This window comes from Microcoleus sp. PH2017_09_SFU_O_A (genome assembly GCF_020738625.1).
Classification (GTDB): Bacteria; Cyanobacteriota; Cyanobacteriia; order Cyanobacteriales; family Microcoleaceae; genus Microcoleus.
Genome location: NZ_JAEQCF010000027.1, coordinates 1 through 46,133, shown reverse-complemented (window position 1 = coordinate 46,133; position 46,133 = coordinate 1). Strand labels below are relative to the sequence as shown.

The 46,133-nt window shown below is 45.3% G+C and carries 47 protein-coding genes, 1 other RNA gene and 1 pseudogene; 32 read left to right on the top strand and 17 right to left on the bottom strand.

All coding sequences use genetic code 11. The features are described from left to right. The 3 genes and pseudogenes from JGK16_RS12430 to JGK16_RS12420 form a co-directional block, all read right to left on the bottom strand. Positions 1–1,268, bottom strand: a pseudogene (locus tag JGK16_RS12430) (RluA family pseudouridine synthase); the annotation flags it as partial. Between the two features lie 129 nt (positions 1,269–1,397). Then, positions 1,398–1,952 carry a hypothetical protein gene (locus tag JGK16_RS12425; RefSeq protein WP_293203117.1) on the bottom strand — a complete coding sequence of 185 codons (555 nt, stop codon included), beginning with the start codon at positions 1,950–1,952 and terminating at the stop codon, positions 1,398–1,400. An 11-nt stretch (positions 1,953–1,963) separates the two neighbouring features. Then, positions 1,964–2,857: a hypothetical protein gene (locus JGK16_RS12420; RefSeq protein WP_293190633.1), complete on the bottom strand. Its 894-nt coding sequence runs from the start codon at positions 2,855–2,857 to the stop codon at positions 1,964–1,966. Between the two features lie 625 nt (positions 2,858–3,482). Between JGK16_RS12420 and JGK16_RS12415 the strand changes: the two genes are divergently transcribed. The 7 genes from JGK16_RS12415 (at position 3,483) to JGK16_RS12385 (ending at position 8,728) form a co-directional block, all read left to right on the top strand. Further along, the gene (locus JGK16_RS12415) at positions 3,483–5,165 is read left to right on the top strand and encodes a tetratricopeptide repeat protein (protein WP_293179222.1); all 1,683 of its coding nucleotides are present in this window, start codon (positions 3,483–3,485) and stop codon (positions 5,163–5,165) included. A gap of 301 nt (positions 5,166–5,466) precedes the next feature. Then, the gene (locus tag JGK16_RS12410) at positions 5,467–6,108 is read left to right on the top strand and encodes a transposase (protein WP_293190635.1); all 642 of its coding nucleotides are present in this window, start codon (positions 5,467–5,469) and stop codon (positions 6,106–6,108) included. 15 nt (positions 6,109–6,123) lie between these two features. Beyond that, positions 6,124–6,432: an IS200/IS605 family accessory protein TnpB-related protein gene (locus tag JGK16_RS12405; RefSeq protein WP_293190637.1), complete on the top strand. Its 309-nt coding sequence runs from the start codon at positions 6,124–6,126 to the stop codon at positions 6,430–6,432. Between the two features lie 16 nt (positions 6,433–6,448). Beyond that, positions 6,449–6,601, top strand: a complete 153-nt coding sequence (locus JGK16_RS12400; RefSeq protein ID WP_293190639.1) for a hypothetical protein — start codon at positions 6,449–6,451, stop codon at positions 6,599–6,601. 133 nt (positions 6,602–6,734) lie between these two features. After that, a complete protein-coding gene (locus JGK16_RS12395; protein WP_293203115.1) occupies positions 6,735–6,941 on the top strand; it encodes a hypothetical protein in 207 nt (68 codons plus the stop codon). Between the two features lie 457 nt (positions 6,942–7,398). After that, the gene (locus JGK16_RS12390) at positions 7,399–7,710 is read left to right on the top strand and encodes an RNA-binding protein (protein ID WP_293179231.1); all 312 of its coding nucleotides are present in this window, start codon (positions 7,399–7,401) and stop codon (positions 7,708–7,710) included. Between the two features lie 406 nt (positions 7,711–8,116). Then, a complete protein-coding gene (locus JGK16_RS12385; RefSeq protein ID WP_293179234.1) occupies positions 8,117–8,728 on the top strand; it encodes a hypothetical protein in 612 nt (203 codons plus the stop codon). 303 nt (positions 8,729–9,031) lie between these two features. On the opposite strand, the gene egtD is transcribed toward JGK16_RS12385, so the two are convergent. From egtD to JGK16_RS12365, 4 genes are all read right to left on the bottom strand, one after another. Next, a complete protein-coding gene (egtD, locus tag JGK16_RS12380) occupies positions 9,032–10,075 on the bottom strand; it encodes an L-histidine N(alpha)-methyltransferase (protein ID WP_293179237.1) in 1,044 nt (347 codons plus the stop codon). Positions 10,076–10,421: 346 nt separating this feature from the next. Then, positions 10,422–11,813 carry an SUMF1/EgtB/PvdO family nonheme iron enzyme gene (locus JGK16_RS12375; RefSeq protein WP_293190641.1) on the bottom strand — a complete coding sequence of 464 codons (1,392 nt, stop codon included), beginning with the start codon at positions 11,811–11,813 and terminating at the stop codon, positions 10,422–10,424. Beyond that, positions 11,785–12,573, bottom strand: a complete 789-nt coding sequence (gene egtC / locus JGK16_RS12370) for an ergothioneine biosynthesis protein EgtC (RefSeq protein WP_293179243.1) — start codon at positions 12,571–12,573, stop codon at positions 11,785–11,787. The genes JGK16_RS12375 and egtC overlap by 29 nt, the downstream gene beginning before the upstream one ends. A 34-nt stretch (positions 12,574–12,607) precedes the next feature. After that, entirely contained in the window at positions 12,608–12,748 is a 141-nt protein-coding gene (locus JGK16_RS12365) for a hypothetical protein (protein WP_293150157.1), read from the bottom strand. 14 nt (positions 12,749–12,762) lie between these two features. Between JGK16_RS12365 and JGK16_RS12360 the strand changes: the two genes are divergently transcribed. The 3 genes from JGK16_RS12360 (at position 12,763) to JGK16_RS12350 (ending at position 13,564) form a co-directional block, all read left to right on the top strand. Beyond that, positions 12,763–12,981 carry a hypothetical protein gene (locus JGK16_RS12360; RefSeq protein ID WP_293150155.1) on the top strand — a complete coding sequence of 73 codons (219 nt, stop codon included), beginning with the start codon at positions 12,763–12,765 and terminating at the stop codon, positions 12,979–12,981. A gap of 152 nt (positions 12,982–13,133) precedes the next feature. Next, entirely contained in the window at positions 13,134–13,280 is a 147-nt protein-coding gene (locus tag JGK16_RS12355; protein ID WP_293203114.1) for a hypothetical protein, read from the top strand. Continuing rightward, positions 13,277–13,564: an RNA-binding protein gene (locus tag JGK16_RS12350; protein WP_293179249.1), complete on the top strand. Its 288-nt coding sequence runs from the start codon at positions 13,277–13,279 to the stop codon at positions 13,562–13,564. The genes JGK16_RS12355 and JGK16_RS12350 overlap by 4 nt, the downstream gene beginning before the upstream one ends. A 118-nt stretch (positions 13,565–13,682) precedes the next feature. Here JGK16_RS12350 and JGK16_RS12345 read toward each other — a convergent pair whose 3' ends face one another. Continuing rightward, a complete protein-coding gene (locus JGK16_RS12345; RefSeq protein WP_293190643.1) occupies positions 13,683–14,129 on the bottom strand; it encodes a hypothetical protein in 447 nt (148 codons plus the stop codon). Positions 14,130–14,801: 672 nt separating this feature from the next. Continuing rightward, the gene (locus tag JGK16_RS12340) at positions 14,802–17,246 is read right to left on the bottom strand and encodes a putative PEP-binding protein (protein WP_293190645.1); all 2,445 of its coding nucleotides are present in this window, start codon (positions 17,244–17,246) and stop codon (positions 14,802–14,804) included. 73 nt (positions 17,247–17,319) lie between these two features. On the opposite strand from JGK16_RS12340, the gene JGK16_RS12335 reads away from it, so the two are divergent. Then, complete coding sequence (locus tag JGK16_RS12335) at positions 17,320–18,006, top strand: ComF family protein (protein ID WP_293179257.1); 687 nt, start codon at positions 17,320–17,322, stop codon at positions 18,004–18,006. Positions 18,007–18,348: 342 nt separating this feature from the next. Continuing rightward, complete coding sequence (locus tag JGK16_RS12330; RefSeq protein WP_293179259.1) at positions 18,349–19,278, top strand: sterol desaturase family protein; 930 nt, start codon at positions 18,349–18,351, stop codon at positions 19,276–19,278. 662 nt (positions 19,279–19,940) lie between these two features. On the opposite strand, the gene JGK16_RS12325 is transcribed toward JGK16_RS12330, so the two are convergent. After that, positions 19,941–20,594 carry a 2'-5' RNA ligase family protein gene (locus JGK16_RS12325; RefSeq protein WP_366516888.1) on the bottom strand — a complete coding sequence of 218 codons (654 nt, stop codon included), beginning with the start codon at positions 20,592–20,594 and terminating at the stop codon, positions 19,941–19,943. Positions 20,595–20,623: 29 nt separating this feature from the next. Between JGK16_RS12325 and JGK16_RS12320 the strand changes: the two genes are divergently transcribed. The 14 genes from JGK16_RS12320 to JGK16_RS12255 all read left to right on the top strand — a co-directional run bounded on the left by JGK16_RS12320 (position 20,624) and on the right by JGK16_RS12255 (position 30,927). Continuing rightward, complete coding sequence (locus JGK16_RS12320) at positions 20,624–20,890, top strand: YciI family protein (protein ID WP_293179261.1); 267 nt, start codon at positions 20,624–20,626, stop codon at positions 20,888–20,890. A gap of 23 nt (positions 20,891–20,913) precedes the next feature. Next, positions 20,914–21,010: signal recognition particle sRNA small type (gene ffs, locus JGK16_RS12315), an RNA gene on the top strand. A 23-nt stretch (positions 21,011–21,033) separates the two neighbouring features. Beyond that, positions 21,034–21,417 (top strand): hypothetical protein, encoded by a 384-nt coding sequence (locus JGK16_RS12310; protein ID WP_293179263.1) that lies wholly within the window; start codon positions 21,034–21,036, stop codon positions 21,415–21,417. A gap of 262 nt (positions 21,418–21,679) precedes the next feature. Beyond that, on the top strand, positions 21,680–22,825 hold the full coding sequence (locus JGK16_RS12305) for a transposase (RefSeq protein ID WP_293190646.1): 1,146 nt from the start codon (positions 21,680–21,682) through the stop codon (positions 22,823–22,825). A 79-nt stretch (positions 22,826–22,904) separates the two neighbouring features. Further along, positions 22,905–23,348: a hypothetical protein gene (locus JGK16_RS12300; protein WP_293179265.1), complete on the top strand. Its 444-nt coding sequence runs from the start codon at positions 22,905–22,907 to the stop codon at positions 23,346–23,348. Positions 23,349–23,372: 24 nt separating this feature from the next. Beyond that, positions 23,373–23,942: a Uma2 family endonuclease gene (locus JGK16_RS12295; RefSeq protein WP_293179267.1), complete on the top strand. Its 570-nt coding sequence runs from the start codon at positions 23,373–23,375 to the stop codon at positions 23,940–23,942. Positions 23,943–24,038: 96 nt separating this feature from the next. After that, positions 24,039–25,406 (top strand): DNA phosphorothioation system restriction enzyme, encoded by a 1,368-nt coding sequence (locus JGK16_RS12290; RefSeq protein WP_293190666.1) that lies wholly within the window; start codon positions 24,039–24,041, stop codon positions 25,404–25,406. 356 nt (positions 25,407–25,762) lie between these two features. Beyond that, positions 25,763–26,026 (top strand): hypothetical protein, encoded by a 264-nt coding sequence (locus JGK16_RS12285; protein WP_325315890.1) that lies wholly within the window; start codon positions 25,763–25,765, stop codon positions 26,024–26,026. Continuing rightward, a complete protein-coding gene (locus JGK16_RS12280) occupies positions 26,023–28,089 on the top strand; it encodes an AAA family ATPase (RefSeq protein ID WP_293190647.1) in 2,067 nt (688 codons plus the stop codon). The genes JGK16_RS12285 and JGK16_RS12280 overlap by 4 nt, the downstream gene beginning before the upstream one ends. Further along, positions 28,079–28,735 carry a Uma2 family endonuclease gene (locus JGK16_RS12275; RefSeq protein WP_293190648.1) on the top strand — a complete coding sequence of 219 codons (657 nt, stop codon included), beginning with the start codon at positions 28,079–28,081 and terminating at the stop codon, positions 28,733–28,735. The genes JGK16_RS12280 and JGK16_RS12275 overlap by 11 nt, the downstream gene beginning before the upstream one ends. Positions 28,736–28,747: 12 nt before the next feature. Next, entirely contained in the window at positions 28,748–29,068 is a 321-nt protein-coding gene (locus JGK16_RS12270; RefSeq protein WP_293179279.1) for a nucleoside triphosphate pyrophosphohydrolase, read from the top strand. Positions 29,069–29,148: 80 nt separating this feature from the next. After that, positions 29,149–29,619 carry a DNA phosphorothioation-associated protein 4 gene (locus JGK16_RS12265; RefSeq protein ID WP_293179324.1) on the top strand — a complete coding sequence of 157 codons (471 nt, stop codon included), beginning with the start codon at positions 29,149–29,151 and terminating at the stop codon, positions 29,617–29,619. A gap of 14 nt (positions 29,620–29,633) precedes the next feature. After that, positions 29,634–30,647: an endonuclease/exonuclease/phosphatase family protein gene (locus JGK16_RS12260; protein ID WP_293179282.1), complete on the top strand. Its 1,014-nt coding sequence runs from the start codon at positions 29,634–29,636 to the stop codon at positions 30,645–30,647. A 139-nt stretch (positions 30,648–30,786) separates the two neighbouring features. Continuing rightward, positions 30,787–30,927 carry a hypothetical protein gene (locus JGK16_RS12255; RefSeq protein ID WP_293179285.1) on the top strand — a complete coding sequence of 47 codons (141 nt, stop codon included), beginning with the start codon at positions 30,787–30,789 and terminating at the stop codon, positions 30,925–30,927. Positions 30,928–31,035: 108 nt separating this feature from the next. Here the strand turns inward: JGK16_RS12255 and JGK16_RS12250 are convergent, their stop codons facing one another. The 3 genes from JGK16_RS12250 to JGK16_RS12240 form a co-directional block, all read right to left on the bottom strand. Continuing rightward, on the bottom strand, positions 31,036–31,422 hold the full coding sequence (locus JGK16_RS12250; protein ID WP_293190649.1) for a type II toxin-antitoxin system VapC family toxin: 387 nt from the start codon (positions 31,420–31,422) through the stop codon (positions 31,036–31,038). Further along, positions 31,423–31,674, bottom strand: coding sequence for a DUF2281 domain-containing protein (locus JGK16_RS12245; protein ID WP_293190650.1), 252 nt, complete (start codon positions 31,672–31,674; stop codon positions 31,423–31,425). 98 nt (positions 31,675–31,772) lie between these two features. After that, on the bottom strand, positions 31,773–33,365 hold the full coding sequence (locus JGK16_RS12240) for a DGQHR domain-containing protein (RefSeq protein ID WP_293190651.1): 1,593 nt from the start codon (positions 33,363–33,365) through the stop codon (positions 31,773–31,775). Between the two features lie 225 nt (positions 33,366–33,590). Here JGK16_RS12240 and dndB point away from each other — a divergent pair, with 225 nt between their 5' ends. Further along, on the top strand, positions 33,591–34,688 hold the full coding sequence (gene dndB / locus JGK16_RS12235) for a DNA sulfur modification protein DndB (protein ID WP_293190652.1): 1,098 nt from the start codon (positions 33,591–33,593) through the stop codon (positions 34,686–34,688). Here dndB and JGK16_RS12230 read toward each other — a convergent pair. Next, positions 34,648–34,995, bottom strand: a complete 348-nt coding sequence (locus JGK16_RS12230; RefSeq protein WP_293190653.1) for a hypothetical protein — start codon at positions 34,993–34,995, stop codon at positions 34,648–34,650. The two genes, dndB and JGK16_RS12230, sit on opposite strands and share 41 nt — an antisense overlap. A gap of 215 nt (positions 34,996–35,210) precedes the next feature. Between JGK16_RS12230 and JGK16_RS12225 the strand changes: the two genes are divergently transcribed. The 4 genes from JGK16_RS12225 to dndE all read left to right on the top strand — a co-directional run bounded on the left by JGK16_RS12225 (position 35,211) and on the right by dndE (position 40,700). After that, positions 35,211–36,209, top strand: coding sequence for an HNH endonuclease (locus JGK16_RS12225; protein WP_293190655.1), 999 nt, complete (start codon positions 35,211–35,213; stop codon positions 36,207–36,209). Further along, the gene (dndC, locus tag JGK16_RS12220; RefSeq protein ID WP_293190657.1) at positions 36,206–37,891 is read left to right on the top strand and encodes a DNA phosphorothioation system sulfurtransferase DndC; all 1,686 of its coding nucleotides are present in this window, start codon (positions 36,206–36,208) and stop codon (positions 37,889–37,891) included. The genes JGK16_RS12225 and dndC overlap by 4 nt, the downstream gene beginning before the upstream one ends. Before the next feature lie 122 nt (positions 37,892–38,013). Continuing rightward, on the top strand, positions 38,014–40,011 hold the full coding sequence (dndD, locus tag JGK16_RS12215; protein WP_293190659.1) for a DNA sulfur modification protein DndD: 1,998 nt from the start codon (positions 38,014–38,016) through the stop codon (positions 40,009–40,011). Between the two features lie 287 nt (positions 40,012–40,298). Then, on the top strand, positions 40,299–40,700 hold the full coding sequence (gene dndE / locus JGK16_RS12210) for a DNA sulfur modification protein DndE (RefSeq protein ID WP_293179306.1): 402 nt from the start codon (positions 40,299–40,301) through the stop codon (positions 40,698–40,700). Between the two features lie 625 nt (positions 40,701–41,325). Here the strand turns inward: dndE and thiD are convergent. Then, entirely contained in the window at positions 41,326–42,150 is an 825-nt protein-coding gene (thiD, locus tag JGK16_RS12205; protein WP_293179326.1) for a bifunctional hydroxymethylpyrimidine kinase/phosphomethylpyrimidine kinase, read from the bottom strand. A 151-nt stretch (positions 42,151–42,301) separates the two neighbouring features. Here thiD and JGK16_RS12200 point away from each other — a divergent pair, with 151 nt between their 5' ends. Beyond that, entirely contained in the window at positions 42,302–43,081 is a 780-nt protein-coding gene (locus JGK16_RS12200) for an MBL fold metallo-hydrolase (protein WP_293190660.1), read from the top strand. Positions 43,082–43,216: 135 nt separating this feature from the next. Here JGK16_RS12200 and ftsZ read toward each other — a convergent pair whose 3' ends face one another. Continuing rightward, complete coding sequence (gene ftsZ, locus JGK16_RS12195) at positions 43,217–44,488, bottom strand: cell division protein FtsZ (RefSeq protein ID WP_293190662.1); 1,272 nt, start codon at positions 44,486–44,488, stop codon at positions 43,217–43,219. 377 nt (positions 44,489–44,865) lie between these two features. Next, a complete protein-coding gene (locus JGK16_RS12190) occupies positions 44,866–45,765 on the bottom strand; it encodes an FtsQ-type POTRA domain-containing protein (RefSeq protein ID WP_293179315.1) in 900 nt (299 codons plus the stop codon). Positions 45,766–46,133 lie beyond the last annotated feature (368 nt).

Sequence of the window (46,133 nt, the reverse complement as noted above, 5' to 3'; positions counted from 1 at the left end):
GTTGTGGGGAGTAGGGGTTGGGCATCTGGCGCGCCCCAAGAGCGATCGGTAACGGGCAAGATGCCCGTTCCACCATGATTGTTTTGATGAGTTGTGGGGTGGGCTTCTAGCCCGCCCCTAAAAGTCTGGCTTGTCGGGCGGGCTTCGATGCCACCATTAAAAGACTGATTTACACTTTTTTTTAATGGAGCTTTTGAGAGACTTTTGCTATTAGCTGGCTCTGAAAAAGCTGGGTAAGCTTTCGCCCCCGAAACAATTGGATTCTGTGGCAATCCTGACAGCAAAAAACCCATCAACGGCTGACACCGATCGCTACAAGCACCATAAAACTCTCCCGGAACTTTGTCACCCGATGGCGGCCCCCACCAAAATTCAGCCATTGCTAGCGGTTTCAGATTGTTTGCTGCCGCGCAGTGCAGCAATTTTGGCGCGCAGCAGTCGCCGGTGCCAGTCGGAATAGAATTAGTTGGCATCAATTCCTGGATCGATCGCGATTTTCCCAAAAAATTCACCAGAGTGTAAGCTGCGTGCATCTCGGCCTGAAGTTGGCGGGAAAGTTCTTTTCGCCCTTGTTTGAGCACCCGCATCCGCTCATTGGCAGCTTCAACGATCTTTTTTAGAGGCTGCAATATTGCATCCCGCTGCCGTTTTAATTGCCTGCATTCAATTCCCTCCAAACGGCTTTCTTGATTTAGTTTTTCCAGGGCTATTAAGAGTGTGTCTCCTGCGAGAGTTTGACTGCTTAGCTGACGTTGTTCGTCTCGCTGCTGCTTGCAATTGCGGTGCCGCGCATTCAAAACTTGCAATTGCAATTCAAATTCGCTCAATAAGGCTGCATATTCCTGTCGCTGCGGGAGTTGATTCAGTGCAATCAGTTCCTGTTTCATTGCTTCCAATTGGGCTAGCGTGCGCGCTTCTGTCAAAGCAACTCGCGATCGCCCCGGAATCGGTGGCACCCACCCGTCAACAACGCTAGAACCGTTCAGCAACCCAGAAAATGCTTTGAGAATTCGCTGTTCCCCCCAAGGCATTTCCACGAGCAAGATGCCGTACATCTTCCCCTCGCGATCGTAGGAATCGTCAGCAGCAAGGTACTGCATCAAACCCCTGGCGATTTCTTCAGACATTCGAGTACGTGGCAATCTCAGCAGATCCGCACTTTTAGGGCAATGCCCTTCGTACCAATAACTGGGGCTAGAGTCGATCGACCCTCCCTCTTCGTCGATCGACCTTTCCGTGAAATCTAAAAGCGGGTGTAGAGTTAGCATATTAAATTTGATTTAAAATCTCGATCGCGACATATTGGTTTGTATCCTAACCCTAGGCTGGGAAATACAGTTATACCATTTTTTTAAAGTTATGACAGACTTTGGCAAACAGGGAAAGTCTCTTATAAATCAATACGGTTTACTTAAGATAGTATACCGGGAAAAACGATGTGAAAAACAGACCCTGCGATTGCTCTGAGGCGCGAGCGCTGGGGACAAACAAACCTTGCCAACCCTGTGAAGATTGCCTTTGGCTTGCCCTATGTAAGATATCTGCTTATCCAAACCAAGTTCGCTCCAGATTTGGTTTACATAGCGAACGTTATCCCCCTGGTAGTCAGTGCTAGAACCATTATCTTGTTTTCCAGTCAACGCATGACCAAGCTCGTGAAGTAGGGCACCAAGTAGCGAGTACGGTACTGCTTTGCCAGTATCGTTTATGTAACTCACATCGCTAATATACGAAGGATCTATTATAACAATGCCCCTGCCAATAGCAGCTTGAAAAGTGTCCCGCCGGAATCGTATCTCTATTGTGTTCCCGGCATTAATCCAATTGTCGAACATAGTCTTAGCTGTGGACGAACGGTCGTATGCTGTCTGCAAAAGGGTAAGGATTTGTGCCTCTTCGGCGACAGTAGTAAAACCTGTGAACGTCGTCTTTTGAGAAAAAGTCCAAGCCATAATTTTTTTCCTTAACGAAGAAGGTCGTTAATCCGGTATCGATCGGGGGTGAATAGGTCTTTGAGATCGAGAAGGCTTTCGTAGCGGATCTCAGTCGTTTCTGACGCGAAAAATTGGTCAATCAGAGCCTTGGTAAGATCGGTATATCCGATCGCTGCCTTCCCAACAGCTAATTCAAAAGCACGGGCTACTGACATGTAAAACGGAATCAAGGTGGTTTGCCACGTATTGCGAAACAGCCAAAAGATTTCCGGGGGCAAGCGCTTTGAAATACTGGCTAGGGCGGCAGGCTGGGCTTCTGGAGACGGTGCAAGCAGCACAGAGTCCTTGTAATCTTGTATAAATTGCCTGAAGATGCCGTTATCAATCGGAAGCAGAGGATTGGTGGGTGGGGCGCGTATGCCCGACATCAGTGCCTGATCGAACAGAAACTGTCGTTCGTTCCATAGGAACACGGCACGCACAACGAGCCTGGGCGATCGGCTGAACGTGAGTTTTACCCAAGGACTATCCAAATGCCTGGCATCATTAGATTCTGTACGCTCTAAATTGAACGGTGCTAAGGGCGCAGTCTTGACGAGCCGACGGTAAACGAAAAAAAGCTTGACTTCTGGAGAACTTTTCAAATCTCCGTGGCACTGCGATATTTCGTCAATCTTGGCAGAGATATGTTTGGAAATGGTCGTTACATAGTTCTTGAAATGTGACTCCTGCAAAGTGTCAACGGAGGAGGTGCCAGAAATCTGTCTCCCGCCCGTTTCGTCGATAATCTGAATTGAAGTTTGCACTTTTGGGCAGCTTTGCTGAGAGTACGTGCTTTCGATCGCGAGTACGTTGATTAGTAACGAGACAATAAATATTAGGGCGATCGTCTTGTGAGATCGAATTCTTAAATTGAGTGGCATAATGAAACCCTTCCCTCAACTGTCTTGTCCAAATCAACGTCTGACACCAATTGATTTTGATGTTTGCCAAACCAACTCCTTTTAGCTCTTTGGAAAAAAAAGTGTTGCAATGAAATGAATTGATTGATTTTTATTGCCTAATATTTAGCAGCTACTATTTATTGCCATCCTGAGCAACTCGATATAAAGAACAACATACCTCTTAATTAAACGATGTATGGCCGTTACAATAAAAGTTAACACACTGCCTTTTTGAGGACAGACTCTATTAACTCAGATCTCGCACCGCAGAGATTTGAAGGATTCTGGGAAAATTAATATCGTTTACGAATACAAGTTTCCGACACTCGTAGTGGAGAGATCAAAATTTTAGACTCTGGTTCAAGCTCCCAGATTCATCTGTGGAGTCAATCGAACATCGAAAATCGACTGACCGTATTTTACAGCGGTATACGCAAAGTGGGAGCGGTGCATAATTTTATACATTACAGTTAAGTAAATATAATTTGTGGTAATAGACCTGATATGCTAAATTTGTCTCAAAATAGCAGCGAGTTAAGAAAAGCATAAGTTAATATATAAGACCGCAATCTTGTCAACCCACTAAATTTTATATGTAAGGCGTATGCCAGATATCTCGACTTCTACCACAGAAAACTCCTCAAATCCCGAGTCCGGCCTCCTGCCCCCGATTTTAAGAATTTTTGCAGCATTTCCAGATTACGATCGGGGCAACAGACACTACGCATCGGGAAGGTACGAAGCGGCAATCATTTGCTACGGAAAAGCGGTGCAAATTAAGCCGGATTGGGCCCGCGCGTGGCTGAATCTGGGCAAAGCTTACAAGCAACTGCACTCCTGGGCTGAAACGGTGGCCTGTTGCGATCGAGCGATCGCCATTAATCCCGAAGAATATTGGGCCTGGATGCTGCGCGGGACAGCACTGTTAAGTTTGCAAAATCACCCCGAGGCGATCGCGACTTTTGACAAAGCAATTGAAATCAATCCCGAAAAGCACGAAGCTTGGTATCAGCAGGGCAGAGTTTTAGAAGAATTGCAGGAGTGGGACAAAGCAGCAACCTGTTACAAAAAAGCAACCCAACTTCATCCAAATTTGCCCGCGATGTGGTGCAGGCAAGGCAGCGTGTTGCTGCAAGCCTCGCGCTACGCTGAGGCTGTGGCGGCCTACGAGCGCGCTCTCAAACTCGTCCCGACTAATTGGGAAGCTTGGCTGAACCGAGGTTTGGCTCTGATGAAGGCGGAACGCTACGCTGAAGCTGTAACTTCTTACGATCGCGCCATTCAACTGCAACCACAAAACACTTTGGCTTGGTTCAATCGGGGCATTGCTTCGGCAAAATTGCACAAATACGGAGAAGCAGTCACAGCTTACGATCGCGTCTTGCTACTCCAACCCAATGACTCCGAAGCTTGGCTGTACAAAGGAATGGCCCTGAAACACCAGTGGCGCGATGGGGCAATAGCTTGTTTCGATCGGGCTATTCAAATGAATCCCGCTTATCCCGAAGCATGGATCGGGCGCGGTCAAACACTGTCAGAATCAAGAGATTATGAAGGTGCGATCGATGCTTTCGATCGAGCGATTCAAATTAATCCGAATTTCCCCGAAGCTTGGCTGGGCAGAGGTATGGCCCTAGCAGAATTGGAACGCTACAAAGATGCGATTATCGCTTACAGCAATGCCCTCCAAATTGAAGGAAATTTTCTAGAAGCTTGGAATTTGCGAGGCGAAGCCCTAGAAAAATTGGAGCAATACGAAGAAGCGATCGCCTGTTTTGACAAAGTAATCTCTCTGAGTTCAGAAACAGACATTACATCAAAAGTAGGATTGCAGCAAGGCGCAGCGCTAGAAAAATTGCAGCGTTACGAAGAAGCCGTCGCAGCTTACAACCGCGTTATTCAAAACGTGCCAGACAATTTTGAAGCTTGGTTGAAACGTGGCAACGCCCTGTCAAATTTGGAACAGTACGAACAAAGTCTAGCATCATACGATCGAGCAATTACTATCTGGCCCGACAGCTATCAAGGCTGGGTGCAGCGAGGCCTGGTGCTGGGGAAAATGCAGCGCTATTCCGAATCACTTGTCGCTTTCGATCGAGTGATTCAACTCAAGCCCCACAACTGGGAAGCTTGGGCGCAGCGCGGCGATGTTTTGCAAAAATTGCAGCGGACTCAAGATGCAATTAGTTCTTACGGAGTCGCCCTAGAAATCAAACCAGATTACTACGAAGCTCTAGTCAGCCGAGAAGAATTGAGACTCAAAGATGCAATGTCAGGAAAATGGTAAAACAGTTGACAGTTGATAGTTGACTGTTGACTGTTGACTGTTCACCGAAAAACGAGCGAGAAGCCCCTGGCTGTCTTACATAGTCCGGAACGCGACTGCGACTTTAGTCGCCTACATTTTCCTCTTTAATTAATATCCTTTGATAGCAGGTGAGAAGGTATAATATAAAAAGGAGGTAACAAAAATGTTTGGATGCCAACAAAATTTAATTATCCCGGATAAAAACCTAAAAGCAATTCTCTAATTCCTGTGCAGTGAGTCATCAAAACTGACTAATTGCGGTATTTATTATGCTCGTCAAATGTATTTTAAAACAGGTAAAATACCGGGGATAGCAGATTTGCATAAAGTGCTAGGTACGGAGAACCGAAATTTGCACTATAAAGCATTCTATTCGGATACCGCACAGCAGATTTTAACTACTGTTGCCGAATCTTTCAAATCCTATATTGGACTATTAAAAGGCATAAAAGAAGGGACAGTAACTCAAAGACCGAGACTACCTAATTATCGACAGGGTGGTCTAGCTTTAGTAACGTATACAGCTCGCTCTGTGAAGCTTAAAGACGGGTTATTAAGATTTCCACTCGGCACCAAAGTTAAAGCTTGGTTCGGACTGGATGCTTTCTATCTACAAGAGCCCACAAACTTAGACCACAAAGCGATCAGAGAATATCGAATCCTGCCTAGAAACGGCTGCTTTTACTTGGAATTAATCTACAAGACTGAGCAGGTTCAAGCAGATGTAGATCCATCTAAAGCTTTGATGATCGACCACGGAATGAACAATTGGCTAACCTGTGTAAGCAATACTGGGACTAGCTTTATCGTAGATGGGTTGCACCTGAAGTCGCTCAATCAACGATATAATAAGCGCGTTGCGTTTTTGATGTCCGGGAAAGCGAATGGTTATTGGTCAAAACGACTGGAGAGATTGACATAAAATCGCAATCGCACAATGCGAGATGCTGTTAACAAAGCTGCTCGGAAGGTAATTGCTCATTGTTTAGCTAACAATCTAGGTACTGTGATATTCGGTTGGAATGTGGGGATGAGAAATGGTCTCAATCTGGGTTCTCAAACTAACCAAAAGTTTGTTCAAATTCCAACTTGTAGACTCAAGGATAGAATCGCTCAATTATGCGAAAAATACGGGATTCGGTTTGTAGTGACTGAAGAATCATATACTTCTAAAGCTTCATTTGTCGATCGGGACGTGCTACCTAAATTCTGCGAAAAACTTTCGTGGGTGGCAGTCAAGCGGTAAACGAGTTAAGCGCGGATTGTATCGCACCCTTGAAGGTTTGTTAATCAATGCCGACTGCAACGGTGCAGCTAATATCGGTAGAAAAGTAGCGGCAACTTTGGGGCTTTGTCTCAAAGAAGTCAGTAGAGGTGCTTTGTTAACGCCTTTGAAAGTCCCTTTGTGGTCTTAATCAAGAATCCCCCCGATTCATCGGTGGGGAGTATCAATACGCTTATTTCAGTGGCGATATTCCAGCGCTGCGGGCCGCCGATGAGGCGCTCAAAGCTGGGGGATTTGCTTTTGCTTTGATTACCGCTGAGGGAATGCTGCAAAACAAACCGCCGCTGATCCCTTATCCGAGTCACTGGGTGGCGCTGTTGGGAAATGTCGCAATTGATGAGGGAAGCGATCGAAAGGGCGATCGATCTCGCGTTAGTTTTGATGTTTATACTTGGGGTAGAAAAATGCGTGTAGATATTCCTAAGAACTCTTTTGAGAATTATTTTTGGGTCGCCATTACAGGGCGCTAAATTTAATGCGATCGGAGACGGGATATCAGAGATTAGAAATTCAGTCAACACATGAATCCGAGGCTAAAAAGATTGATCTCTGGTGTTACAGGCAGGATATCTATGCAACCCGAAAAGTGCCCGATCTCAATATAACGATCGAGAGCAATATTTTCAATAAAACCCCATCCACCTGCTAACAGGAACGAAAAAAATTAGCCCTCAGCTCGATCGCACAGCAAAAAACCAAGGTGATGAGGCTAACAGTGCAATATGTCAGTTATCAAGAATACTTTCCGCGGGAGATTGCCCGACGGCACCCTAATTTGAAAATTAGGACAGGCAATTGCTGATTCTGCTGGCTTCATGTTATAGTAGTTTTTCAAGAATTAAATTCGGTTGCGTAGTTTGTTGGTGTTTATTTACAAGCCTCTCTCCGAATCTAAGTCTCTGCACCCTAATAGATTCTGGAGATTTTATGTCGATTTACGTGGGTAATCTTTCTTATGAGGTCACATCAGACGACCTCAACGAAGTATTTGCCGAGTACGGAACTGTAAGCCGCGTCCAAGTGCCAGTGGACCGGGAAACAGGCAGAATGCGGGGTTTTGCTTTTGTCGAAATGGCCAGCGAAGCAGAAGAAGCAGCAGCCATTGCAGCCCTCGACGGTGCTGAGTGGATGGGCCGTGACTTGAAAGTCAACAAAGCCAAACCTCGCGAAAACAACAACAAACGCTCCTCGGGCGGCGGCGGCTGGGGCGACAACAATCGCTCTTCACGACGATACTAAGCTTTGAGACTGAAAATTTGAATTTTGGTAGTTGACAGCAAGTGCGAATGCTGCTTTTTTTTCGGGCTGTTGGACTCGCTAAATACAACTGCCAAACCTTTAACTCAGTTTAGCCCCCTCCTTCGAGTGAGGGGGCTTTGTTGTTGGCGAAAAATTCCACGAGGTACGCCCGCCGCGCAGCGGACAGCCTAACTCGCAATTCTGTATCGCGATCAACTGCTTTTTTCAAGAAGCTTTCGGGATTTATGGGCGCAACTCCTGTAAACTATCAAAACTAGAATTAACTCCAAAGAAAAGTTACAATAACGCAAAAGTGATATTGCTCAAAAAAACAAATAATCTTTACTGAAAATTAGCAGATCAAACCAGCCAGACCCGCAAATCAATAGATTTTGCCTGAATAAAGATGCCCAAGATCTACAGCACGGCGGAACTCATTAACATCCTCGCAGAAGAGCGCCAAGCCTGCTTGCACGGGCGACGCCTCAATTTGACTGAAACTCCTGCTACAGGAAACCCCGTGATCGATCGCTTTCTCAAATCTGAGGGCGTTCAAAAGTTCACTGCTTATCAAAATTTTAAGGCAGCCGTGCATGAATACCAGCGGGAACATCAAGTTTCTGGGATTGTCTGGCGGGAAATGACGGTTAAAGGCAATAGTCTGCGCTACCCGGCAGTGGATGACGAATTAATCGCTCTACCGATCGATTTGATGACGCTGAAGGCTGCTAAGACTGCGATGTTGGAATTCTGGGAGCGGGTAACTGCGGGGATGGATTTGTATTTGAGTATTAATAGTGGGAAGGATTTTCGAGCGATCGAGCCGATCGACGTAGAAGCTCTAGCCCAGCGTACAGAATGGGCGAGTCTCTCGAAGTGGGAAAAGTTGGATTTTCTCGAAATTTTGTTGCAGTTGGGCTGGGGGAAGCCCGAGGAAGCCTATTACAAGCGGGGATGGCCGACATCCGGCAGCGAGTACATTCACGCCGTAAAACCCGGACAGCGGCCCATTTGTTAATTAGTCAGTAGTCATTAGTCAGTAGTCAGCAGTCAGTAGTCAGCAGTCATTATATCAAATCCGGCAGCATCGTAATTATAAGAGTGCGAGCGTCTCGCTCGCGATCTATGCCGCGAGCGAGACGCTCGCACTGATATCATCCAAATATATTATTCCGATGCAGCCGGAAATGATATTAGTCATTAGTCAGCAGTCATTAGTCATTATTAGTCAGTAGTCAGTAGTTACTGATTATTGGGAGATATTCAAAAATAACAAATAACAATTGCCAACTGCCAACTGTCAACTGCCAACTGCCAACTGTCAACTGTCAACTGTCAACTGACAAAGCATCAAGCCAAACCACTGATTTGGGTCTGTCCAAACTTGCACCGGCTTTAAACCGCGCTGCGAAAGATCTGCCTTTACAGTATTGAGATTAAACTTGCGCGAAATTTCGCTGCGGATAGTTTCTCCGGCGGCAAATTCAACCGTTAAATCGAGCGCGCGCAAGTTGACTGTTTGCGCTTTCTTACTTTTCAAGTGCATTTCAATTTGACATTGTTCTTGATTGTAAAAAGCCCAATGCTCGAACTGCGCTAAATCAAAATTTCCCTGATACTTCCGATTTAAATGTCGCAGCATATTCAAGTTAAAGGCTGCGGTCACTCCTTGACTGTCATCGTAGGCCGGCTCTAAAATATCCTTAGATTTGTCTAAGTCAATTCCCAGCAAAAAATACTCTCCCGGCTGCAATGCACCGACAACTTGCGAGAAGAATACATCGCATTCTTGATGGTTGAGATTGCCGAGGGTGCTGCCTAGAAAGCAAATCATTCGGGTTGGCAATGGCGACGGGGCAATTTTAGCTAAGGCTAATTCGTAAGTGCTGACAAGTCCGTGAATTTGGAGCGATGGATAATCTGCTAACAGTTGACAAGCGCTGCTTTCTAGGATAGTGGGGCTGATGTCGATCGGCAAATAGTGCAGCGGATATTCCAATTTGCTGTAAGCATCGAGGAGAATCCGGGTTTTGGTGGAACTGCCGCTGCCAAGTTCGACGATTTCGCACGGGCCCGTCAAATGCGCGATCGCCCCTGCACACTCTTGCAAAATTGCCGTCTCAGTGCGCGTTAAGTAGTATTCCGGCAACTGACAAATCAACTCGAAGAGGTTCGAGCCGCGATCGTCGTAGAAATACTTGGGAGGCAGGGTTTTGGGGTTTTGAGTCAACCCGGTAATTGCATCGCTGCCAGCATTGATTTCTGCGGGTGTCGGTGCCACAGCGCTCACCAGCCGCTCTAAGTGCAGCCGGTTTTCTTTGGTTGACGCTGGGTTTGTCTTGTCGGAAAGTCTTGGAGATTTCATAGAGTAAAATTAAGATGCACAAATTGATATAGCACACAGTTGCGTTGCTGAAGATCGCACTCAAGCTAGATTTTTGAGGCCGCTCTCCGTTCTGTATGTTCTCACCCGATGGCGAGTCGCGTCCACAAATTAAAATTCAACAAATATCAACCTAAATTATTAAATCATTTACAAACCTTTTTTAACCTAGTATTTTTAAGTGGAAAAAAGTTTTGGTGTTTGACAAACAAATATTGTCTAAAATTAACTGGAAATAAATTTTATTTTTTAAATTTAAATCTTACAGGTTCGTAGTGAGGACTTTAGTCCGCATAAAATTAGAGGACTCGCATTCCTCACTACAAACCTATGTGATTGTAGTTGTGGCGCAGCGAAAACCCGCGATAATTTGCCGCACGCCCGGATAGTACCAATTCCGAAAAGTCGATCGCAGTGCCTGAGGAAAAGTTGCCCAACTCCCGCCTTTCAAAACCCGATGTTCTCCATCAAAATAGAGTTCAGAGTATCCCCGATAAGGATAACTTTCAAATCCTGGATAGGCGTCAAAGGTTGAAGCTGTCCACTCCCAGACATTGCCCAACATATCACAACAGCCTGCTGGACTTGCTCCCGTTGGAAAAGCATCAACGGGGGAAGTATTGGCAAGATGATTGCCGTGATTGCACAGGCTGGCATTTGGCCGTGCTTCTCCCCAAGGATAGGTAAGTTTTGTCCCAGTTGTGGGATCCCAACTGGCTGCTTTTTCCCATTCGGCTTCCGATGGTAAGCGCTTCCCGACGAAGTTGCAGTAAGCTTCGGCTTCGTACCAACTGACGCCGCAAACTGGATGGTTGTTGAAAGCAGGGTTTTCTGACCAGTAAAGCGGGCGATCGACTAAATGAACTTTTTGCCATTCCCAGCCCTCAGCAGACCACCAATCGCGGTTCTGATAGCCGCCGGATGTCATAAAATCTCGGTATTGACCGCAAGTGACCGGATAGCGATCGATCGCGTATGCTTCTAGATCGCACAGATGGCGCGATCGCTCGTTATCCAAAGTTTCAGCAGCATCGCTTCCCATATAAAATTCCCCGCCGGGAATCTCAATCTCTGGGGAATCGGTAATGGGTAATGGGTAATTGGTAATGGGTAATTGGGAATTGGTAATCGGGAATTGGGAATTGGGAATTAATCTTCCTTCTTCCTCCTTACTTCTATCCGTTAAATCCGTTACATCTTGTACACTGCTCGTTGCCGAACTTCCCTCTTCCTTCTTCCCTCTTCCTTCTTCCCTCTTCCTTCTTCCTTCTTCCTTCCTTAGCATTTGCAGCACGAAAGCAACTGTTTCGCAGTGCTGACTTTCGTGCTGAATAATAAACCGCCAGAGACGTTCCTGTTGTGCGATCGGCGCAACGTCCAAATAATCTAACACCTTTTTTCGCACCGCATCCAGATACAATTCAACTTCTGGTAGCGCAGGCAAAAAAACTCGTTGTTTTTTCGGCAAAATATCCGCAGCAAACAGTTGGTGATACTCAGGAAAAACTGGCTTGAACCCACCACATTTCTGCAACAGCCACAAATCCTCAGTATAAGCAATGTGACCTAAATGCCAACCAACCGGACTAAAATCTGGATGGGCTTGACGGCAGAAAGTATTGTAATCGATGTCTGCAAATAGTTGAAAAGTGCCGCGGCGACACTGCTGCAAATCCTGATAAATTGCCTCTTTACAAGATTGGATTGATTTCGATCTCACCGTCTACTCCCGTACTGATCGTGCTCTGGACTGGACACTCGTGCCAATTGCCACCAAATAAAGGCTCAGAAGCAATGATGACAGAATTGGGGAAATTTAAATCGTCCCGCAGCCAATACAGGGAAGGAGGGACTTTTGGGAAAGCAAAACGAGATGCAACGAGCTGCTGTCCGTCGCTGATAATAATATTTGCTGAAAATTCAACTTGGTGAGCGTTTGCTAGTTCAGCCAAAGTTTTCAGGCAGTTTTGCAAAGCAGCTTTTAGGCTCAGATTGCTGGCTGTTAATTCATTGACAAATAAGCCGAAGATGTGCTCTGAATCTGTAGTACCGTTAATTGATTGATAAAGGGTATCGTTGAGCCGATCGCGAATTGGTCTGTAAAGACTTTTGCGAAAATTCTGCACAAAGCCGTTGTGTACGAACAACAGGCGATCGTGTTGAAACGGCTGACAGTTGCTCAAATCTAGAGCTTGTCCTGAAGTTGCACTGCGAACATAGGCGATCGCACAGCCGGATTCAACATATCGGCTGATACTCGGCAGATTGATGTCGTTCCAAATTGGCTGTACATTTTTATAAGTAAACGGATCGGTATCGAGGTGCGGGTGATACCAACCGATACCAAAACCGTCAGCATTGAGCAAGCCCGAAGTCATTTCGCGGGGCTGGTAACTCTGCACAATTAGCGAATGTTCCGGCTTGTACAGAATAGAATCGAGTAAAATCGGCTCGCCGAGGTAGCCAAGCAAACGGCACATAAAATTTTGTAAACAAACAGATTAGCATTGTAAATCATTTGCCGACAATTTTCCGGCAAGCGTTTTTTGCAGCATGAGCTTGCCCATCTTTAACAGGCTCGATCGCCCTTTTTTTGCAGTCTGCTGCCAGCATCTCCGTACAAACGGTACAGTAAAGATAGAACCCCAGCAGCACAAGGAGACTCTTGAATGTTCCTCGACGAACTCATCCCAGTGGTCAAAGAATTGATCCAACAGCCGATCGCCTTTGCGGGCGGATTTTTTTCTGGCCTGCTTCGACTCAACCTTCACGAAGATCCCGTTAGAAGCTGGATCGATGAGCAAGCCGGTTCAACTTCCTACACTCCTCCCGCAGCCGAAGCCACCAATGCTAAAAGCACCGGGCCTCAGTCGATCTCGATCGACTAAGCAAAAGGACTAACTATTGCAGTCAGTAGAAAGGGTTTGTCGGTGCGGCAAACCCTTTTAGTTCAAAGGCGATCCTTCAACAGTTGACAGTTGACAGTTGACAGTTGACAGAAGGAGAGCGACCTCTACCCTTAAGTCCGAGTATTGGAGTAATGAATAGTCTGATTTTAATTTCTCCCGATCGGGCGGGCGGGCTTTCAACCAATTCTTTCTGGTCAGTTTTAAGCGAGATGGCACTTGAGAGTCAAATGAACCGGTTATTATATGTAGCAACAACAAGTTTAGTTCGATCGACATGACTATCTATATTGGAAATTTGTCCTACCGCGCCACCGAAGAAGACCTGAAATCAGTATTTGCAGAGTACGGCACAGTCAAGCGAGTTGTCTTACCTACCGACAGGGAAACCGGTCGGATGCGCGGCTTTGCATTTGTCGAGATGATGGAAGATGCCCAAGAAGACGCTGCAATTACCGAATTAGACGGTGCAGAGTGGATGGGACGCCCCTTGCGAGTGAACAAAGCTAAACCGAAAGAAGAGGGAAATCGAGGCCCAGGCATGAATAGGAACAGCGGATATTAGGAATGAAAATTAAATAACTTCCACAAGTTTGTGGGATGGGCGTCCCGCCCGTCCAGAAAGAACGGGCTCTTCTGCCCCATCCCACTTTCAAGAGTGTAAGTTATTAAATTTTCGTTCTTTAAAAAGAGTAAATTCGCCCTTTTTCATCAATATAAACTGACCGATCTTGCCTAGTGCGGCCGTCTGATGTGGTGATGCGAACCGTCACAATGTTTTCCTTGGCATCAACGTTATAGTCGTATTTCAAAGTTGTGGTTCCTCCTTTGACATTAATCGGAATATTGGCAATGTCTCCGGTGCGGTTGCTGACGCGAACCATGATATTTTTGCTAGCTCCAACTGGCAAGGATGACAAGCCGACACCTGATTGACCGTATTCTAGGTTTAATCCGGTTTCATTTAACAGTCTCAGGGTAATGTTGCGAGTATAGTCAACCTGTGCTTGAGGTTGCCAAAATCCTGGTTTTGTACCGCCGTCAGTTGCAGGTTGAGATAATGCTGGATGGGGATGCAGACAGCCGAGGGCAGCAAGTATTGCTGCGGTTGCAATAATTTTTGATTTCACAAAAAAGCTCGGTAAGTGGGAAGCTCAGCGTATGAAAGACCTGAGAGGAAAACAACACGGGCGGTTTCAACCGCCTTGAATCTTTCTCTATCCATTTATGCATTACCGCCTTGGAGTTGCTTGATTTGGTGTACTTTTGTAATGTACTTAAGGGCAGGACAGTTACCGCCTCAAACCTTGCAACTCGCGATCGCATAATTTTTGCTCTTGTCGAGCCTCCCTTTCGGGGTAATGTTAGCTTGTCGGTCAATGTTATAAGAGCTTGTTAGGCTGAAAGCACTGCCTCAGTGACCCTAAGACTGTTTAACCTTCAGCGACAGAGCAGGGGACTAGCTTCGTATCCACAGGGTGTCGTGACTCAAATAACGTAGTCAGTTAAGACTTAGGCTGGTCAGCATAGCTTACTCGATCGCTCTTGCAAGCTCAGTCCCTTTAGGGCTGGGTTACTGACTGTTTCTACCTCCGGTTAAAGTGTCGGTGATATTTCTATGCTAGCTTGAAAATCTGATGTTTTTAATTGAGGATTTAGGTTTCCAAATGCGGTATCACTGAACCACTCAAGGATGGAAGGCAATATATCTATGCAGAAACCGGGTTTTTGTAATCATGGTTAAATATTGTTGCTGTTTGCATCGCAATAATAATTTTTGTGCTGGGCTGGCGGGATGCTGGTTAATTTTTAACGATCGCGCGCGCGGCATCTAGCAACAGGCGCTGTTCGGCGCGGGCGATCGCCCTGTAAGTCTGTTCTACAGTATCGACATTCACCGAAATAGACGAAATCCCCCACCGCACCAAGGATTCAACTATCTCGGGATACAAAGCTGGAGCATCGCCGCAGATAGAACAAGGAATCCCCGCAGCCCTGGCTTGTCGGATTAATTGCTCGATCGCCCTCATTACTGCTCGATCGCGTCCGTTGAAACCACCTGCTACCTGTTGGGAGTTGCGGTGAATGCCTAACAGAAACTGAGTTAAATCGTTGGTGCCGATGGAAATTCCTTGAACTCCTGCTTTTACGTAATCTGGCAATAAAAATAATACCGAAGGAACTTCCGCCATAATCCATATTTGAAACTGGTCGGGTCGATTTTTCCAAATAGTTTCTAAGCGCTGGCGGCAGTAGACAAATTCGTCTACGGAGCGCATGAAAGGCAAAATTAAATTGACATTTGTATGACCAGACTCGCAGACTTTTTGAAGTACGGACAACTCCCAATCAAATAACTCCGGTTCAAAGGTATCGCTGAAACTGCCATGAGATCCTGAGTCGCGCAAGTCGAGAGAGCGATAAAATATTGGTCGCGGTGCTACCGCTGCGGCAAATAAACTGAGACAATCTGCCATGCGATCGACAAATTCCGATTGGCGACCATCTTGCAGCCAAATTTTGGGGTTTTGACAGTCCAAAGCTTCCAATGCCATCAATTCCGATCGCAATAATCCGATGCCGTCGATGGGCAGATTTCTGAGGCGATCGATCGAACTTGTTTGGCTGACATTAACCAGCAGTTGAGTTGCCGTTGGCGCGCCCCAAACTGATTCGGGAGATTCTGCCCGTCGAGGTAAGGATGCGGGATTGGACGATCGCTCTGATATTGAAAATTGGTGGTTGGCTATTGACATTTTTGCTGCTGTACTGTATGTATCCGCATTGTTTGGCGTTTCCTGAAGCGGGTTGCTGTCTGCTGTGTCGATCGCCGGATGTGGAGCGAGGGCAAAAACTTCTCCGCTATCGCCATCTACCAATACCGAATCCCCCGAGGCGATCGCGCGAGTCGCCCCGACAACTCCCACAACCGCAGGAATTCCCAATTCTCTCGCTAAAATGGCGCCGTGGCCTGTCATCCCTCCTTGTTCGGCAACTATCCCAGCAGCAACTTTCAACCAAGGCAGCCAATTCGGATCGATTGTGCGGGCTACCAAAATGCCTCCGGCTAAGAAGTCCGCGTTTTCTGGGTGGGAATTAGTCATAACTTGGGCAATTGCTTCGGCTTTTCCTGAGGCGGCGCCCAAACCTTTGAGGATAGCAGGAGTTCGGGTTTTGGCGATCGCTTTTTCCCGGGAGGGCGCCACTTTTTCCCGTTTAAAAAGACGCATTTGAGTAAAATAAAACTGCGGATCGCTACTGTTTGTTGTCTGGTTTAGCGTCCACTCCAAGATTACATTACAGTCAAATTCGGCGATTACTTTTTTGCTCAATTCAATGAGTTTTTGCAATTGCGATTCCTCTAAAACGTATTCAGTTTGCGATTTCTCTCCCAGCGCCAAAAGTTCCACGCAACTGCCAGCAAAATCGGGAATTAACAATGCAGAATTGGTAATGTTTCGGCTTTCCCAATTTCCGCTCTGCGGTTTTTTTTTCGGCTTTCCCTCCCCGGTTTTGAGATTGTATGCTAATGTTTTGTAACCGAGCCGCTGGAAGTTAACCGTCCCTGTTTCGGGCTGGACTTGATAGTAATCGGGGATGGTTTCTCCCCGAGCGAGGGACAGTCCCAAACCGCTGGTGGCTTGAATTTCCCAGGCTGCACCCGCGTTAATTTTCACCTCGCCCGCAGCGATGGCTGGGGCGAGGGGCTGCACCAAAACTACGGGATTGATTTGCTGTATCTTCATGCCGCACCGCTGCCAGTAAAATAGACTTCTGGCTCTGAACAATTCTGCCCAAGCGCGTTTGAGTCCGGCTTCAATGGCTTCTGGTTCGGCACTTACTGCGTGAGATTCCAGGATTCCGGTTGTTTTCGGGTTCCAGGAAGTCAGGGAAGGGCGAAAAATTAAGGCTTGGGAGTTGAGCTGACAAACAGCAGACTCTAGGGTGGAGAGTAGTGCATCTGGCAGTTTGGCGGTGAGGATTTGGTGGCGGATGCTGCGAGCGATCGATTGCAGTTGTCTGGGTTCATCGACATTCAAGTGTAGCGAAGAGTGGGGCCAGTCAGCCAACAGCGGTTCTAGCCAGTCGATCGACTCTAAAAACTGCGAAAATGTTGTAGTCGGCACGACAAAACCCGGTACAGCGGGATGATTTTGGGCGAGTAAACAGCTTAAGTAAAATGCTTTTTCTCCCACTGCATCTCGGTCTGAAGGTTGAATTTTGTCTAGCCAGTAGAGATTTGTCACGCTGGGAGCCTGTCCTTGGAAACTGATTTAATTTTGATAGTTTTTCCCATTAATCACATACCACAATTTTACGATGAACGAGCGAAATTGGACGGGATTAGTCAAATCTTTTCTCAATCTATTTCTTAAGTCTAACTGTCCTCTTTGTCAGCGATCGGCTACCGAGGAGTTTTGTGGGTACTGCTACAAGCAACTTCAGCAATGTCAGCTACCCGATCCCGGTCGATTTTGGGCCTCCCAACAGCGTGTTTTTGTGTGGGGGGAGTACGGCGGGACTCTCAAACGGGCGATCGCAGCTTTAAAATATGAAGGAAATCCACAATTAGCAAAACCTCTCGGTGGCTGGCTGGCAGAATCTTGGCTGAGTTTTCCCGAATTAGCTATTGACAATTTAACAGTTGTACCGATTCCCATGCACAAATCAAAGGTCAAGGAACGGGGTTTCAATCAGGCGGAACTTTTGGCGGAAAGTTTTTGCGAGCTGACTGGTTTGCCTTTGCAGCGGCACGGTTTGGAGCGGGTGAAAAATACTCAGGCTTTATTCGCTCTGACAGCACAGCAGCGGCAAGCGGAAATGAAAGATGCTTTAATTTTGGGGAAAGATTTTCGGCGCCGTCTCCCGCGCAATCCAGTTTTGTTGGTTGATGATATTTACACTAGCGGTACTACTGTCAAGTCGGCAATTAAAACATTGAAAGAGTCGGGAATTGCGGTTTATGGAACTGTGGCACTTGCCAGTCCCCCTCGGCGCGATCGCTAAGCTGTTTTACTTTCAATTTTAAATATAGCCTTTCCAGCTTCCATAGGAGGTACTCATGGCCTCCGCGGTCTCTGCGGGCATACCTCACCACGCTTGAGAACCGCTATAATCTTATGCTGAAATGCTGTAGTGATTGACTGAGTTAACCTTTTATTATACCCTAATCAAGGGTAAAACAGCTTACTCCCTTCGGAAGAGCAAAGTTGCGCTGCTGCATTTCTTACCAGGTGAGGCACACTGAATCATTTGACTGTCAAGCTTTTTAGCTTTCACCACCTACCTTGCCAAACCGATAGCCACTGTATTTCCTTGTACCCAGATAACTAAACGTGAAAAAAAACAATGCTTAGTCCCGGATCTCAGCCCCCGAACCCACTCAATGATTGCCCTGAAAAAACTGTACTTTTCAAGGATAAAGTAATAGTAAAACTATTTAATTTGTTTTTTGAAATAGAGTTTTTCATCAAAGTTGCTATTGCTTGTACCCTGCTCCAGCAGTTAATTTATTGGCTCTCGAACAAAATCCATCTCGACTTTACCGCCGAGGTTTTACTGTACTGGTTGGTTGGGTCGGTTTCATTCTACAGCATCGGTATTGTTATTGAAAAAGTTCTTAAAACCAACGAGACTTGGTGGCAAAGATTCAATGTCAGAGTCAAGAAAGTGAAAGAACAACCGTTCCCTGCATTTACTGTTCGAGGAATCCTGGCCGGAGAAATTAAAAGTTTAGCAGCAGCAGCGATTATCCTGTACCTAGCTCCCGAAGTTCATCGAGGAAATAGCTGGCTCTTAAATCTTGAATGGTTCTTGATGAGAATAATTGCGGCGGATTTCTGCTTTTACGTTACCCATTGGCTCTTTCACAAAAAGTTCTTTCAGGAAATACATCTCAAACATCACGACTTCCTGGATTCATCGAGTTTTGTTGCCGGTCATAAAAGCCTGCTTGAATATGCTATCGTCACCGTTGCAGACGTTTTGCCTGTTTTTGTATTCGGATACGATATTGCTCAATTGTGCGCCTGGACTATTATCGGGAATGCTTACAACCTAGAAGGTCACAGTTCTCTGTCAATATTTTTCATTTCCTCGGATTTTCACGATCTCCACCACTCTCGGTTTAAGGGAAACTACGGCATTCAAGGATTTTGGGACAGGGTATTCAATACGCTAAACCATCCCACAAAAAAGCCCGGAATTATGTTCCCGGTGGCTTCTCTGGAAAAGAGCCTCCTCAAGCCGTCCTATAAGGGCATTGATGGTGGGAATTGAACCTCGACTCGTTCTGGTAGGGCGATCGCCGATCCAAAGCTTTCCTTAAGCTTTGATCGGTTCGGGATCTCGAAGACAAAGAGATGATTGCGCTAGCGATCGGGAAGTTTTTGAAGAATTCTGATACATCAACTACCTCATGATTGAGAACCCACACCTTCAAATATACTTCTAATACGTACTGCCGTTCGCAATTGATAGCGCGATTGAAACGGGATTGGCAGAATTTGATATAGCGGTTCTCAAGCATGGTGAGATATGCACTATGCCCACGGAGGCCACGCAGGCCACGCAGGCCATGAGTACCTCCTATGGGAACTCGAAATATAGGTCAATACCGTTTACTTAAGACCGCCCTGGGGGTAAATCGCTATGAAAAATATATACTGCGATTGCTTCGTTCCTCGCAATGACCATCTTAAGTCAACCGTATTGGGCTATAGGTTTGTAGTGGATGCACTTGCAACCTCAGAAACCGGGTTTCTATGAATATTTCTCGTCACTAAATCCAAAAACTCGTAGAAACCCGGTTTCTCGCCCCCCGCGAGTCGCCTCTGAAAGTGTCCGAAGTGTTGATTGATGATGATTTGCTAGCAAGATTTTTTTGGGGAAACGAACCGCGAAGACGCGAAGTCCGCGAAGGAAGAGAAAGAAGAGAGAGTTTAGGCGCCAAGCGGAAATTGCTGGCTGATGTTCCAGCGGCTGCCGTCGTGAAGCAGTAAGGTTAAGGCAGCGGCGGTAAACTGAAAGTGGAGTTCGCGCGCTGCGAATTCCAGCCAAGCCGTTTGAAAATTCTCCTCAGTTAAATCGCGAAACGCTACAGTCATGTGCGGTACGAATGAGCGAGTCTGAGAAATGCGATCGACAATTCCTAAATTTGCCGCGACATAACTCATCAAATCTGTTTGCATCTCCAGCAATTGGGGCGATTTGACAACATCCGCATAAATGACGCGGGGTGCGAAAGCGGCAAAACCGGATAGCGTAACGGGAATTGGGAGCCGATTTGCAGTAAAGGCCCTGAGACTTTCCTCTAATTGCGCCACATCCGCCGCAGGCCGTTCAAAGGGAGGTTGCAGTGTGATGTGGGGTGGCGAATTCAAAGCACCACGGCTGTTGTAGCGATCGGCAAAATACAGTTTAATCTCGGTAATCTGCTCTTGAATATCGTCTGGCGCCACTAAAGCTATAAAAAATCTTTGTTTTGACAGGTGCATGGGATAGCATCGAATTAAGGAAGGAATGGCCGAGTACGGGCGATCGAGTATTTCCTCAATGCCCCGCACCAAAACACCCATTCCCAATCTACAATCCAAAATCCCAAATCTAAAATCTAAAATTTAAAATGCCTTGGTTTGTCAAAATTGAGCAAGGAATTGTCGAAAAGCCTGTGTTTGACCAGCACGTGCCAGCTCACAGAGCTTATGTCCGAGATTTGATTTCTAAAGGACACCGAGCGAAAACTGGCTACTGGGCGAGGCGGGGCGGCGGTATGTTGATGTTTGAGGCGGCTTCGATGGATGAGGCAAAGGCGATCGTCGCTGAAGACCCGCTGGTGAAGAACGGTTGCGTTATTTATGAAATTTATCACTGGTGTGTGGTTGAAGAATAAATAACTGTGTTATACTCGTAAATGAACTGGATCCACGCGATTCCAACGCCCAAATCTTGTCAGGACCGGAAGGTAGCAGCAACACGGGATGCTTGTAATAGGCGTGGTCTCCGGTTCACCCAGTTTTATGAGGTGTAGTTCCTATGCCTGGTTTCGGAGATATTTTACAAAAAGCAGTTTACCTTGGTGTCGGGCTAGCTTCCTACGCTGGTGAAAAAGCTGGCAGCAAGTTAACTGAATTACGCACTGAAGCCCAAAAGCTGGCAGATGAATTGGTGAAGCGCGGTGAGATGTCAACAGAAGAAGCTCGTCGCTTTGTTGATGATATGGTGCAACAAGCTCAGCAGCAGCAACCACCTGTAGAAGCTGCTGGGGACAAAAAACCCGCTGAACCTCGGCGGATTGAAATTGTTTCTGAGGAAGAAGAAGTTTCTACAAAAGAAACTAAAGAAACCGGCGGCGTAGACAAGCTCCGCGAACAGGTACAGAATTTACAAGACGAATTGCGGCGGCTCAAGCGCGATTAAGCGAAAAAAGCTCGCGCAGCAAAGCATGAAGGGAACTCAGGATAATAATCTTGAGTTCCCTTTTTGAATATCTTCTCTGTCAGATGTGGGTGGATATACCGCAATAGGTAATAGAATTGAGAGTAGGTGCGATAGCTTCGCTGGAGGCAGGCTGTACTTATCAAAAAATTGGGTTTAAAACCCCGTCCTTAAGGACGGCTTTAATTTTTTGGTAAATTTTACTGAGCCTGTTAGAATGGAATAGTAAAACAAACGACAAACAATGAAAGCAAGATTCCAATACAGATTCTATCCTACCACTCAACAACGCCAAAGTTTAGCGCAGTTGTTTGGTTGTGTGAGAGTTGTTTGGAATGATGCCTTAACTCAAAGCAAGTCAGGAAAATATCCCGGCTATAACACTCTATCCAAGTCTCTAGCTCTATCTAAAAAGACAGAAGAGAGAGCATGGTTAAAAGATGTGTCATCCGTGCCATTGCAGCAATCCCTCAAACAATTAGATGTTGCTTACAAAAACTATTTTGACTCCCTAAAAGGGAAGAGAAAAGGTAAAAAACTCGGTCAACCCAGGTTTAAAAAAAAGACTAACAGTCAATCTGCAACTTTTGTCAAATCGGGTTTCTCTATCAAAAGTGAGTCCGTGTATCTGGCAAAAATCGGAAATGTTAGTCCTATTTGGTCGAGACAACTGCCGTCAGACCCTAGCTCTGTCACAGTAATCAAAGATTGTGCCAACCGTTATTTCCTGAGCTTTGTTGTAGAGATTAATTCCGATATTGTCGAAGCTAAAAACCACAGCATCGGCATCGATCTGGGTATTAAAACCTTTGCAGTGATGAGCGACGGAACATCAGCTAAAAGTCCAAGCTACAAACAGTTAGACCGAAAAATTCGCAGACTGCAACGCAAGTTGGCAAGGCAGCCCAAAGACTCAAAGCGCCGAAACAAAACTCGCATTCAGATTGCGAAACAGTACAATCAAATTGGGGATACCCGTAAAGACTTTCTGCACAAACTATCGACCAAAGTTGTTAGTGAGAATCAAACTATTATTTTGGAAGATTTGAATGTGTCGGGCATGGTCAAAAATCGGAAACTGGCGAGAGCAATTAGCCAACAGGGATGGTACGAGTTTAGGGCTTTGTGCGAGGCTAAGTCTGAAAAGTTTGGCAGAGAGTTTAGGGTAATTAGTCGCTGGGAACCAACAAGTCAAATCTGTTCAAATTGCGGTTTTAGATGGGGGAAATTGGATTTAAAAATCCGCTCGGTTCAATGCTTGAATTGCGGTATCGAACACGATCGCGATGAGAATGCAGCCAAGAATATAAACAAAGTCGGGATAGGGCATTGCCACGACTCTAAACGGACACAGAGAGAAGGTAAGACCACTTGTGGCACATCTCCGTGAAGTGTCAAGAATCCCCGCGCGTTCACGCCGGGGAGTATGTCAACTGTTAAAGATTTTGCCATAGTAAGCCGTCAAATTTATGGAAGATTGGTCTAAAGATTTTTTTGAAGTCATGGAAAATGCTGTTTCTGAAGTAGAGCATTTTTTCACCGACATCGGCGAAGAGTTTGTCGAAATGCTGGACGTTTTGGCAAAAATTTCGGAAGAGTTTACAGAACAAGTACAAAATAACCTGATTGTTGAAGTTGATGGTTATTTAAATGAATTTGATGGTTATTTAAATGAATTTCTCGAACCAATAATCGAAATTTGCCGGGACTTTGAGCCTGATTTTGATGAGATAGATTCGTCGTTTGTGACTTATGTAGACCCTTCGCCAACGCAGCATCCGGTTTGTCGCGGTTGTATGAACTATCACGGTCAAGTTTACGGCGGAAATTTGTTGGTTTGTGCGATGCACCCTACTGGTGTGGAATCGGATAGTTGTCCTGATTGGGAAACTGACGGCGATGTTAATTTTTAAGAGTTTTTGAGGGTTTAATCGCTTATGCTAACGTCAATTCAGTCTCCGTCCAAGATTTCTCTGGAAGAGTTTTTGGTGCTTCCAGAAACGAAGCCGGCTAGCGAGTATGTTGATGGTCAAATTTATCAAAAAGCTATGCCACAAGGAAAACACAGCACACTGCAAACCCGTTTTGGGAATAGAATTAATCAGGTGGGAGAACCGCAAAAGTTAGCTTTTGCTTTTCCTGAACTGCGCTGCACTTTTGATGGACGTTCTATTGTTCCAGATATAGCAGTATTCGAGTGGTCTCGGATTCCTCTGAATGCTAATGGAAAAATTGAAAATATCTTTCAAATTGCACCGGATTGGATAATTGAGATTTTATCGCCGGATCAAAGTTCCAGTCGCGTAATTAACAAAATTTTGTTTTGTCTCAAAAATCAGACTAAACTGGGGTGGCTGATTGACCCGGAAGAACAATTAGTAATTGTTTTTCAACCGCAGCAGGAACCTGAAATTAAAGAGAATGAAGATGTTTTACCTGTACTCCATGTGCTGTCGGATTTGCAACTGTCCGCGGCAAATTTGTTCGATCTGTTAAGTTTTAATTAGAAATGAGTTACAGTTGAATCAGGATAAAGTTGCATCTAACGGCATTTAAAGGTGAATCACTTAACAGCCAATAATTCGGAATTTGGGTTCCCGAGGATGCCGCCATCGCTGCAATTGCGACAGTATCAGCAACAGGCGGTGGATAATTGGTTTGCAAATCAGGGACGCGGTACGCTGAAGATGGCGACGGGTAGCGGCAAGACGATTACTGCACTGGCGATCGCCACTGAATTATACAATAAAATTAACCTTCAAGTCCTGCTCGTAATTTGCCCGTACTGCCATCTGGTGAATCAGTGGGCGCGCGAATCGGAGAAATTTGGTTTAAAACCTATTTTAGCTTTTGATAGCGCCCGCAGTTGGCAAAAAAAGCTGGCTGCTGGTTTGTATGAAGTGCGATCCTCTTCGAGGGCTTCGCTAACGGGCGATCGCGCATTTCTCACAATTATCACAACTAACGCTACATTAATGTTGGATAGTTTGCGATCGCAAATCCAGTATTTCCCCGAAAAAGCCCTAATTATTGGAGACGAAGTACACAACCTAGGCGCGCCTCGTTTAGGAGAAAGTTTACCGCGCAACATTGGGCTCCGCCTCGCCCTTTCTGCCACCCCAGAAAGACACTTCGACGAACAGGGAACTGAAGCTATCTTAGATTATTTCGGCCCTGTTTTGCAGCCCGAACTCACCTTAGCCGACGCCATCCGCCAAAAAGCATTAGTACATTATTTATACTATCCGATTTTAGTCGAATTGACCGAATCCGAAACCCGCAAATATTCCTACTTAACTAAAAAAATTGGTTGGGCGCTGTCGGGGGAGGAAAAAGTAGAAGAAAACGATGCTTTAACAACCTTATTAATGCAGCGGGCTAGGTTGATTGGGGCGGCGGCTAATAAATTAACAGCGTTGCGAGAACTAATGATGCACCGTCTCGACACATCGCATACATTATTTTACTGCGGCGACGGTGCGATCGAAGCAGGTGCGCGCCGCAGCAATCACCGCCAACTCACAGAAACCACAAAATTATTGGGTTCAGAATTAGGCTATCGAGTTAACACTTATACCGCGGCGACTCCCTTAGCAGAAAGAGAAAGATTGCGCCAACAATTTGAGAGTGGAGAATTGCAAGGTTTAGTCGCGATTCGCTGTTTAGATGAAGGCGTTGATATTCCAGCAATTCGCCATGCTGTAATTTTAGCAAGTAGCAGCAATCCGCGCCAGTTTGTTCAGCGCCGAGGACGAATCTTGCGGCCGCATCCGGGGAAAGAAAGGGCAACTTTATTTGATATGATAGTTTTGCCTCCAGATTTGGGTCGAGAAAGTTTAGAAGTCGAGCGTAACTTGCTGCGAAAAGAGTTAAAGCGCTTCCTGGAATTTGCCGATTTAGCTGACAATGCTGGGGAAGCTAGGGTCAAATTGGTGCAAATTCAAAAACGTTACGGATTGTTGGATATTTGACATTTATTCAGGTTCGGTTTATCTTAAAAAGATATAATTATTCGATCGCGGTTTGAGTTGCTAATTTGATTCGCGGACGCACCCAGACTCCAGAGACCCGGTTTCTTCGTAGATTTTCCGTGAGGGGAGAGCAAAACTCGTAGAAACCGGGTTTCTCGCCATGCAGAACCCCTATATTTTTTAATATTTGCAATAAAATAAGTAAATCCACCTAATTCAACGTCAAATACAGATAACTCAAAAGCAAACTCTATAAGCATTCTTCCTTCTTTCTTCTTCCTTCTTCCTTCTTCCTTCTTCCTTCTTCCTTCTTCCTTCTTCCTTCTTCCTTCTTCCTTCTTCTTATGACTGAAAATATGAATGAAAATCTGGTTATGGCTTTTAGATATGGAGATAGTGCGATCGCACCCGTACCGATCGCTATTTTAGCAGAAAAGCGTTCCAGCTATCATACTGACAAAGACTTGAGCGACGTACAGCAACCAATTACCAGCGCACCGCCGGAAGTCAGACAAATTATCGAGCGCGTATTGGAACTGGAAAAAGATAAACTATATATGAGAGTTCCCCGCTATATTAGCGATGACATTTTGAAAATAATTAAGGAAGCGGTTCTATGAAATTAATGTCAATTGTTCTGTGCAATTTTCGGCAATTTTACGGCCAAACTCCCGAAATTAAGCTAGCTTGGGGCGAACAAAACATCACAGTAATTCATGGCAATAACGGCGCCGGAAAAACAGCTTTAATGAACGGCTTTACTTGGGTGCTGTATGAAAAATTCAGCGCAGCTTTTGCGGTGGGAGAACAATTAGTCAATAAACGCGCCCTTGCGGAAGCCAAATCTGGCAAAAAAGTAGATTGTTGGGTAGAGATTATTTTTGAACATGACACAAGTCGCTATAAAGTAAGACGTGCTTGCCGCGTTTATAAAGGTGAAAATAATGTAGAACATGGCAAGAACGAATTATTCTTGCAAATATCAAAAGATGACGGGCGCTGGATGCCGTCAGCGCAGCATCCAGACGATATTATCGGGCGGATTTTGCCGGAAAGTCTGCATCAATATTTCTTTTTTGATGGAGAACGAATCGAGCAAATTGTCCGTCACGACAAGAAAGAAGAAATTGCTGAAGCTACAAAGGAATTGCTGGGAGTAGAGGTATTGAGTCGATCTATCCGACATTTGGGAGAAGCCAAAAAGTCTCTAGAAAATGATTTAAAAACGATTGGCGGTTCCGAAATCAAGAAACTTTTAAAAGAAAAGCAAAAGCTTCAAGAAGAAAAAGATAAACTTTTACAAAAGCAAGTAGAAGTTGAGAAAGAATTGACCAACCAAGGTGAATTAAAAAAAGTAGTAAATGCTAGTTTGCTGGAACTCAGTGGTTCTGCTGAGTTGCAAAAATTGCGGAATGAATTAGAAATGCAGCAAACTTTGCTTAAACAACAAAATGCTACCCATTTAGATGCTATAAAAAGAGAAATTTCTGTGCGCGGTTATACGATATTTATGTCGGATGTGGCGGCTGAATTTGAAACGCTCATCGCTGATTTGCGGGAAAAAGGCGAGTTGCTTTCGGGGATTCAACGGCCATTTTTGGAACAGTTATTAGTACAGCAGCGGTGTATCTGCGGTGCCCAATTGGTGGAGGGTTCAGAAGCTTGCAAAAATGTCACGGGTTGGATGAATAAAGCCGGTGCTGGGGATGTGGAAGAAACTACGATCCGAATTAGCGATCGCATAAATGAGATCGATCGCCAAATAGCTGATTTTTGGGACGAAATCGATCGCCAACAAAGCAACATCAGTCGCGGTAGATCCGAACTTTCTCGCGTGGAAAGCCAGTTAGACGACATTCATACCAAGCTAAAAAACTTCCCTAACGGCGATGTCAGTCGCTTGCAAAAGCGTTTGGATGAGATTGAGGCAAAAATTGGCGATTTGCACCGAGAAACAGGCTCTAACCAGCAGCAGATTGAGAGTTTGACTGCCCAGATAGTCGCTTTGGACAAGCAAATCGACAAGCAGCAACTGAATGAGGAAAAGCAAGTGTTGGCCCAGCGCCGGATTGCTGCGTCTCAGGATGCGATCGATCGCCTGACAGAAGTGCGATCGCGTTTAGAAAAACAGTTTTGTTCTCATTTAGAAAAGCGAGTGCAAGATATTTTTAGTCAAATTTCTTTTACTCCTTACATCCCCAAATTGAGCGATAAATACGAACTAACCCTAGTAGAAAATACCTCAGGCAAAGAATCTCTAGTCGCCGCTTCGACGGGAGAAAATCAAATCCTCAGTTTGTCATTTATCGGTGGGATTATTGAGGGCGTGCGCGAGTGGAGTCAAAAAAATACTTTGATGGGCCCGGATAGCAGTACCTTTCCCATTGTCATGGATTCTCCCTTTGGCAGTTTAGACGAGATTTATCGCAAACAAATTGCGAATAAACTGCCAAAGCTAGCGAATCAACTCATAGTTTTGGTAACGAAAACTCAGTGGCGCGGAGAAGTAGCCCAAGAGATGGAAAGTGCGATCGGTAAGGAATACGTACTGGAGTACAATTCTCCTAAAGCTGATTGCCAAGAAGATTCAATCTACCTAGGCGGGATGCGCTATGCTTTAGTTAAGCGCAGTCCCGATGAATTTGAATATACAAAAATTGTAGAGGTGGATTATGGCTTTTAGTTCGGCAATTACGCAGGTTTTGGAAACAGATATTTGGGTGAAAGCGACATGGGAAGAGTTTCTAGCCTTCACTGAGGATTCAGCTTGGGAAAAAGGCAAGTTTTATTACGATCGAGAACAAATGAGGGTAGAAATGTCACCAGTAGGGCCATTGCACGCGCGTCATAATTCAATTATCCCGTATGTAGTTATTCTGTTTGCTGCATTGAGAAATATCCGAGTAGTTCAATTTGCTAATGCCAGTTTCCGCAAAACAGGTATTCGTGAGTTTCAACCCGATCTAGCTTACTACATCGGTTCGGATTTGAGGGTTCCTCCTAATGACAGTAATTCACCTGTTAATTTGAATGAATACGATCCGCCTAATTTGGTAATAGAAATTGGCGCATCTTCTTTTAGTGATGACTTGGGTAACAAGCGGTTGCTTTATGAAGACGCAGGAATTAGCGAATATTGGGTTGAACGTGCAAACACGCGGGAGGTTTTTGCCTTTGCAATTAATGGCGGAGGTAGTGGCCGAGTTCAACAGTCGCGGGTTTTACCTGGGCTAGAAATCGCGTTAGTTGAGGAAGCTTTGAATCAAAGTCAAACTCAAGATGATGGAGAAATTAATCGCTGGTTAATTCAAAATTTTAGTCAAGGTTGAAGGAAGTTTGATATGGAAAAAAAGTATTATAAGTTGGTGCGCGATCGCATTCCTGACATTATTCGCGAAAGCGGGAATGAATGCGAAACTGCTGTTTTGTCAGATGAAGAATATCGTCAAGCTTTGCGGCAGAAATTGATTGAGGAAGCTGCGGAAGTGGCTGAGGCTGACAAGGATAATTTGGTGGCAGAATTGGCTGATTTGTATGAGGTGATAGATGCACTGATGCTAAGTTATGGCATTTCGGGCGATCGCATTTTAAACGCACAAGCCAAGCGCCGGGAAAACAGGGGCGGTTTTGCACAAAAAATTATGCTGTTACGAACATTCTAAACAGTTGACAGTTGACAGTTGACAGTTGACAGTTGACAGTTGACAATTGATAGTTGACAGTTACCAATTCCAATTACCAAATGGCTGCTAACAGAATTAGAATTGCTAAAGACAAAGCCGAATTAGTTAAATCCTTAACTTTATCCGACAACAAAACCGGGCCTTTCCAGACTTACGCCGATGTCATCGCCTTCGCCGCCTCCTTGGGAAATAAGCGGAAAAAACGATCGCCCTTAGGGGAAATTTCCAAACGCGAACCCGGTTCAATCGATGTTGATATTTTTGTATCCAGGGGCTACGATATGGCAATCAAGCTAATTGCGATCGCCGAAACCAAAAATCCGCAAATTCTCTCCCATCTCGACGAAAAATCAGAAGCAGAACGCTTGCAAATTTTTGAAGAATATGCTAATGGTGGCCTGGAAATTTTGCGAGAAGAATTTCGGGGTGCAGCCGATTATACCGATCGCCTTTTATTGTTCTTAATTTCTGAAAGGGACAATAAACATCGGTCAAATGAAGAATTTGATTTAAGCAAGTTCTTATTCTGAATTAACTATAAATTATGATTCATAGATACTTCAAACAAGCTGTAAGTTTTTTCGCTTACACCTACTCAGCCTTCATTATCTGTTATTTCATTCTCAGACTAATCTTTTGGGATCGGCTGTGGATTGTGGCTTTTATTGGCACTTTCACTCCCTTAATTTTATTGCCAATTTTATTTTTACCCGTACTAGCATTTTCAATTATCAAAAACCGCTGGTTCTCTATTATTTCATCAATTGCCTGCATTCTACTCCTAAGCTGGCTGCACCTCAAATACTTTTCCCCCGAATCAACAACAAGCATCGCCAATTCCCAGCCCAGCCTGAAAATATTATCGCATAACGTCGGTTGGCACGCAACTCAGCCACAAACTTTAGTTAAACTGATAAACCAACAACAACCGAACTTAATATTTTTACAAGAAACCGTTCGCAAACATAGCGCAGCTTTCACTTCGTTAAAAACAGAATATCCCTATCAAATAGACACTCCACCTGTAGCAATTCTCAGTAAATATCCAATTGTATCCAGCGAAATCTTGCACTTAGCCAACCATCCAGAAACGCAGCAGCGGGCAATAATTAAATTTGCAGGGGAAGAGATAGTCATTTACAATATGCAAGCAACCGGGCCGTGGGTTAAAATGTATCAAATATTGCCATCTATCAAAATCCCAGTTTACAAATACAAACAACGTTTTCCCGAAATTCAAGATTTAGTAGAGCGAATTGGGCAAGAAACTTTGCCAGTAATTGTCGCCGGCGATTTTAACATGACAGACGAATCTCAAGACTATGACAGCGTGCAGAAAGTTTTGCAAGATGCTTTCCTCAAATCAGGGTTTGGGTTTGGTTTTACCTGGCCTCACGGTTTCTTTGCGAAAAGAATTAACTTGAACTTAACTTATCCGGTTTGTCGCATTGATTATATTTGGCATTCAAAGCATTGGGGCGCTCAATCGAGTTCCGTTTTACCAGCAACGGAGTCCGATCATTTACCTGTAGCAGCAGAATTAATTTTGTTAAAGTAAGCAAGATTGTGACAAATGTTTTATACTATTAAAATCGAGAGGCACACCCAATGCAAATTACCCTCACCATCCCGATCGCCTAGAACAGCAGCTTCTTGAGAAAGCTAGCCAACTCAACTTACCGATCGAAACCCTGATTTTGCAATCCCTAGGTCAACTGTTTGAAGAAGATGAAGAGGATCTATCTAAAGAAGATATCCTCAACAGCCTCCTGATTGCGATCGCAGGAAGTAGAAGAGGGCAAAGTTCATCCGATCGCAGAACTTTAGGATGGTATTGATGTCTGAACTATCATTATTCAGGTTCTATTGTCAGATCAATTGAGCAACTAGCACATACTTTTAAAAGTATCAATTTAACAAGATTTTACTTTTGAAGCTAGTCAATATCAGTCTGCAATCGCGAGTCCCGAAATTCTAGAAAATTCCTTGACATTGTGGGTAACGAGAGTCCCTTGAAGGGCTACGGCTGTCCCTGCAATCAAAACATCGATGGGGCCGATGGGAGTACCTTGTTGCTCCAACTGGGCGCGAATTATAGCAGCCGCAACAGCAGCATCGCGATCGAAAGCAATAACGCTAACTCGGCTCAAAAATTGCTGAAGTTGTTGAGTGCGTTTGGCTGGCGAATTGGATTTAGCAATGCCGACTTGCAACTCAAAAATAACGATCGCAGAAATGACTATTTCCTGAGGAGAAACATTAGCAATGTTTTGAGCAACTTGTCCCTGACCTTTGAAATAGTAGATCAAGGTGTTTGTATCCAAAACGTACATTTACAAACTCTCCCGCAAAATGTCTTGTCCAGATTCAGCACGAATATCCTCGATGGATGGAAAATCTTTTCCCCAAGTTCCAGCCAGGGAAAAAACAAATTCAGCCCAAGGAATCGGAGAGTCTACGGTGTCTGTTTGTTGATTCGCGCTCAAATGCTTAGCACAGACAAATTCAGCAAAAGTGAGGATTTCACTAGCTTGGTCTTTGGGAAGGATTTTGGCGATCGCATAAATCTGTTCAGCGATGGTCATAATCTGGTTCTAGGTAAGGTGCAGATTCAATTATACAAAATCTATTTGCTTCCTGCTTTATCAGTATTCCCTGCTGTGGACTTTTTGGCCAATAAAAATTAGGTAAGTACCTGCGGCAATCCCACCTCTTTTGGATGCACAAACCTGCTATTAAAACTAACAGCTTTATCCTCAAAAGTCCTCGCTTGGGCCACCGCTTGCCGCAAATGAGCCCGATCCATATCGTCCTCAATTCCCGCAACCAAATATACAATTAACTTCGTGGCTAAATCCCTTCCAGAAACTAGCATTCGCTTTTTATTCGGATCGTACAAAATCCCGTACCACGCAGACTCAGGATTCTCCATATAGCTAAATCCTTCATCCACATCATACCTGCGGAGTTTGTCGAAAACAGATGTTAGCGACAATTTCTTTCTAAATACTAGAATTCCCAAAGCATTAGCTAAGGCAATTTGACCGACTGGACGAAACAAAATATTGCCCTCGCCACCAGGCTTCTCAAAACTAAATCGGCGCAATTCTGCTGTTTCTTCGCTGCTTTCAATTCTTTGATAGCTGGGCAAAGTTGCTAAATGATCGAACAATTTATGAAACTCTTCTATTCCCTCTTTCAGTTCCTCATCTTCCGGACGCATGGGAATTAAACCTTTTCTTTCCGGCTTCCAATGGGGGAATTTATGTTCTAAATACCGCCCGGCCATATCTTGCAGCGCTTGCAATGTTGTTAACACTGTTGATTTTGCTGCGACTGTGGCGCTGTCCCAATTAACGCGGGGATTTCTATCATCTTGCTCTTTTAATAAGGGATGGGTGACGGCAATTTTGCGGGCGCAGATGGCAAATCCATTATCTTCGTTCAATAATGCTAGCTGTCCCTGACTCAGAGTTACCGCCATCAGGTTAACGTGCACAAAGATCGATCGCACGCGCCGTTGTGCTTGTTGCCGCGTTTCCCCCGCCACAGCCGCCGGGATAAACTCAATCCCGATTTTTTCGTGCGCTAATTTATACACTGTTTCGGGGTCAATTTGATACTCTTGGGCTAAATCTTCGAGAGTAATTGCATCGCCCACAGGTTTTTTATTTTTGTTGTATCTTTGCAGAATTCCGGTTTTAATTAAACTCATTAAACCTTGAACTCCCATCAGCCGATGCTGTCCGTCTAAGGCAAAAATTGAGACTTTTGGAGATACATCCAACAGCCCTAAATTACCGTTTTTATCAAAGGATATGAATTCAGCGGCGGATTTAGTCGCGACGCCGTTTTCATCCCATTCTTGGGCGTGAGGATTGTCTACCCACGGGGGACAGACTACGACTAAAACTGCGGGGAATTTGTGGGATTTTCGGGCTGCTAAATATTGAGTGAGGGCTGCTTGGCGCGACCAATCTAAGGGGCGCTGAATAATTTCGTCAATGGTTTCGTCGTCGCGGACGATGTTGTTGGTTTGGAGGTCGAATTTTTGCCGGAAAAGCGGCATTTGCGAGGCGAAACGGACGCGGGAGTCTAACCATTCTAGGGTGACTGAACCGATGTAGGCTTCGCTGCTTCCCATCTGGGTTTTTTGTACGAAAATGCGATCGTCTTTTCCTAAATAATTGTCTAATAACAGTGCGATTTCCTGTCTTTCGCGATTTTCTTTTTCCAAAAATTGTTTAGCGAGGTCAGCCGCTGGATTGGTAGTCATAGGGAGTTTTTATATAATTTACGCTGTGTTTCCAAAAATATCATAGGTTAAAATTTATGTCAACTCTTGTTTTTTAAAAAGCATTGTGAAATACTGGAGTTGTTAAGTTATGAGATTCAAGCCGCATATCATAATTTGTGCAAAATGTCAAGACTTTATCTAAGTCGCAGATGAAGAATTGCGATCGCCCAGGGTTGAGATTTATCTCCGGCTTCACAAAAAAATATGTCTACTCCTTCCTTTGAATACATTTTGCCGGCGATCCGGGGAATTCAAGCGGGCCGCGAATATTACGTATCGATGTGTCCGGTGCGTTTTTTGCCGAAATTGTTCCCCTTAGATTCTGAAGAATTACCGCCGTCTTTGCGGGCGAAACGCGTGCTTAACCATGCTAGGATTCCCGAAATTGCTGATTATTTTGTCAAAAATTCTGGGAATTATACTTGTGGGGCGATCGCCGCTTCTATTGATGCGGATATTACTTTTGAAGCTGTCGGAAATGAAGCGGAAGAACGCAAAATCGGTCGCTTGCGAGTGCCGATGGATGCTAAGTTTACTATTAATGACGGACAGCATCGGCGCGCAGCTTTTGAGATGGCTTTGAGGGAAAATCCGCAGTTGGGATATGAGACTGTGGCGCTGATTTTGTATCTTGATATTGGCTTGGAAAATTCGCAGCAAAAGTTTGCCGATTTGAACAATTTTCAAGTTCCTTTGGAGTCGTCGCTAAGTCTACTTTACAACCACCGGGGCGATTCGGCTGTGGTGCTGAAGGCGGTTGTTAAGCAGGTTGAGGTGTTCCGCTGTTTGACGGAGATGGAGAGGGGGAGTTTGAATGGGCGATCGCCCAAATTGTTTGCGCTAAGTGCGATCGATCGTGCTACGATAGCTTTGCTGTCCAACATCCACAGCAGCAAACACGCGAAACCCCCTCGTTACCGCGCCACAAAACAGGAAAAACAGGAAGAACTTACTCAGCAAATACAACAGGCGGTTAGTTATTGGAATGTCGTCAGCAGTTTTATTCCAGATTGGCAATTAGTTCTGCACAAGCAGGTTGCGGCGGGGGAAGTACGGCGGAATTGCGTGCACTGTCATAGTGTTGTACTGGAGAGTTTGGGGGAAGTTGGGGCTGTTCTGCTGGCGGTTTTTCCCAATAATTGGGAGGAACATTTGAGCCTTTTGCAGCAGGTTGATTGGTCGATTTCTAATCCTGATTGGGAGGGAGGAATTTTGGTAAAAGGGGGGATTTCTAAGTCGAGGGCGAGTGTTAATTGGATGACTAATTATTTAAAGGCGAGGATTGATTGCTGGACGCACTGAGGAGAAAGTCACAAGCCCCTGTTAATCCTTTACTTTCTTCTACGTTGAACGTATTGCCGGAAAAATAACCAATTTTGTTGTTAAAGGTGCGCCGGATTTCGAGTAAAATGGGGGTGATGATTAATTCCGATCGAGCTTTTTCGCTGCTGATACTTGAGGCTAAGTCTAAGGTTTCGTCCAGGGTTTGCTTGAGGCGTTCTGAAGGTGCGATCGGGGTAATTTGGCTGAATAAGTGGGGAATGTCTTCAACGGTTAGATCCAGGGTTGAGACGGCTTGGTCGATCGTTTTGAAGTCACTGTAGGACATATTTAGTTTGCGGGTGGGATGGATTTGAGAACCGGAGATGCACGCGGACAGTGATATAATTATCTCCTGTCTAGGCTATAAAATTATTTTTTAGTCTGCTGACACTGCTTAAGTTGTCTAGTTTCTGCGTTATGGTTTTGCCTACGCTTAACTTTTTGTTGACAATAGTGTAAAATTCAAGTTCGGATTTTATTTAATCCTAACAGGAGGAGAAAATGACTACAGGAGAAGAGTCCGAAAATAAGAATTTAGCATACTATCGCAATTGTTTTTCTCAGATTAAGGTAGGCAAGAATAAACAAGGAGGTAACGCTCTAAATCAGCCAATACTGCTACTGTCTGTAATTGATTTAATTACACAAGGCTTACTTAACGAGAACAATATTACTGTTTCGGATCAATTAATTAACACCTTCAAAAGATACTGGTCTGTATTGAGTTCTGACCGTTTTGAGGAGATTGATTTTGCTATTCCGTTTTTTCATTTAAAAAACAAGAAACCTAAATTTTGGCACGTTAAATTTAGCGAAGAATACACGGGAGGACGCCCTCAAACCATCAACTCTTTAAGAAGAGATGTTGAAGCAGCAAAAATAGATGATGAATTATTTGATTTATTGCGAGACTATAATGCAAAAAAAGAATTAATAGATATACTGATATCTGCCTGGTTTTCCTCAAGCCAAAAACAGATAGAAGATGTTTTAATAATAAATCAGTCTCTCCAAGATTCTACCTGGAATGAATTAGAGAGTATTGAATCTAGTGATACAGATGCACAACCAAAGGTGTATTTACGAAAATCTTTGTTTAGAGAGGCTATTTTCCGTAAATCCGTCGTGCATTTGTATGATTACCGATGTGCTTTTTGTCGATTGAAAGTTACACGTTCGCTTAGTCAAAGTATTGTAGATGGCGCACATATCAAGCCATTCTCTGAGTTTTATGATAATAGACCAGATAATGGGCTCTCACTCTGCAAAAATCATCATTGGGCATTCGACCGAGGATGGTTTGCTATAGACGATCGTTATCAAATTATAGTTGCTATTGATTTAGAAGAGGATTCACCACACCCTAGATTAATGATAGAGTTCCACGGAGAACAGATTCTTTTGCCAAGTTCTGAGCAATATTATCCGAGAATAGATGCGATTCAGTGGCATCGTAAAAATGTGTTTACTGTAAAATCAAAAAGGAGTTATAGAAAATGAATGAATTACAACAGAAATCGCTATTTCCGCAACGCAATATTGGCGATTTAATTGCAGACATAGAAATCTTAAAAAAAGAAATTCAAGAACTTTATTGTCAAGATGAACTCCCACTTGTAATCGGCTGGAGTGGTGGCAAAGATAGTTCCGCAGTCTTGCAGCTTGTATGGTATGCAATAGCAGAACTTCCAATTGAGAAACGCCACAAAAAAATTCATGTTCTTACAAATGATACACTGGTAGAAAACCCTATAGTATCTGCTGGAGTACATAATTCTCTAAAACGGATGAAAGTGGCGGCCCAAGAACAGGGAATGCCAATAGAAACTCACTTAACTTATCCAGCCGTTCAAGATACCTTTTGGGTGTGCTTAATAGGCAAGGGATACCCAGCACCTAGGAACCGATTTAGATGGTGTACGGAACGATTGAAAATACAACCAACAGGTTCTTTTGTTCGTGAAATAATTAGAACTAGCGGTGAAGTGATTCTTGTTCTAGGGACTCGCAAGGCTGAAAGTGCTAAACGCGCTGCAAACATGGCAAAACATAGGGAGTGGCGGGTAAGCGAACGCCTCAATGCTAATCCCACTCGCCCTAACTCTTATATTTACCTTCCCATTGAAGACTGGCGAACAGATGAAGTATGGCTTTACTTGATGCAGTGGGATAATCCTTGGGGAAATAACAATAAAGATTTACTAAGTATGTATCGAGGTGCAACAGCCGACAATGAATGTCCTTTAGTTGTTGATACTTCTACTCCTAGTTGTGGAAATTCTCGCTTTGGCTGCTGGGTTTGCACAATGGTAAGCCAAGATAAATCAATGGAGGCAATGATTCAAAACGATGAGGAAAAAGAATGGATGCAGCCTCTCCTTGATATTCGTAATGAATTAGATATAAAAGACGATCACCCAAAAAGAGACTTTCGCCGCATCTACGGTAGAGTAGAATTGTTTGAACGCAACATGGGCGACGACACAACCTCCGTCGAACCCATCCCAGGCCCATACACCAAATTCTGGCGAGAACACTGGCTGAGACGAGTCCTGGAAGCACAAACCCACATCCGCAAAACCGCACCCCTAGAAATGCGCGACATCACCTTAATTACCCCGGAAGAACTTAGCGAAATCCGCCGCATTTGGCTGGAACAAAAGCACGAATTTGACGACAGTTTACCCCGCATTTATCAAGAAGTCACCGGGGAAGCGTTTGCAGATTCCCGCCCAGCCGCCGAAAGGAAACTCCTAGGTAGCGACGAATGGACTGCGATCGCAGAAATTTGCAGCGAGGACGAAATGCACCTCGAATTGATGGCAAAACTCCTCGACACAGAACGCCAATACTACACAAAACCCCGCCGTACAGGCATTTACGCGGATTTGGACAAGTGTTTTGAAACCAGTTCGCGATCGAAGGAGGAAGCGATTGGTAACGCCCACTATCAACGCAACTTAAAAACTGCGGTGGAAGCTGTTATAGCAAATCCGACTGAAAACATTCAGCAGGTCAAAAGTGCGATCGCCCAAACCAACATTTCTGCACAATCCGATACCGTCGATATTGCCAAACTCAAACAAGAACTTGAAAGCAGCAGCAATCAAGCGAAGCAGCTATCTTGGGCAGATATCAAATTTTCAACTCCCGATGTAGGAGATAAAAATAGCAAAGATTAAATCTGTCTAATCAAAACTTCCTCTGCGTAGGATGCGTCAGCTAGCATTATTCTGCATCTAATTGATAGCCCAATGGCTGACGCACCTTCTAAACAAATCAGCAACCACCGACAACATCTACAATGCAATTCCTCGAACTCGTCCTCAAAAACTTCGGGCCCTATGCAGGCACCCAAACCATCAATCTCCGCCCCGAAAAAGACGGAAATCCCTGCCCGGTTATCCTATTTGGCGGCATGAACGGCGGCGGAAAAACCACCCTCATGGACGCCATTCGCCTCGCCCTCTACGGCGGTCGCGCCCAATGTTCCACCCGAGGCAATTTAAGCTACAGCGACTTTATTAATCAATGCGTCAACCGCCACACTCCCCCACTAGAAGAAACCCGCGTAGAACTAACATTTGAACAAGTCCAAGATGACCAATTAACTCAATTTAAAATTGTTAGATACTGGAAAAAACCAGATATCAAAGACACCTTAAGCATTCTCATATACAGCGAAATAGTCAAGGATTGGTGGTCGGACAAAGCCATTACCAACACTTGGGACGAATATATCGAAACCCTTTTACCAGTCGGCATATCCAACCTGTTTCTGTTTGACGGCGAACAAGTCAAAGAACTCGCCGAACTCGAAACTCCGCCCGAGTTTGTCGTCGGGGCGATTAAATCTTTGTTGGGTTTAGAATTAGCAGAACGCCTCGCTGTCGATTTAGAAATATTAGCAGGCCGCAAGCGCAAAGAAATTGCTGGCAAAAAAGACTTGGCAGCTTTAGAAAAAATTGAAGCAACTTTTCAGGAAATTAGTAACAAAAAACAATTTGCAACTGAAGAACAAGCCAGCCTGAAAAATAAATTAGAAAAAGCTCAAACAAATCAGCAAAAAGCATCAGACAAATTTATTTATCAAGGCGGAAAAATTGCAGGCGATCGCAGTCAACTAGACAGACAGCTAAACGACTACAGAAATCAAGCAGACAAAACCCGTCTAGCCATGATGGAATTGGCATCAAATATGCTACCGCTAGCGCTTATTTCACCCTTGCTAACCGCTGCAAAAACCCAAGCAGAAACCGAAGCCAGCCAGCAGCAAGCAAAGATTGCCCAAAATGTTATCAGACAAAGAAGCGATCGCCTCCTCAACTATATCGCCGAAATCTCCTTAAATCCCCAACAGCTAGATAAAATTCAAGACTTCATCCGCGAAGAAGATCGAGAACTCGAACAGCAAGCGGCAACCGACGCCCCGCCCTGGATGAACGCCGACAACAGCAACATCCAGCAATTAGAAAACCTCCTCGGCTACCAAATCAAAGCCGAAGAAACTCTCGTGGCCCAACAAATAGCAGAAATCACCCACATCGAAACAGAAATTGACTTCACCGACAGACAACTCGCCGCCGCCGCCTCCCCCGAAGCCTACGAGAAATTAGAAGAAGAAGTCAGAAATGCTCAAAAAGCAGTTGTAATCGCAGCCGCAGCCTTGGAATCCGCAAACAGTAGCATCGCAGAATTAGATAAAGAATTAGCCAAAACCCAGAAACAACTAGAAAGCTACAGTAGCGAATATATTACCATCAGAAACAGCCAACACGTCATCGCTTCGATCGCGAAAGCGCAAAATACCCTCAAACTCTTTAAAGAAAAACTCACCCTCAAAAAACTCAACAAACTCGAAATAGAGATTACCGACTGTTTTCGCTACCTGTTGCACAAAAGCGACCTGGTGCACAGAGTTGCGATCGACACTGACACCTTTAGCCTCTCAATTTACGATCCAGAAGGCAAACCGGTACCCAAACACCGACTTTCGGCTGGTGAAAAACAACTGCTGGCGATCGCCTTTTTGTGGGGATTGGCCAGAGTATCCGGGAGACAGTTACCAGTTGCGATCGACACTCCCCTCGGCCGCCTCGACTCATCCCACAGAAACAACCTAGTCGAACGCTATTTTCCCTCAGCCAGCCACCAAGTCATCCTGCTTTCTACCGACACGGAGATTCGGCAAGCAGAATATGATAAGCTGCAAGAATTAGAGGCGATCGCCCACAGCTACCTCCTCAACTATGATTCGACCAAACGGCAAACTACCGTCGAAACTGGTTATTTCTGGGCATAAAAAACCGCGCCAAAATTTTTAGCAACCCCCTTGACTTTTCCGGGGAGTTGCGGTAGTATATATAGGATAATGGGATGGTTGCGAAAATTTTATTTTTGCAACCATCCCATTATGTTAGGATTCATCCTACTAAAAATATAATACCAAAAACCGCTGTATTTATCAAGCCCGCGCCCTGTAAAAATTTGTTAATTTTAGTTTTTTAACTCGGTCAAAAAACGTAAATTTAGAGGCTGAGCTTCCCAAATATTAACACTCTTTACCAGATATCAAACAATTCTCAACTCATGGAACCACCAGTCGATCGCATCTGCCTCTCTCAAACAGCCAAAGACCAACTATCTAAACTCAAACGATCGACTAAAATCGATCGGTGGAACGTCCTGTGCCGGTGGGGATTTTGCCGATCGCTCGCCGAACCCAGCATCCCATCCCCAGTACCTATTAAGAGCGACAGCAATGTGGAACTAAGCTGGGATGTTTTTGGCGGCGACATGGCTGATATTCTGATCGTTGCTCTCAAGCAGCGGTGTTATCAAGATAATTTGGGTACGTCCAAGGAAACTCTCGCCCAACAGTTTCGCCTGCACTTGCATCGAGGTATTGGCTATTTAGCTGGCGATCCGAATATTAAGAAGATTGAAGATTTGGTGGCGATCGCGCTTTCTCCTGAGAAATTGAGAAATTAAACGAACCGCGAAGGCGCAAAGAACGCGAAGGAAGAAAGAGAAGGGAAGAGTTTACAATTTATTTGGGAGTGCTATCAGTGCCAATGTTTGGCTGTCGCGGCGGAGGATTTTATGGCAAATTACAAATTTGACCTGATAGAATAAGGGTTGGAAGGAAGTAGATGTTTGAAAGTAGTAGTTGAGGAGTTCCATGGGGCTATTGTTAAATTCGATGATTTCACAATAGGGAATTCCGGGCGATCGCAGTTACAGCAAACTGTCACTTCCTGCGCTGACTCGCTTGCCCTCAACGCCCAAAACCCCCAAACCCTCACCAAATCAAACATTCTTGCGATCGCCCTCCCTGTATTCCCAAGCCTAAAAGTAGACAATTTAACAACTGTACCACTAATAAAAACGGTTCGTAGTGAGGACTTTAGTCCGCATAAAGAAGGACTAAAGTCCGAACGATCGAACCTATTTGATTGCGATCTTTCGGGAGCATCTCAGTTTTGCATTTATAGTGCGAGCACGCAAGAGCTCGCGTATGCTACAAATCGCGAGCGGGGACGCTCGCACTATAATAAAAAAAATGCTTTTTGCAAAATTGAGATGCTCCCGATCTTTCTTTTGGGCGATGAGATGACTAATGACTAAGGACTTTTGAGACCAAAAGCGGGAAAAAATGCCCTACTGGGCCTTGACCTTCCCCAATATCTAAAGCATATTTCAGAGCAGTAGTAACATAATTCTTAGCTAATGTCACCGCTGTAAACAAATCTTTACCTAATGCTAGATTAGCAGCGATCGCAGCACTCAACGTGCAACCAGTCCCGTGAGTATTCCCAGTATCAACCGTCTCAGTTTTCAACACATCCAGCCGCGTACCGTCAAACCAAACATCAATTCCCCGCAAATCTCCCGCCATCCCGCCACCTTTGACTAAAACAGCTTTCGCGCCCGATCGATAAATCTCCTGCGCTGCCGATCGCATATCATCTAAAGAAACAATCTCTCTTCCGCTCAAAATCTCAGCCTCAAAGCGATTAGGAGTTACAACAACCGCCAAAGGAATCAAATTATCGCGCAAAAATGCGATCGCCCCGTCGTCAATCAGTCGATCGCCCGATCGGGATACCATCACCGGATCGACAACCAAATTTCCTATATTCCAAGCTTCAACCTGGGAAGCAACTACCGCCATAATTTCCCGGTTTAGCAGCATCCCAGTCTTCGCAGCCTGCACCCCAATATCCCCAACCACCGCCTGGATTTGAGCGGCCACAGCCTCCGCAGACAAAGCATCCACCCGCGTCACACCCAAAGTATTTTGAGCTGTCACGCAAGTCAGAGCACTCGTACCATGCACGCAGTGAAAAGCAAAAGTCCGCAAATCCGCCTGAATCCCGGCCCCGCCACCGCTATCAGATCCAGCCACAGTCAAAGCCACAGGAATCTTAGATTTAATCATCTTTTGTGCAACCGCAGATAAACGCAAACAAACGCAGATAAATTCCATATTATCCGCGTTCATCCGTGTTCATCTGCCATCATCTGCGGTTCAAAATCCCCAACCAAATTAGCTATGATTAAAATCAAGTAAAGAATTATTGCAAATAAATATGAAACTCACCCGCATCGACCTCAACTCCTGGATCTTCCACATCGCAGGCCAAACCATCTTAGTCGATCCCTGGCTGGTCGATCCCCTCGTATTTTACGGTCAACCTTGGCTGTTCACCGCCTACCACAACACGCCCGTCGCCTTTACTCCCAGTACCTTACCGCCGATCGATCTTATCCTAATTTCCCAAGGCTTAGACGACCACTGTCACAGACCAACACTCGAAAAGCTCGATCGCACAATTCCCGCGATCGCCTCACCCACCGCCGCCAAAGTCCTCAGCAGTTTAGGCTACACCAATATCACATCTTTAACAAATTGGCAAGAGTCTACATTTAAAGAAATATTACAAATAACCGCCGTACCCGGAGCCGAAATCCAGCCCGGACAAGAAGAAAACGGCTATTTACTCAAAGATTTAAACAGCGGCGAAACTCTTTATTACGAACCACACCTGCCGCCCTTAGAAAAAGTCAAACAGAAAATAGACACCGTAGACGTAGCAATCGCCCCCGTCATCGGTCAAATCTTCCCCTTCCTCGGACAAATCATCATCGGCCCTGCTGAGGCCCTGAAACTTGCCCAAACCCTAAAACCTCGGTTTTTTGTACCTACAACCACAGGAGATATCCGAGCCACGGGTATTTTACCAATGTTAGTGAAGTCGATCGGCAGCATCCCCGAATTTCGCGATTTACTTGCCAATTCAGGACTCTCCACCCAGCTACTCGAACCCGAACCCGGACAAACCCTAGAGATTTTAGATTTTAGATTTTAGATTTTAGATTTTTTATATTTTAGATAAATCCAAAATACCAAATCCCAGATCTCAATAGATTTTAGATTTTTCAGATTGGAGATTTATCGACAATCCACAATCCACAATCTAAAATCTAAAATCCAAAATCTAAAATCATTTGGTTGGGCGACGGTTTCGCAAAAACTCAGGAATATCCAATCCGAAATCCTGCGGTTTCGTTTTCGCATCCTGCGGCTGTTGAGCAGGAGTCACCGGCACAGTCGCAGCCCGCCAAGGAGCATTAACATTTTGCGCGCGCGAAGCCTGAGACGATGAGATCATTTCCCCCGAAAAACCAGTAGCGATCACAGTAATCTTAATTTCGCCCTGAAGCCGCTCATCAATCACCGCTCCAAAAATAATATTGGCATTCGGATCGACAACTTCATAAATCGTCTCAGCCGCCGCATTAACTTCATGCAGCGTCATATCTGTACCGCCAGTGATGTTAAACACTACACCTCTAGCGCCCTCGATCGAGGAAGCTTCCAGCAAAGGCGAAGAAATCGCCTGCATTGCAGCTTCCCTAGCCCGCGACTTGCCAGATCCCACGCCGATACCCATCAAAGCCGAACCCGCATCCGCCATTACAGCGCGCACGTCAGCAAAGTCAACATTCACCAAACCGGGAATTGTAATGATGTCAGAAATACCCTGAACCCCTTGGCGCAGGATATCGTCAGCAACTCGGAAAGCCTCTTGTACGGGCATTTGTTCCGAAATCACAGACAGCAGCTTGTCGTTAGGAATCACGATCAGCGTATCCACCCGGCTTTGCAAAGCCGCAATTCCTTCCTCAGCTTGGCTGGTGCGCCGCCGTCCCTCAAACGTGAAAGGCCGGGTTACGATGCCCACAGTCAAAGCGCCCATTTCTTTAGCCACTTCCGCGACAATCGGAGCCGCGCCCGTGCCCGTACCGCCACCCATGCCGGCCGTGATAAACACCAAATCGGCGTGATTCAAAGCATTAGCAACTTCGTCGCGAGACTCTTCAGCAGCCTTTTGTCCGATCGCCGGATTGCCGCCCGCGCCCAAACCGCGCGTCAACTTTTGTCCGACTTGCAAGCGTTTCGGAGCATTAGAGAGCACCAGAGCTTGGGAATCCGTATTCACGCACCAAAACTCGACACCAGAAACCTCGCTAGCAATCATCCGGTTAACGGCATTGCCGCCACCACCGCCAACGCCAATTACTTTGATTTTGGCGGCACTGCTGGGCATTATGTCTTTGGGATTGACCATAGGATCGATATCAATACTATCTACATTTACATAACCAGACTTGCGTCTAAACGGATTGGCGGAATCTAAGGCCACCGGAAAATTTTTTACTTCTTCCGAAGGGGGACTGTCTTGGTCAGACCCCTGACTATTATTAAGGTTCATGAGAGTCTGGGATAGTAGATTACAGCTTTTTAACTAAACGCCAATTCACCATCAACTATATGCTAATGTTGCGCGAAAAACTAACACTGGTCGAGGCTCAATGTTAGCAATCTCGGATTTGGCCGCTGTTGCTCGCCCATAGCTTGCATACCCCATCTAGGTGCTTGTGCACAAGGCACTTCTGGGCAAGGCAAAATGAAAAAAATGGATACCAGCCCTTAACGCATCGGATCGAACCCAAAGTTATGAATTTTTTTTCTGATGCGGATCGGTATCAAAAAAGTGTCCTTATTTCCAGTCTTGCGTATTGATGCCCAGATGTAAAAATTCTGATTGTCGATCGACTATACCTTCTCCCGCCTTTCCAAGACACAGGCTCAATTCTGAGCCGGAGTTGGTGCGGGAGTTGAACTCTCCAAACTAGGAGGGGGTTCTGGCAAGTGGACGATCGGGGCAGCAGGATTTTTCAAGTCAATGTAGGCTATTTTGCTTGAATCTAGCTGTTTTGGCAATTGTCGCATTCGGTCTAAAACTTTAAGCTGCTCGATAGTCTTGGAACTGTACGGCCCTAAGTGTACCGTACCGATCTCTGTTTTCAAGATCAAGTTATTTGGGTTTTGCCAATCTATCTCAAACACTTTCACAGTCAAGCCGCTGAGTCCTTGGTAAAACTTCGGCCACGAGGCTCGATACTGTTCCAAAGGCCCGATGACTTTTAAAGTTGGCAAAGAATGCTGGGGCCCGGTTCCCTGAGGGCTGACCGGTGCGATCGAACTATTGTCCGATCGCACAGCAGTATAGCTCTCTGACGGCATCCAGCCTCCGCGAGCATCCAGCCACCCCACCTTGTCCTTGTCGCTAGATTTCAACACCGCAGTCGGCTGTGCCACCGCCACCGGCAGCCTTTCTGACACTTCTATCGTCAAAGAAGGCGGAAACAAGTTGCGAGTCACCTTCGCTTTGGCGATCGGCCCCGTTGACTCCAGCTTTTGGGCCAGGGCCTGCGGTTGAATTCCCCACAGCGACTGCGGGTAAGACAGCGGCACCAAAGAGCGCACCGCCTTGTCCGACAGCCACTGATTGCCCTCCACCTTCACTTGTTCCGATCGAGCAATCAACCAAGCCGGCTGTGCAATCCACCACAGCAAACCCCCGGCGATCGCGCTCGCTGCCAACATTTGCCACATCAGGGCTGCCGATCGAGCGCGACGCTGCCGCCGCAACTCTTCGCGCCTGCGCCCTAACTCTTTTTGAGAAACCACTCCAAAACTAGCCATCTACCTCTTGACAATTTAACTAGACAGACGGGAATTCCCCCACTATACCGTAGTCGGTTAATAGGGGTTGACACTCGAGCGGGCTAAAGCCACGCTCGATTCTGCGGACAAAGCAGGCTTGGGCAATGCCCAAACTCTAACTCTCGCTGGGAGTCGTCAAGCACCGTCTATTCAGTCGGTCAAGGTTTACACCTAACTTACTGACTACTTTGATAGAGTCGAGGGAATAATTACTCATTCCCCCTCTCCTTCAAAACCGTACTTGTGACTGTCGGGTAAGAGAGCATACGTCGCCGTATCTCCCTCCCCTAAGAACCGGACTTGACACTTGTCGCATCATCCGGCTCAAGCCTCTGCCTTCACAGTAC

Coding starts and splice junctions, on each gene's coding strand:
- JGK16_RS12425 (WP_293203117.1), bottom strand. CDS start 1,952: ATGGCTTGGACTTTTTCTCAAAAGACGACGTTCACAGGTTTTACTACT.
- JGK16_RS12420 (WP_293190633.1), bottom strand. CDS start 2,857: ATGCCACTCAATTTAAGAATTCGATCTCACAAGACGATCGCCCTAATA.
- JGK16_RS12415 (WP_293179222.1), top strand. CDS start 3,483: ATGCCAGATATCTCGACTTCTACCACAGAAAACTCCTCAAATCCCGAG.
- JGK16_RS12410 (WP_293190635.1), top strand. CDS start 5,467: ATGTATTTTAAAACAGGTAAAATACCGGGGATAGCAGATTTGCATAAA.
- JGK16_RS12405 (WP_293190637.1), top strand. CDS start 6,124: ATGCGAGATGCTGTTAACAAAGCTGCTCGGAAGGTAATTGCTCATTGT.
- JGK16_RS12395 (WP_293203115.1), top strand. CDS start 6,735: ATGCTGCAAAACAAACCGCCGCTGATCCCTTATCCGAGTCACTGGGTG.
- JGK16_RS12390 (WP_293179231.1), top strand. CDS start 7,399: ATGTCGATTTACGTGGGTAATCTTTCTTATGAGGTCACATCAGACGAC.
- JGK16_RS12385 (WP_293179234.1), top strand. CDS start 8,117: ATGCCCAAGATCTACAGCACGGCGGAACTCATTAACATCCTCGCAGAA.
- egtD (WP_293179237.1), bottom strand. CDS start 10,075: ATGAAATCTCCAAGACTTTCCGACAAGACAAACCCAGCGTCAACCAAA.
- egtC (WP_293179243.1), bottom strand. CDS start 12,573: ATGTGCCGTTTGCTTGGCTACCTCGGCGAGCCGATTTTACTCGATTCT.
- JGK16_RS12360 (WP_293150155.1), top strand. CDS start 12,763: ATGTTCCTCGACGAACTCATCCCAGTGGTCAAAGAATTGATCCAACAG.
- JGK16_RS12355 (WP_293203114.1), top strand. CDS start 13,134: ATGAATAGTCTGATTTTAATTTCTCCCGATCGGGCGGGCGGGCTTTCA.
- JGK16_RS12350 (WP_293179249.1), top strand. CDS start 13,277: ATGACTATCTATATTGGAAATTTGTCCTACCGCGCCACCGAAGAAGAC.
- JGK16_RS12335 (WP_293179257.1), top strand. CDS start 17,320: ATGAACGAGCGAAATTGGACGGGATTAGTCAAATCTTTTCTCAATCTA.
- JGK16_RS12330 (WP_293179259.1), top strand. CDS start 18,349: ATGCTTAGTCCCGGATCTCAGCCCCCGAACCCACTCAATGATTGCCCT.
- JGK16_RS12320 (WP_293179261.1), top strand. CDS start 20,624: ATGCCTTGGTTTGTCAAAATTGAGCAAGGAATTGTCGAAAAGCCTGTG.
- JGK16_RS12310 (WP_293179263.1), top strand. CDS start 21,034: ATGCCTGGTTTCGGAGATATTTTACAAAAAGCAGTTTACCTTGGTGTC.
- JGK16_RS12305 (WP_293190646.1), top strand. CDS start 21,680: ATGAAAGCAAGATTCCAATACAGATTCTATCCTACCACTCAACAACGC.
- JGK16_RS12300 (WP_293179265.1), top strand. CDS start 22,905: ATGGAAGATTGGTCTAAAGATTTTTTTGAAGTCATGGAAAATGCTGTT.
- JGK16_RS12295 (WP_293179267.1), top strand. CDS start 23,373: ATGCTAACGTCAATTCAGTCTCCGTCCAAGATTTCTCTGGAAGAGTTT.
- JGK16_RS12290 (WP_293190666.1), top strand. CDS start 24,039: ATGCCGCCATCGCTGCAATTGCGACAGTATCAGCAACAGGCGGTGGAT.
- JGK16_RS12285 (WP_325315890.1), top strand. CDS start 25,763: ATGAATGAAAATCTGGTTATGGCTTTTAGATATGGAGATAGTGCGATC.
- JGK16_RS12280 (WP_293190647.1), top strand. CDS start 26,023: ATGAAATTAATGTCAATTGTTCTGTGCAATTTTCGGCAATTTTACGGC.
- JGK16_RS12275 (WP_293190648.1), top strand. CDS start 28,079: ATGGCTTTTAGTTCGGCAATTACGCAGGTTTTGGAAACAGATATTTGG.
- JGK16_RS12270 (WP_293179279.1), top strand. CDS start 28,748: ATGGAAAAAAAGTATTATAAGTTGGTGCGCGATCGCATTCCTGACATT.
- JGK16_RS12265 (WP_293179324.1), top strand. CDS start 29,149: ATGGCTGCTAACAGAATTAGAATTGCTAAAGACAAAGCCGAATTAGTT.
- JGK16_RS12260 (WP_293179282.1), top strand. CDS start 29,634: ATGATTCATAGATACTTCAAACAAGCTGTAAGTTTTTTCGCTTACACC.
- JGK16_RS12250 (WP_293190649.1), bottom strand. CDS start 31,422: ATGTACGTTTTGGATACAAACACCTTGATCTACTATTTCAAAGGTCAG.
- JGK16_RS12245 (WP_293190650.1), bottom strand. CDS start 31,674: ATGACCATCGCTGAACAGATTTATGCGATCGCCAAAATCCTTCCCAAA.
- JGK16_RS12240 (WP_293190651.1), bottom strand. CDS start 33,365: ATGACTACCAATCCAGCGGCTGACCTCGCTAAACAATTTTTGGAAAAA.
- dndB (WP_293190652.1), top strand. CDS start 33,591: ATGTCTACTCCTTCCTTTGAATACATTTTGCCGGCGATCCGGGGAATT.
- JGK16_RS12230 (WP_293190653.1), bottom strand. CDS start 34,995: ATGTCCTACAGTGACTTCAAAACGATCGACCAAGCCGTCTCAACCCTG.
- JGK16_RS12225 (WP_293190655.1), top strand. CDS start 35,211: ATGACTACAGGAGAAGAGTCCGAAAATAAGAATTTAGCATACTATCGC.
- dndC (WP_293190657.1), top strand. CDS start 36,206: ATGAATGAATTACAACAGAAATCGCTATTTCCGCAACGCAATATTGGC.
- dndD (WP_293190659.1), top strand. CDS start 38,014: ATGCAATTCCTCGAACTCGTCCTCAAAAACTTCGGGCCCTATGCAGGC.
- dndE (WP_293179306.1), top strand. CDS start 40,299: ATGGAACCACCAGTCGATCGCATCTGCCTCTCTCAAACAGCCAAAGAC.
- thiD (WP_293179326.1), bottom strand. CDS start 42,150: ATGATTAAATCTAAGATTCCTGTGGCTTTGACTGTGGCTGGATCTGAT.
- JGK16_RS12200 (WP_293190660.1), top strand. CDS start 42,302: ATGAAACTCACCCGCATCGACCTCAACTCCTGGATCTTCCACATCGCA.
- ftsZ (WP_293190662.1), bottom strand. CDS start 44,488: ATGAACCTTAATAATAGTCAGGGGTCTGACCAAGACAGTCCCCCTTCG.
- JGK16_RS12190 (WP_293179315.1), bottom strand. CDS start 45,765: ATGGCTAGTTTTGGAGTGGTTTCTCAAAAAGAGTTAGGGCGCAGGCGC.